The 57,671-nt window shown below is 39.1% G+C and carries 56 protein-coding genes, 1 other RNA gene and 5 pseudogenes (2 of these 62 cut by a window edge); 19 read left to right on the top strand and 43 right to left on the bottom strand.

Annotation, left to right across the window (positions count from 1 at the left end; translation table 11 throughout):
- The 4 genes from J7E52_RS14765 to cdaS form a co-directional block, all read right to left on the bottom strand.
- Positions 1 to 134 carry the start of a GTPase family protein gene (locus tag J7E52_RS14765; protein ID WP_214747816.1) on the bottom strand. The gene continues 1,114 nt to the left of window position 1, outside the view, so the window shows 134 of its 1,248 coding nt (coding positions 1-134); the start codon lies at positions 132 to 134; its stop codon lies beyond the left edge, outside the window.
- A gap of 113 nt (positions 135 to 247) precedes the next feature.
- A complete protein-coding gene (locus tag J7E52_RS27285; protein WP_052137416.1) occupies positions 248 to 1,000 on the bottom strand; it encodes a PadR family transcriptional regulator in 753 nt (250 codons plus the stop codon).
- A 242-nt stretch (positions 1,001 to 1,242) separates the two neighbouring features.
- Positions 1,243 to 1,989 carry a type I methionyl aminopeptidase gene (gene map / locus J7E52_RS14775; protein WP_214747819.1) on the bottom strand — a complete coding sequence of 249 codons (747 nt, stop codon included), beginning with the start codon at positions 1,987 to 1,989 and terminating at the stop codon, positions 1,243 to 1,245.
- A gap of 275 nt (positions 1,990 to 2,264) precedes the next feature.
- Positions 2,265 to 2,885, bottom strand: coding sequence for a sporulation-specific diadenylate cyclase CdaS (gene cdaS / locus J7E52_RS14780; protein WP_214747822.1), 621 nt, complete (start codon positions 2,883 to 2,885; stop codon positions 2,265 to 2,267).
- Positions 2,886 to 3,161: 276 nt separating this feature from the next.
- Here cdaS and J7E52_RS14785 point away from each other — a divergent pair, with 276 nt between their 5' ends.
- Positions 3,162 to 3,482 (top strand): 2Fe-2S iron-sulfur cluster-binding protein, encoded by a 321-nt coding sequence (locus J7E52_RS14785; protein ID WP_214747825.1) that lies wholly within the window; start codon positions 3,162 to 3,164, stop codon positions 3,480 to 3,482.
- Between the two features lie 101 nt (positions 3,483 to 3,583).
- On the opposite strand, the gene J7E52_RS14790 is transcribed toward J7E52_RS14785, so the two are convergent.
- On the bottom strand, positions 3,584 to 3,964 hold the full coding sequence (locus J7E52_RS14790; RefSeq protein WP_214747828.1) for a VOC family protein: 381 nt from the start codon (positions 3,962 to 3,964) through the stop codon (positions 3,584 to 3,586).
- A gap of 406 nt (positions 3,965 to 4,370) precedes the next feature.
- Here J7E52_RS14790 and J7E52_RS14795 point away from each other — a divergent pair, with 406 nt between their 5' ends.
- From J7E52_RS14795 to J7E52_RS14810, 4 genes and pseudogenes are all read left to right on the top strand, one after another.
- Positions 4,371 to 4,838 carry a DinB family protein gene (locus tag J7E52_RS14795; RefSeq protein ID WP_286197780.1) on the top strand — a complete coding sequence of 156 codons (468 nt, stop codon included), beginning with the start codon at positions 4,371 to 4,373 and terminating at the stop codon, positions 4,836 to 4,838.
- A 62-nt stretch (positions 4,839 to 4,900) separates the two neighbouring features.
- A complete protein-coding gene (locus J7E52_RS14800; protein WP_214747831.1) occupies positions 4,901 to 5,314 on the top strand; it encodes a VOC family protein in 414 nt (137 codons plus the stop codon).
- A 311-nt stretch (positions 5,315 to 5,625) separates the two neighbouring features.
- Positions 5,626 to 6,126: pseudogene (locus J7E52_RS14805) on the top strand (VOC family protein).
- 214 nt (positions 6,127 to 6,340) lie between these two features.
- Positions 6,341 to 6,892, top strand: a complete 552-nt coding sequence (locus J7E52_RS14810) for a ribonuclease FAU-1 family protein (RefSeq protein ID WP_214747835.1) — start codon at positions 6,341 to 6,343, stop codon at positions 6,890 to 6,892.
- Between the two features lie 89 nt (positions 6,893 to 6,981).
- Here J7E52_RS14810 and J7E52_RS14815 read toward each other — a convergent pair whose 3' ends face one another.
- Positions 6,982 to 7,629 carry a lysozyme family protein gene (locus J7E52_RS14815; protein WP_309476892.1) on the bottom strand — a complete coding sequence of 216 codons (648 nt, stop codon included), beginning with the start codon at positions 7,627 to 7,629 and terminating at the stop codon, positions 6,982 to 6,984.
- Positions 7,630 to 7,860: 231 nt separating this feature from the next.
- Here J7E52_RS14815 and J7E52_RS14820 point away from each other — a divergent pair, with 231 nt between their 5' ends.
- Positions 7,861 to 8,016 (top strand): DUF4021 domain-containing protein, encoded by a 156-nt coding sequence (locus tag J7E52_RS14820; RefSeq protein WP_214747838.1) that lies wholly within the window; start codon positions 7,861 to 7,863, stop codon positions 8,014 to 8,016.
- A 214-nt stretch (positions 8,017 to 8,230) separates the two neighbouring features.
- Here J7E52_RS14820 and J7E52_RS14825 read toward each other — a convergent pair whose 3' ends face one another.
- Complete coding sequence (locus tag J7E52_RS14825; RefSeq protein WP_214748110.1) at positions 8,231 to 8,584, bottom strand: SDR family oxidoreductase; 354 nt, start codon at positions 8,582 to 8,584, stop codon at positions 8,231 to 8,233.
- A pseudogene (locus tag J7E52_RS14830) lies at positions 8,580 to 9,378 on the bottom strand (DUF2935 domain-containing protein). Before J7E52_RS14830 ends, J7E52_RS14825 begins: the two are co-directional and overlap by 5 nt.
- A 284-nt stretch (positions 9,379 to 9,662) precedes the next feature.
- On the opposite strand from J7E52_RS14830, the pseudogene J7E52_RS14835 reads away from it, so the two are divergent.
- Positions 9,663 to 10,032, top strand: a pseudogene (locus J7E52_RS14835) (formylglycine-generating enzyme family protein); the annotation flags it as partial.
- A gap of 726 nt (positions 10,033 to 10,758) precedes the next feature.
- Here the strand turns inward: J7E52_RS14835 and J7E52_RS14840 are convergent.
- The 16 genes from J7E52_RS14840 to J7E52_RS14915 all read right to left on the bottom strand — a co-directional run bounded on the left by J7E52_RS14840 (position 10,759) and on the right by J7E52_RS14915 (position 27,593).
- The gene (locus J7E52_RS14840; RefSeq protein ID WP_214747841.1) at positions 10,759 to 10,995 is read right to left on the bottom strand and encodes a carboxymuconolactone decarboxylase family protein; all 237 of its coding nucleotides are present in this window, start codon (positions 10,993 to 10,995) and stop codon (positions 10,759 to 10,761) included.
- 10 nt (positions 10,996 to 11,005) lie between these two features.
- Entirely contained in the window at positions 11,006 to 11,755 is a 750-nt protein-coding gene (locus tag J7E52_RS14845; protein ID WP_214747844.1) for an ABC transporter permease, read from the bottom strand.
- Positions 11,756 to 12,517 (bottom strand): ABC transporter ATP-binding protein, encoded by a 762-nt coding sequence (locus tag J7E52_RS14850; RefSeq protein WP_214747847.1) that lies wholly within the window; start codon positions 12,515 to 12,517, stop codon positions 11,756 to 11,758.
- A gap of 199 nt (positions 12,518 to 12,716) precedes the next feature.
- Complete coding sequence (locus J7E52_RS14855; protein ID WP_214747850.1) at positions 12,717 to 13,070, bottom strand: DUF1048 domain-containing protein; 354 nt, start codon at positions 13,068 to 13,070, stop codon at positions 12,717 to 12,719.
- A 59-nt stretch (positions 13,071 to 13,129) separates the two neighbouring features.
- Positions 13,130 to 13,450 carry a PadR family transcriptional regulator gene (locus tag J7E52_RS14860; protein WP_016131412.1) on the bottom strand — a complete coding sequence of 107 codons (321 nt, stop codon included), beginning with the start codon at positions 13,448 to 13,450 and terminating at the stop codon, positions 13,130 to 13,132.
- Positions 13,451 to 14,515: 1,065 nt separating this feature from the next.
- The gene (locus tag J7E52_RS14865) at positions 14,516 to 16,315 is read right to left on the bottom strand and encodes a S9 family peptidase (protein ID WP_214748113.1); all 1,800 of its coding nucleotides are present in this window, start codon (positions 16,313 to 16,315) and stop codon (positions 14,516 to 14,518) included.
- Between the two features lie 274 nt (positions 16,316 to 16,589).
- On the bottom strand, positions 16,590 to 17,588 hold the full coding sequence (locus tag J7E52_RS14870; RefSeq protein ID WP_286197781.1) for a C40 family peptidase: 999 nt from the start codon (positions 17,586 to 17,588) through the stop codon (positions 16,590 to 16,592).
- Positions 17,589 to 17,613: 25 nt separating this feature from the next.
- Positions 17,614 to 18,696 carry a dipeptide epimerase gene (locus J7E52_RS14875; RefSeq protein ID WP_214747856.1) on the bottom strand — a complete coding sequence of 361 codons (1,083 nt, stop codon included), beginning with the start codon at positions 18,694 to 18,696 and terminating at the stop codon, positions 17,614 to 17,616.
- A 15-nt stretch (positions 18,697 to 18,711) separates the two neighbouring features.
- Positions 18,712 to 19,872, bottom strand: coding sequence for a DUF819 family protein (locus J7E52_RS14880; protein ID WP_214747859.1), 1,161 nt, complete (start codon positions 19,870 to 19,872; stop codon positions 18,712 to 18,714).
- A 173-nt stretch (positions 19,873 to 20,045) separates the two neighbouring features.
- Complete coding sequence (locus J7E52_RS14885) at positions 20,046 to 20,363, bottom strand: DUF3870 domain-containing protein (RefSeq protein WP_214747862.1); 318 nt, start codon at positions 20,361 to 20,363, stop codon at positions 20,046 to 20,048.
- Positions 20,364 to 20,660: 297 nt separating this feature from the next.
- Positions 20,661 to 21,545 (bottom strand): nitrilase-related carbon-nitrogen hydrolase, encoded by an 885-nt coding sequence (locus J7E52_RS14890; RefSeq protein WP_309476893.1) that lies wholly within the window; start codon positions 21,543 to 21,545, stop codon positions 20,661 to 20,663.
- A 69-nt stretch (positions 21,546 to 21,614) separates the two neighbouring features.
- On the bottom strand, positions 21,615 to 23,099 hold the full coding sequence (locus J7E52_RS14895) for a sodium:solute symporter family protein (RefSeq protein ID WP_214747868.1): 1,485 nt from the start codon (positions 23,097 to 23,099) through the stop codon (positions 21,615 to 21,617).
- A complete protein-coding gene (locus tag J7E52_RS14900) occupies positions 23,096 to 23,296 on the bottom strand; it encodes a DUF3311 domain-containing protein (protein WP_095393819.1) in 201 nt (66 codons plus the stop codon). Before J7E52_RS14900 ends, J7E52_RS14895 begins: the two co-directional genes overlap by 4 nt.
- A 133-nt stretch (positions 23,297 to 23,429) precedes the next feature.
- Positions 23,430 to 24,662 carry a Zn-dependent hydrolase gene (locus J7E52_RS14905; protein ID WP_214747872.1) on the bottom strand — a complete coding sequence of 411 codons (1,233 nt, stop codon included), beginning with the start codon at positions 24,660 to 24,662 and terminating at the stop codon, positions 23,430 to 23,432.
- A 104-nt stretch (positions 24,663 to 24,766) separates the two neighbouring features.
- Positions 24,767 to 26,386, bottom strand: coding sequence for an amidohydrolase (locus J7E52_RS14910; protein ID WP_214747876.1), 1,620 nt, complete (start codon positions 26,384 to 26,386; stop codon positions 24,767 to 24,769).
- 322 nt (positions 26,387 to 26,708) lie between these two features.
- The gene (locus J7E52_RS14915) at positions 26,709 to 27,593 is read right to left on the bottom strand and encodes a hypothetical protein (protein ID WP_214747878.1); all 885 of its coding nucleotides are present in this window, start codon (positions 27,591 to 27,593) and stop codon (positions 26,709 to 26,711) included.
- 165 nt (positions 27,594 to 27,758) lie between these two features.
- On the opposite strand from J7E52_RS14915, the gene J7E52_RS14920 reads away from it, so the two are divergent.
- The 3 genes from J7E52_RS14920 (at position 27,759) to J7E52_RS14930 (ending at position 31,794) form a co-directional block, all read left to right on the top strand.
- A complete protein-coding gene (locus J7E52_RS14920; protein ID WP_214747881.1) occupies positions 27,759 to 28,487 on the top strand; it encodes a hypothetical protein in 729 nt (242 codons plus the stop codon).
- 553 nt (positions 28,488 to 29,040) lie between these two features.
- Entirely contained in the window at positions 29,041 to 29,991 is a 951-nt protein-coding gene (rocF, locus tag J7E52_RS14925) for an arginase (RefSeq protein ID WP_214747884.1), read from the top strand.
- A 366-nt stretch (positions 29,992 to 30,357) separates the two neighbouring features.
- Entirely contained in the window at positions 30,358 to 31,794 is a 1,437-nt protein-coding gene (locus tag J7E52_RS14930) for an amino acid permease (protein WP_214747887.1), read from the top strand.
- 292 nt (positions 31,795 to 32,086) lie between these two features.
- Here J7E52_RS14930 and J7E52_RS14935 read toward each other — a convergent pair whose 3' ends face one another.
- Together J7E52_RS14935 and J7E52_RS27020 are read right to left on the bottom strand one after the other, a co-directional pair.
- A complete protein-coding gene (locus tag J7E52_RS14935) occupies positions 32,087 to 32,365 on the bottom strand; it encodes a hypothetical protein (RefSeq protein WP_214747890.1) in 279 nt (92 codons plus the stop codon).
- Between the two features lie 84 nt (positions 32,366 to 32,449).
- A complete protein-coding gene (locus J7E52_RS27020) occupies positions 32,450 to 32,584 on the bottom strand; it encodes a hypothetical protein (RefSeq protein ID WP_286197782.1) in 135 nt (44 codons plus the stop codon).
- A 169-nt stretch (positions 32,585 to 32,753) separates the two neighbouring features.
- Here J7E52_RS27020 and J7E52_RS14940 point away from each other — a divergent pair, with 169 nt between their 5' ends.
- The gene (locus J7E52_RS14940; protein WP_214747893.1) at positions 32,754 to 34,085 is read left to right on the top strand and encodes an oligosaccharide flippase family protein; all 1,332 of its coding nucleotides are present in this window, start codon (positions 32,754 to 32,756) and stop codon (positions 34,083 to 34,085) included.
- 179 nt (positions 34,086 to 34,264) lie between these two features.
- Positions 34,265 to 34,456: a DUF3934 family protein gene (locus tag J7E52_RS14945; RefSeq protein ID WP_214747896.1), complete on the top strand. Its 192-nt coding sequence runs from the start codon at positions 34,265 to 34,267 to the stop codon at positions 34,454 to 34,456.
- A 199-nt stretch (positions 34,457 to 34,655) separates the two neighbouring features.
- Here the strand turns inward: J7E52_RS14945 and J7E52_RS14950 are convergent, their stop codons facing one another.
- Both J7E52_RS14950 and J7E52_RS14955 read right to left on the bottom strand, forming a co-directional pair.
- Complete coding sequence (locus tag J7E52_RS14950) at positions 34,656 to 35,021, bottom strand: DUF948 domain-containing protein (protein ID WP_214747899.1); 366 nt, start codon at positions 35,019 to 35,021, stop codon at positions 34,656 to 34,658.
- A 95-nt stretch (positions 35,022 to 35,116) separates the two neighbouring features.
- Entirely contained in the window at positions 35,117 to 35,506 is a 390-nt protein-coding gene (locus J7E52_RS14955; RefSeq protein WP_214747902.1) for a DUF948 domain-containing protein, read from the bottom strand.
- A 171-nt stretch (positions 35,507 to 35,677) separates the two neighbouring features.
- Between J7E52_RS14955 and J7E52_RS14960 the strand changes: the two genes are divergently transcribed.
- Together J7E52_RS14960 and J7E52_RS14965 are read left to right on the top strand one after the other, a co-directional pair.
- The gene (locus tag J7E52_RS14960; RefSeq protein ID WP_214747905.1) at positions 35,678 to 36,007 is read left to right on the top strand and encodes a four-helix bundle copper-binding protein; all 330 of its coding nucleotides are present in this window, start codon (positions 35,678 to 35,680) and stop codon (positions 36,005 to 36,007) included.
- Between the two features lie 230 nt (positions 36,008 to 36,237).
- A complete protein-coding gene (locus J7E52_RS14965; RefSeq protein WP_214747908.1) occupies positions 36,238 to 36,549 on the top strand; it encodes a hypothetical protein in 312 nt (103 codons plus the stop codon).
- 120 nt (positions 36,550 to 36,669) lie between these two features.
- Here the strand turns inward: J7E52_RS14965 and J7E52_RS14970 are convergent, their stop codons facing one another.
- Entirely contained in the window at positions 36,670 to 37,338 is a 669-nt protein-coding gene (locus J7E52_RS14970; protein ID WP_214747911.1) for a hypothetical protein, read from the bottom strand.
- A 281-nt stretch (positions 37,339 to 37,619) separates the two neighbouring features.
- Here J7E52_RS14970 and J7E52_RS14975 point away from each other — a divergent pair, with 281 nt between their 5' ends.
- A complete protein-coding gene (locus tag J7E52_RS14975) occupies positions 37,620 to 37,829 on the top strand; it encodes a YqaE/Pmp3 family membrane protein (RefSeq protein WP_214748116.1) in 210 nt (69 codons plus the stop codon).
- 76 nt (positions 37,830 to 37,905) lie between these two features.
- On the opposite strand, the gene J7E52_RS14980 is transcribed toward J7E52_RS14975, so the two are convergent.
- A complete protein-coding gene (locus J7E52_RS14980; protein ID WP_214747913.1) occupies positions 37,906 to 40,476 on the bottom strand; it encodes a helicase-related protein in 2,571 nt (856 codons plus the stop codon).
- 564 nt (positions 40,477 to 41,040) lie between these two features.
- Between J7E52_RS14980 and J7E52_RS14985 the strand changes: the two genes are divergently transcribed.
- On the top strand, positions 41,041 to 42,000 hold the full coding sequence (locus J7E52_RS14985; RefSeq protein ID WP_214747916.1) for a sensor domain-containing diguanylate cyclase: 960 nt from the start codon (positions 41,041 to 41,043) through the stop codon (positions 41,998 to 42,000).
- Positions 42,001 to 42,277: 277 nt separating this feature from the next.
- Here the strand turns inward: J7E52_RS14985 and J7E52_RS14990 are convergent, their stop codons facing one another.
- Positions 42,278 to 42,457: a hypothetical protein gene (locus J7E52_RS14990; RefSeq protein WP_063593490.1), complete on the bottom strand. Its 180-nt coding sequence runs from the start codon at positions 42,455 to 42,457 to the stop codon at positions 42,278 to 42,280.
- Positions 42,454 to 43,266: a type II toxin-antitoxin system SpoIISA family toxin gene (locus J7E52_RS14995; protein WP_214747919.1), complete on the bottom strand. Its 813-nt coding sequence runs from the start codon at positions 43,264 to 43,266 to the stop codon at positions 42,454 to 42,456. The genes J7E52_RS14990 and J7E52_RS14995 overlap by 4 nt, the downstream gene beginning before the upstream one ends.
- Before the next feature lie 245 nt (positions 43,267 to 43,511).
- On the opposite strand from J7E52_RS14995, the gene J7E52_RS15000 reads away from it, so the two are divergent.
- The gene (locus tag J7E52_RS15000) at positions 43,512 to 44,597 is read left to right on the top strand and encodes an MBL fold metallo-hydrolase (RefSeq protein WP_309476894.1); all 1,086 of its coding nucleotides are present in this window, start codon (positions 43,512 to 43,514) and stop codon (positions 44,595 to 44,597) included.
- Positions 44,598 to 44,637: 40 nt separating this feature from the next.
- Here the strand turns inward: J7E52_RS15000 and J7E52_RS15005 are convergent, their stop codons facing one another.
- A complete protein-coding gene (locus J7E52_RS15005; RefSeq protein ID WP_214747922.1) occupies positions 44,638 to 45,585 on the bottom strand; it encodes a DMT family transporter in 948 nt (315 codons plus the stop codon).
- 284 nt (positions 45,586 to 45,869) lie between these two features.
- Between J7E52_RS15005 and J7E52_RS15010 the strand changes: the two genes are divergently transcribed.
- Positions 45,870 to 46,196 carry a YnfA family protein gene (locus tag J7E52_RS15010; protein ID WP_207441038.1) on the top strand — a complete coding sequence of 109 codons (327 nt, stop codon included), beginning with the start codon at positions 45,870 to 45,872 and terminating at the stop codon, positions 46,194 to 46,196.
- A gap of 108 nt (positions 46,197 to 46,304) precedes the next feature.
- Here J7E52_RS15010 and J7E52_RS15015 read toward each other — a convergent pair whose 3' ends face one another.
- The 7 genes from J7E52_RS15015 to ssrS form a co-directional block, all read right to left on the bottom strand.
- Complete coding sequence (locus J7E52_RS15015) at positions 46,305 to 47,648, bottom strand: MFS transporter (RefSeq protein ID WP_214747925.1); 1,344 nt, start codon at positions 47,646 to 47,648, stop codon at positions 46,305 to 46,307.
- 568 nt (positions 47,649 to 48,216) lie between these two features.
- Positions 48,217 to 49,176, bottom strand: a complete 960-nt coding sequence (gene abnA, locus J7E52_RS15020) for an arabinan endo-1,5-alpha-L-arabinosidase AbnA (RefSeq protein WP_214747928.1) — start codon at positions 49,174 to 49,176, stop codon at positions 48,217 to 48,219.
- 91 nt (positions 49,177 to 49,267) lie between these two features.
- Positions 49,268 to 50,518, bottom strand: coding sequence for an MFS transporter (locus tag J7E52_RS15025; protein ID WP_214747930.1), 1,251 nt, complete (start codon positions 50,516 to 50,518; stop codon positions 49,268 to 49,270).
- Positions 50,519 to 50,640: 122 nt separating this feature from the next.
- Entirely contained in the window at positions 50,641 to 51,624 is a 984-nt protein-coding gene (locus J7E52_RS15030) for a glycoside hydrolase family 43 protein (RefSeq protein WP_214747933.1), read from the bottom strand.
- 1,030 nt (positions 51,625 to 52,654) lie between these two features.
- The gene (locus J7E52_RS15035) at positions 52,655 to 52,843 is read right to left on the bottom strand and encodes a hypothetical protein (protein WP_214747935.1); all 189 of its coding nucleotides are present in this window, start codon (positions 52,841 to 52,843) and stop codon (positions 52,655 to 52,657) included.
- 316 nt (positions 52,844 to 53,159) lie between these two features.
- Positions 53,160 to 54,527: an MFS transporter gene (locus J7E52_RS15040; RefSeq protein WP_214747938.1), complete on the bottom strand. Its 1,368-nt coding sequence runs from the start codon at positions 54,525 to 54,527 to the stop codon at positions 53,160 to 53,162.
- A gap of 287 nt (positions 54,528 to 54,814) precedes the next feature.
- Positions 54,815 to 55,002: non-coding RNA, 6S RNA (gene ssrS / locus J7E52_RS15045), on the bottom strand.
- 362 nt (positions 55,003 to 55,364) lie between these two features.
- Between ssrS and tatA the strand changes: the two genes are divergently transcribed.
- Positions 55,365 to 55,571 carry a twin-arginine translocase TatA/TatE family subunit gene (tatA, locus tag J7E52_RS15050; RefSeq protein WP_214747941.1) on the top strand — a complete coding sequence of 69 codons (207 nt, stop codon included), beginning with the start codon at positions 55,365 to 55,367 and terminating at the stop codon, positions 55,569 to 55,571.
- Between the two features lie 329 nt (positions 55,572 to 55,900).
- On the opposite strand, the pseudogene J7E52_RS27425 reads toward tatA, so the two are convergent.
- From J7E52_RS27425 to bcaP, 3 genes and pseudogenes are all read right to left on the bottom strand, one after another.
- Positions 55,901 to 56,371: pseudogene (locus tag J7E52_RS27425) on the bottom strand (methyl-accepting chemotaxis protein); the annotation flags it as partial.
- A 288-nt stretch (positions 56,372 to 56,659) separates the two neighbouring features.
- A pseudogene (locus tag J7E52_RS27430) lies at positions 56,660 to 57,199 on the bottom strand (protoglobin domain-containing protein); the annotation flags it as partial.
- A 396-nt stretch (positions 57,200 to 57,595) separates the two neighbouring features.
- Positions 57,596 to 57,671, bottom strand: partial view of a branched-chain amino acid transporter BcaP gene (gene bcaP / locus J7E52_RS15060; RefSeq protein ID WP_214747947.1) — the 3' end only. The gene runs 1,337 nt beyond the window's last position; 76 of the gene's 1,413 nt are visible here — the last part of the coding sequence; the start codon falls outside the window, past its right edge; the stop codon is at positions 57,596 to 57,598.

A 57,671-nucleotide genomic window follows, 5' to 3' on the forward strand; every position in this document is an offset into this window, starting at 1 on the left:
TCAACTGTCATCGTTTTAAGCTTTAAAAGCTGGTCGAGCATTTTGTTCTTTTTCGCTTGTGAAATGGGCAGCTTATCTACCTGGCCTTTAATGAAACTGAATATGCTTCCCATTTCACCGTGTTTTTCCACCATCACTCATTCCCCCTTGTTAAGAAGTGTTTTAAGTAACATTTACCCTTGAACGATTCAATTTAAGCATGTAACTTCTTTCATTCTCCTTGCAAAATTAAGGGGCCCCATTTCTGTTAACTCTTTTCTTTTAAGAACATAACGACACTGGCCATGTATTTTTGGATTTCCTGGACTTGAAAGGCGGCAGAATCCGCAATCTGTTTGTAATGATGCTGTCCTTCATCGGTGATTCGTAAATACCGTTTAGTTCGTTTTTCACTTTCCCACCTGCCGACAAGAAGGCCGTTCTCTTCCATTTCATGAGATAAATCGTATAAATAACCGTTAGAAGCGATCCAACCGAACTGATTTTTAAGCAGATCGCCAATTTCCCCCATGTAAATCGGCTTCTTAGTGAAAGCGGCTTTTAAGGTTACATAACGGACAAGGTCCTTCACCGATATTATTTTCGAGAAATACGACCTGTATTCTTCTGGAAGCTCATTAACAACCGGCGGGTTTTCACCAGATCCCCTTAAGTCGAACATGAAGCGATCAATGACCTTTTTCACTTCGGAAAACCGTTCCAGGAAATTTTCTTGGTACCATATGTAAAGCTCTTTGCCTTTTTCCGTTATTTGATAATAATTTCTTCCCTTATTCGTATATAAGGATAAATGGTTGGATTCGACTAGCGTATTGGATATTTTACATAAGTAGTCATAGCTATGCACTTTACCTGTGAACGTATTTTTCAGGTCCTGATGAATTGCCCTTGGATAATTCGCTTTTATTCTCAAAGAGTGAAGTAAGAAAATCGTTAAAAATTCCCGCTGGCTCAACCCAACCGTTTCAACCGTTGCAGACAGTTTCTCCCCTTTCTTCACTGTCAAAACCCCCTTTATATATTGTTTATATAACACATCATTATGTATTCTTCCTTCCCCTTATTATCCTGTGCTGCCACATAATAGTAAAGTTTTTAATGCCTAAATGCCTAGTACTAATTTTTCGGGTTCGATCTATTGTGGGATGGATTGAATTCTGAATATTCTGTCGAGGTTTATTATAAAATAGTTTTAAATAAAAAGAAGAAACGGCCCATGATAAGGCCGTTTCTTCTTTTGGTTTACTGTTCCGTTAAAATGATCGGATCTCCTTTTGTAATGACAAGGGTATGTTCATATTGAGCGGAAAGCTTTCCATCTGCCGTTCTCGCCGTCCAACCGTCTTGGTCCATTTTCATATGCCATGTTCCTTCATTCAGCATTGGCTCGATCGTGATGACCATACCTTCTTTTAGACGGGCACCTTTACCTGGCTTGCCATAATGTAGGACAGTCGGGTCCTCGTGCATGGTTTTACCGATTCCGTGACCTGTAAAATCGCGGACAACAGAAAACTTTTCACCTTCTGCATATGACTGGATTGCATGCCCGATATCCCCGAGACGATTTCCTGCCCGTGCAACTTCGATGCCCCTATATAAAGCATTCTTGGTTACATCCATTAAACGCTGAGCTTCATCGGAAACTTCACCGACCGCATATGTCCAAGCGGAATCCGCCAAACCGCCGTTAAGGTTCACCACCATATCAATCGTAACGATGTCTCCCTCTTTAAGGGCTTTCTTCTGCGGAAAGCCGTGACAAATTACATCATTCACTGACGCACATGTTGCATATTTGTAGCCGTTATAGCCCTTTTGTTCAGGTGTAGCACCATGCTCTGCCAAGTACTTATCGACAAATTCTTCGATTTCCCAAGTCGTGACGCCCGGTTTTATCATCTTTGCAATTTCTCTATGCGTCGCAGCAAGAAGTTTGCCCGCTTCATGCATCAAATTTATTTCTCGTTCACTTTTAATGGTTATCATTTAAAATCCTCTTTCGTTTTATAACTTTTCTGATTGAGACTCCTTGTTTATCATATGCCTTTTTTTATATAAAAAGCAACCAAAAACCCGGTGAATTTCACCGGGTTAATTAATTCATGACCTTTTCTGTACCTGTGATTCCAAGAAAAAAAGCTTTCAATTACAAAGGTGCTAAAAATGGAAGTCAGCGTTTATTTTTTTACACAATTGAATATTCCAGGTGTGAATTACCTAGAACATTACAATCACCATGGGACTTAATTATCTCAAAAATTCTATATAGGCCCATGTGCATTAACGGGGTACAGATTCCCATTTAACGCAAATGAAACTCTTCCTGTTTCCTCTGATACTACCAATACAAGGGCATCACTTCGTTCAGATAAACCTAATGCAGAGCGATGGCGTGTTCCAAGTTTTTTTCCCCCTGTTGATCTGTCTGAAAGCGGAAGGACATTTGCTGCGGAAACAATCTGATTTTTATTAACCAAAACGGCACCATCATGCAGTGGATTTCCAGGAAAAAAAATTGATTCCAATAAAGAATGGGTTAACTCAGCTCCTATTGAAATACCGGGTTGAATCAATGAATCAAGAGGGTTTCCCCGTTGAATCACAATCAACCCGCCATGTCTCGAATTCGATAAATTTTGGACGCAAATTGATAATTCGGGATATTTGTCCGTAAACGGTGACAAATAACAGTTCAAATAAAAGGTTGCCGCTTTCATATCGATGTAGATAAATTTATCCTTTATTTTCTCGAAATTTCCAAGAAGACAATAATTTTCATCACCCATTGCTTCCAAGTTATCCTGTAATGCCGATATTACTTGGCGTAAATCCTCTTTTAACATTTGTTTCATTGGTGAAAAATCACAATTGCCATTATTCACAGGCATGCACCTCCCTTATATTATTTCACTCTCTTTTTTTCAATGAATCTTAATTGGCCTCTAAAAAACCATTCTTATTTTCCGTAGCTCTATTTATGCCTTGGAAAATTAATAATTATGAATACTACTTAAAGTTTGTCTTCACGATAATTAATTATTCATCTTTACTATCAATTAAGTAATGACTTCACATTTTTTTATGTCATATGGACAAGGTATAAGAATAGATATGTTAATGACCTATTGAAAGTTATCCTTTATAAGAGGTGGTATTAGATGCCTTATGTGACAGTATTTGACCAAGGAACATTTGAAGTTGAAATGGGAAAAAAATTAGTATTAGCACTGGAAGATAACGGTATAAATATTCTACACCGATGCGGCGGGAAGGCTAAATGTACATCTTGCAGAGTTGAAATATTGGCAGGTGATTTCTTGGAGGTCACACATAAAGAAAAAAAGATCTTCGAGGAAAAAGGAATGGAAGATCATTTGCGTTTATCTTGTCAAATTTACGTGAGTGGAGACATAACCGTTCGGCCGATCAAGACAGTGGAAAACTCAGGAATTCCTGCTGGGCCAAGGCCTGCTGACTGAATAGTTTCATAAGTGTCGTAGTTTAATCAAAAAACATCAAAACGACTAAAAATAGATTTTCTAGTCGTTTTGATGTTTTTTTAAATCTTTATCCAAAAGAGCTACTTCTTTTCCATGACCGCAAAGTAATTATCTTCATTATCAGCAAAATTAAAAACTCTTCCAGTCGGCATATTTACAAGTTCTCCCACTTTGATATTCTTCTCTGAAAAGTCTTTATATAATTCATCAAGATTATCCGAGTAAAACATTAACGATGGTGTATCAAGATTTAATTCAGGCTGCATTTTAGCAATGAATTCCTTATTATGCAGGACGATACTCGTTTGTGCTTCCTTTGTTGGGGCTATTTCAATCCATCTTAGCCCTTGGCCGTTATCTTCTTCAGAAATTACGCTAAAACCGAATTTTTCCGTCCAAAATTTCAATGACTCGTCTTGGTTATTTACATATAACATAATTTGACCGACCTTATTAATCATTTGCTTCTCTCCCTTTCTGCTGGTTCTGTTATTAAAGGTATCCTTTATGTATGAGCATATTGTTGGTTGGAAATATATAACTAATTGAATCGTATAATAAATGCAAGATTTAATCAATATTTACCAAAATGAATTTTTCCGCTTTGGGGAGGGTTTTTGAAACCTGTAAAATTGAAATCTGTATGTGTCGAATTCCCTTCCAGACATTGCGTTACCACAGTTAATCGTACTAGAACTCTATCTCTCTTTTTGGAGTACATTTCCCCTTTATTGATTATCTAAGTGTTAATTATAAGTCTGCCCCGGCAGTTAATAAAAGCTATGCAATCTTTATATACAGAAATTTGCAGGACATTTCGATTTTTCCCAGAACTTCTATACAGAGTATTTCTCAAAGGAGAGTGAAATGGTGGTTCTATCAAAAGAGGGTTTGTTAAATATATTGGAAGGCAACAGAAGATTGACGATGCGGGTGGTTGAAGCTTTCCCTGAAGAGGAATTATTTCACTATACACCGGCCGGGAAGCTTCGCCCTTTCGCAGAGATGGTTAAAGAAATCATGAACATTGAGACTGGATATATGCGTGGAATTGCACTTAGTGTTTGGGAGTATCCAAATTCGTTTGCTGGAATTTCTACCAAAGAGGAACTCGTATCAGCATGCGAAGCAGTAAGGAATGATACCAGGAAATTGTGGGAGGAAATGACCGAGGAAATGCTTGGAGTGGTTGAAAAGGATCCTTTTTTCGGTCCCTCACAAAGCCACTTTGATAGACTTCAATATGCCTTGGAAAATGAGATCCATCATAGGGGACAGGGTTATATCTATCTTAGAACGCTCGGAATTGAACCACCGGAATTTTTCGTTAGGTAATAATGCATTATGTATTAAACTTGGAGCAATGAATTAGAAATAAGAAAATAGGAGTGAGATAAATGTCGGTTGATGCATACCTTAATTTTAATGGGAATTGTCGGGAAGCAGTAGAGTTCTACGCAGAGGTTTTTGGAACGGAACAACCAAATATCATGACCTTTGGGGAAACACCGCCTAACCCGGAATTTCCCCTTCCAGAAGAAGCGAAAGATTTAGTCATGCATACAAGGCTAAATATTAATGGAAGCAATATCATGTTTTCAGATACTTTTCCTGGTATGCCTTTTGTAGAAGGAAACAATATCAGCCTGGCATATGTCGGTAATGATTTGGATGGAATTAAATCGATCTTTAACAAACTAAGTGAAAGCGGCACGGTTGGTGTAGAGCTACAAGAAACATTCTGGAGTAAAATTTACGGTCAGTTAACCGATAAATTCGGAATCCAATGGCAATTTAACTTCGAGAGCTGAGAAAACGAAATATGGATATAGGACTTTTCACTTGTGAGAAGTTTCTATATCCTTTTGTATTTCCATCAACGTGAGGCAAGGATACTGTAATCAGCATAGGATTAAGGGAATTAGTTTAATGTTAGTAAAAAATGAATATACAAAACGGCCCCCTAGCCCTGATAATATAATTTTCTTGGTTCATGATAAATGATGTATAGTAATAAGTCCCTTCAAGATATTTAATCTGATCGAATAAATCGTATTTCCATGATAATAGGTTTAGTTATCGAAAACTGGCTAAACATGAAAACAATAAAGGAGAAAAAATCATGAAAAATAAAATTCAAAAAATCACAACCAACTTGTGGTTTGATACACAAGCTGAAGAGGCGGCAAAGTTCTACACTTCCATCTTCGGAAATTCTAAGATCGGAAGAATCACTCGCTATGGAAATGAAGGACATCAAATCCACGGGATGCCAGAGGGATCAGTGATGACCGTGGAATTTGAATTGGAAGGACAAGCATTCGTAGCATTAAATGGCGGTCCGCAATTCAAATTCACCTAGGCAATATCATTTATCATCAATTGCGAGGATCAAGAAGACTTGGATTATTACTGGGATAAACTCTCCGAAGACGGAGACGAAAAGGCGCAAGTGTGCGGTTGGCTGAAAGATCGATTTGGTGTGTCATGGCAAATTGTCCCTGCGAATCTAACCGAGATGGTAAACGACTCCGCCCCTGAAAAATCGGAAAGAGTTATGAAAGCGCTGCTCCAAATGAAGAAAATTGATATTAAAACTTTAAAGCAGGCGTTTATAGGATAGGTTCTTAAGAAACAACTATCTAGTAAGTTGTGTTCATTCCAGAAAAGAATACGATTTTAAGTAACTAAAGCATAGTTTCTCGATTGCAGGTATGAAATTAGGTTTTGATATTTGCATTTCTTTTACTGGCGATACCCCCTATTAGAAAAGAAAAAGTTTCTTAAGTATATTTGCATAAATGATCTAGATAGTTTTTAGAGGAGAAATAGAAACAATGGACAATATATTTACACTAGCACTTCAACGTGGCGATGAAATAATAGAAAGAAAAATCCGCTACGACTCCATAGTTGTAGAACATAACTGTTTGCTGTTGGAAGCACAAAAACAACATGCCGTGCTTTTTCATGAAATCATGGATTCGTTCACGATGAAGGCGAGTTCTATAAAATTAACCATTCCTATAGGCAGTTATACGATTGCTTATTATTGGAAAGACCGTCCTTATAATTTATACATTTGGAGAGATAACGAAGGGAATTATTTAGGATCTTATTTTAATATTGTGAGAAATACATATATGGCGGATAAGTTGGTATCCTTTGAGGATTTGATCATTGATATCCTGGTGCTTCCGGATGGGTCACATTTTATTTTAGACGAGGAAGAGTTACCTGTGCCATTAGAGCAATTTGAGAGTGGTTCAGTTAAACAAGCCCTTAAATCTTTACTTGATTCCATTGATATTCTTCTTTTCCAAATCATTTCAGAATCCGAAAAATTCTATAAACATAAAGACCTCCTTCCATGGTTGAACAACAAATGACATAGGTTTTGATTCTTTGAACTCCACAATAGTGAAAGCATTACCATGAACAAAAAGCCTACTTAATGAAGTAGGCTTTTTGTTTTCCCTCACTCAACATCAGCTTGAGCCGATATACTGTCGGCAAGCTCCTCAATGTTCTTAGATACCTTCGCACTGTATGAATAGTCACCGTAGCAATATGGGTATCGAAAATTATCTTTGTCTCCGCCGCAATCATAGAGCGTGGGGTTTTTTTCGACCTGAAGCATGGAGAACTTCTTCGCAAGCTCTTCATTATGCTTGCCCCCTTCATTCGCAACGAAATCTATATAACCAATTCCCATGTTATATGCTTGAAGGATCGTGGCAAAATCCACGCCCTTTTCATTGCCATATTCATTGATCCTCTTAAAATGTTTCACCCCATACTTAATGCTTTCCGTTGGATCTGTGATTGTATTTGGATCAAGCCCCGCTGACTCGGATGCCTGCATTGGGTCACCGCCCCGTCCTCGGCTTTCCTGCTGCATCAAAGCAATCAATGTCGAAGTATGCTCCTCAAGTCCGTATTTAGCCAACTCGTCTCGTAGAAGTGAACTATACTTTTTCACGTTCGCAAAAGAATCAAGCGTATTTACTGATGTGGAAACATTTTCGGAATAGGGGGTTTGCATGATCTCCTTTATGAGTAAAAACACGAAAATCAGGATAAAAATAACAAAAACTTTTTTTGATTTCTTACGTTTCTTCTTCACATTCTCTCTCCGTTATCTGTAAGTTAATATATTTATATCTTAACAAATAGTAAGAGTAATAACTATTTAGAATACCCATTTATAGTTCAAAAAAAATGAGGTTACCAGTAATTGAAATTAGTATTTCTTCTTCAACTCTTAACTAAGCAGCAAAGATCATATAAGGATTAGAGTCAATCAGTGCATATTATTACGGCAAATGAGACACCCTACTGGTTGGAGGTGATATGTATGGACAAGAAGGAAGTAAAAGAAGAAATCCTTGATGATAAAAAGAAAAAATATAGAAATGAGTTTGGGGCAGATCCAGATGAACAAGAAATGAATGGTCTGTATGGTATGTTGGAAACTGAATATGAAGATAAGCTTCACGATAAAGAAAAGTAACGATTGGTTTCTTGAATATATGTTTATATGGCGTTTTTCTATGTGTTCATATTCTAAAGGTGCGTATATAGTTTCATATGAACTGATTTTTGAATATGCAAAAAAACGAAAACCGAGAAATTTTCGTGTTTTCCAATTTGAATTCGTTTGGTCATTAACTAAAAGGATACGATTAAAAAGGGAGTGACCTATTATTGTCACTCCCTTTGTTCAATTAGTATTGTGAGGATTGTCCGCCATCAATCGGAATGACCACCCCGTTGATGAATTCTGATTCACCTGATAATAGGAAGGCGACTAAACGGCCGACCTCTTCAGGTTTACCAAAGCGTTTCTTAGGATTCACACTGACGAAATCCGCCATTGCCTCTTCCCAATTTTCTCCGCCAATTTGCCTGAATGAACCTTCCACCATCGCTGTTAAGATTACTCCTGGCCCAATGGCATTTATGCTGATTCCGTATTGACCATATTCTATGGCAGCTGTTTTTGTTAAGCCTGCTACAGCATGTTTACTTGCAACGTATGCAGCTTGGTTATAGATAGGGCCCCATGTGTACTTTTTAATCCACTAGCCTAGGTTTCGCTGGATCGCAGTTTGGCTTTTCTGTGTCTGTCGATTCAGCGAGTTTCGTTAAATAATAACATTCTTCACGCCACATATGATCTGCCATTAATGGCGAAAGAGTTCCAAGAGCCTGAGCACTGAGGTCAAGCTCCTCCAATTCAAGCAGAAAGTGCTGAAAGAATTTAATTTCCAATGTGACGTCCGCATTCATTTTTTCCAATGCTGGGAATTCTGACAGATTGGTTCGTAAAAATCCAGCCATTTCAACAGCTTTTAAATAAAAATCATTAAAATGTTTTTTATATTGGTCACTTTTCTCTTTTAATCTTTTTTTCAACTTCATCCATATTGGATGATATTGCACCTGCATGCCCTGCTGCATCTAACAGCCAAAGCAAATGATGATGAAGTTCATGAAAAACCGACGGCATTTGATTTGAATTGAAGTATTTCAATAATCTTAAATATTCTTCTAATTCGTTCACCATATGATTGATGAATGAAGGTGAAAGATGTATTTTAATTTTACCTACCAGATGCTCTTTTATAAGGTATAGCTTAAACTCCCGAAATCTTAATGCCTCTTCTTCAGCCATGGCAGTAAGTTGCGAAATCTCTTCCGAAATGGCTTTACCAAGGAGAGTATCAAAAATTTGAATGAATTCTGAGGCAATTTCAATGTTTTCCACTTCAACCGGAGCTAAAGACTCATGGATGAACCTGGCATGGTCTCCTAAGATTTGCAGCCAAAATCGATGCTCGAATCTTGCTGTTTTCTCCAAAAACTCGTTCATTTGCTCTCCCCCATAATTTAAAGTATAAGAAACTCACTTATAATTTATATTCCTAAACCTACAAACTTATTAATATAAATTATATGGGGCGTTCTATACCCGCACGATTGTTCTTTCACCAAGAAATTAATGTGATTTTGGAGTCGATTATTCCTTAACCTGATTATTACGCTTCAATTATCTGAAAAACCCAAACTTATATTGATATTGATTTAAACGTTCTGAAAGTGGTAAAATTTTCAATTAAAGTCCGGTAGGAGGAAGGTAGATTGTCAAAGGAAAAAATGAGTTACCTTGACTATACAATGGAGAAAATTCAGGGGGGAGAACTAGAATTAAGGGATGATAGAATGAAAAGCAAATGGAAAGCTGAAATAAGACCGTTCCTTCTTGCCCGTTATCCTGTTACTACGGATCTCTACTATGCTATTACAAATAAATCACCTAATTCTTTTGATCGGAATCTAAAACCTGTTGTGAATATTTCTTGGAATGATGCAATTTCTTTTTGTAATCTACTTTCACAGAAAGCTGGACTGGCAGAGTGTTCTAAAAATGGTAAAAACATTGTTTGTGATTGGGAATCAAGCGGTTCCTTCAGAAGCAGAGTGGCAATATGCATGTAAAGCCCGGACTGCTGGTTATAGATACGGACTTACAGTTTTAGTGAAGGATAACAGGGTCCTTAAACTATAAGGAACTTTATCATCCATTGATATGATAGCAGAAACCAACCTTGATCCTGCCTCAAAAAAAGAAATCATGGACTTTTATAATTTAAGAGAATTATTGACGCAATCCGAATGGTTAAAGGCCTTCCAACAAAACGGATTTACAGATTTAAAAATCTTGAGATCGAGTACCGTCTTAGAGGAATTAATGAATTCTTCAGCATCAAATAGCCCCATTCAGCCTTTGAATGAATCCTTGGAGCGAGTCAAGGACAAACATTACCGCCTCATTTTACCTTACGGAAACAGCCTCGGTTATAGAGTATACAGAGCAAGTAAAAAGTAATGCTCTAGCTTCAAAAATTGAGGGAAGAGCCATCGGAACGGGAGCAGCTCTATAATCGATTGCTCAACAAGATTCTCAAGGAAATAGTTCCTATTCGAGAGGGAAGGAAATATGAACGGACAATGTGTTCGAAAAACAGGCATCACATATACAAAAGGAAAAGCTTTTAATGCATAAAATAAAATGAAACAACTTTAAATCCGATTGAAGGGAGAAAAATTCTCTCTTTTCGTGCTGCCTTAAAATTTTTTCCTTCAATCGAAAAAAAACTATGAATCACATTCCAACTGTAATGTAATCCATAGTTCCTTAAGTTAATGACATTGATTACTTCGGAATCTACTCTTTTACTGTCAATTATATCTATGGGCTATATTCTTTTAATTTCTCCTCCTGCGAAAGAGCACTACGCGCTGAAAATACTTCTAAAGCATGCATGGCAAACCTCACGTTAAGATAAGTGATCGAGCCGCCACCAATCACACCAATTTTGAGGGTTTCCATGATTTCATCGATGGTTGCCCCGGCATTTAAGCAGCCTTCCATATGATAGCAAATGCATTCATCACAGCGGCTGACTATTGATATGGCTAATTCCATAATGGTGTACTTACCCTAACTGGCGTTTAAATGCTTTATTGGCGAAGAAGTAAGCGATGACCATGATGCCGACGCACCAGGCAAGCGCGATCCAGATATCGTTGCCAACAGACCCTTCATACAAAAGGGCACGAATCGCATTCACGATTGAAGTCACAGGCTGGTTCTCAGCGAACGCACGGACAATTTTAGGCATGGTTTCGGTGGGCACAAAGGCCGAACTGATGAACGGCAGGAAAATCAGCGGGTACGAGTAGGCTGTCGCCCCTTCCATAGACCCCGCTGTCAATCCGGGAATGACCGCCAGCCATGTCAGCGCCAGCGTAAACAGCCCGAGTATCCCAGCTACTGCTAGCCAATCCAGGATATCAGCGCTGGAACGGAAGCCCATTAAGAGCGCGACGAGGATAACCACCACGACAGTAAGCGCATTGGAAACAAGCGAGGTCAACACGTGAGCCCACAATACCGACGAGCGCTTGATGGGCATGGTAATGAAACGCGCCATCAGCCCGCTCTTTACATCCGTAAACAGCCGCACGGAAGTGTAAGCGACGCCGGATGCGATAGCCATCAGCAAGATTCCCGGCAATAAATAATTGACGTAGTTGTCCGTGCCTGACTCTATGGCGCCGCCAAATACGTAGACAAACAGCAGCAGCATCATAATCGGCGTAATCGCCACCGTGATGATTGTATCCGGGCTGCGCATGATGTTGCACATTAAACGCCCTAGTAATACCCCTGTTCTGCTTTTCATTTACAGCTCCTCCTTTTTGCCGATAATCGCGAGGAAAATTTCCTCCAATGTCGGCTGCTTCTCGATGTATTCCACTTTCGCTGGCGGGAACATCTCCTTGAGTTCGGTAAGGGTCCCGGTCGAGATGATTTTTCCGCCATGCAGGATGGCGATACGGTCGGCCAGTTGTTCGGCTTCCTCCAGGTACTGGGTCGTCAGCAAGATGGTCGTTCCGCCGCCGGCAAGCTCCTTGACGGTATCCCAGACTTCAATCCGCGCTTCGGGGTCAAGCCCTGTCGTCGGTTCGTCGAGAAAAATGACTGCTGGCGTCCCGATCAGGCTCATGGCGATGTCAAGCCGGCGCTTCATCCCGCCGGAATATTTGTCCGCCCGGCGGTTGGCCGCATCGGTCAGGCTGAATCTTGCAAGCAGATTGTCGGCGACTTGAGCGGGATTGGAAACTCCCCGCAACTTGGCGATCATCATCAGATTTTCCCGCCCGGTGAGCATGTCGTCTAAAGCTGCGAACTGCCCTGTCAGGCTGATGCTATGGCGAACATGATCCGGTTGACGCTGGACGTCAAAGCCGCAAATACCTACTTCGCCGCCATCGGCCTTCATCAACGTCGAGAGGATATTGACCGTCGTCGTCTTGCCCGCTCCATTTGAGCCCAGCAGTGCGAAAATTTCGCCACGCCTCACCTCAAAATCCACCCCCTTTAAGACTTCCTTGTCTTTAAAGGATTTTTTTAATCCTTTTACAGAAATCGCTGCATTGCTCATACTTTTTTCCTCCTTATAATAAGCGCAGCAAGGCCGCTTGCGAGCTCCGTAATTATCCGTTCGAGCGCCCTGCGGAGCTAGATTGCCTATCCTCTTCTATTTAGTCTGACTGATAATCAGTATGACTTATTACCGAGTTAAAATATAACTGAATAGCTAAGGTGGCAATTCACATTTGTAACCAGCTATTCAGTAGGCATTATCTATTGAATTTATTTTTTCCCAATCGCTTCATGATACTCTGATTCAAATCTTCACGATATTTGGCGACATAGGTTTTAGCGTTTGCCACTAGTTCGTCGGCAAAGGACGCCACGTCATCCCCAGTGATTTCCAGCACTTGTCTGCCTTCCGCCGCACCGGCTTCGAACAAATCGATTAATTCATACTGCATGTGCAGCATATCCATCCCGCTGCCCGCTGAGAAATTCCACATGTAGTTTTGAATTTTCTTGAATACAAACTGGTACTCCTCTGGTAGGGCTTCAACCCGTGCCATCATCATCTTGTACTCCCTTTTATCACCAATCATTTTTTTGAACATTTCCATCATGTTATTTTTCCTCCTTTTTTATAAAGCTGAACAAGACACGTACGGAATATCTTATGAAGCTAGATAGACTTTAAGACGTTGATTTTTGATGATACAAAATCCCATTTTTTCCAAAACAATTCAAGTTCCTGGCGGCCAGCCTCATTAAGTGAGTAAAACTTGCGGGGCGGCCCCATATCTGACGGTTTCTTTTCAATGTTCACCAGTTTCTTCTTTTCTAATCGCACGAGGATGGTGTAGACCGTCCCTTCCACGACTTCAGTAAACCCAAGCTCGTTCAGGCGGCGGGTAATCTCGTAGCCATAGGTTTCATGGCGGCTGATGATTTCCAGCACGCAGCCTTCCAGCGAACCCTTCAGCATTTCAGTTAAATTTTCCATGTTCAGAACCTCCCCTATTTTGTCTGACTTATATTCAGTATAACTTAGTACTAAGGGAAATTTTTACTGAATAGCTTTTGGGAAATCACGCTATTAAGTATTGCTTATTACAAGTACATTGTAACACCGAGTAGCGGGATTGTCAACTATTCCCTTAAAAATATTTTTGCAGCCTCACTATTAAGTGGTGTCGGTATCCAGTGTGACCTACTACTGGTATATCGTAACACGCAGTAGTTAGACTGTCAACTGGATTTTCTAAATCTTTTTAAAACCAGCTATCCTCATTGGATACAGCCGATTTTCTTTATGGAGCTTTTACTTCCTCCTATGCTTCTTTCACAATGATTACACCGCGGATCATTCCCAACCAGCAGCTGTACATGTAGGTTCCCGGTTTCTCTGGTGTGAAAACGATGAGGTTTTCTCCTACTTCCAAAGACTATTCCCGAAATGAAAGAAGAACTTCGTGATCTATGTTCTTAATATTCTTAGCAGGAAAGGAAATGTTTATTATGAGTTCCTGCAAGATGTGGGGACGTTTTTCTTTTTGGGTTCGGGAGCTTTAGTAATATAACTGAGGATTATTAATGTAACTCCTTCGCGTTCTTCACATTTCCACTATCGGGCGAGATTATGAAATAACACTTAGATTTAAACGAATTTATTGTTATATTTTTAAGTGAGGTGAAGTAATTTACATCAAAAATTAAATAAATTTATTGTCATTCTACAAATAAAAAACCTTGATTTTTTCTACACTAAGCAGAATAATCAAGGTTTTTACTTCCAAAAAATATCTTAGCCTATAAAATTCGTGTTTCTTTATTTTTTTGTATTTCGCAGATATGGAAATAAAAGCAAGCCTACTGCCCTTTTTTACACGTATCTCGGCTGAACCCCTAAAAGCGGCATATCCGGAAGTCCTACTTTTTACTAATCCCCAAACCGCCGAACTAAAACAACATCCAGCTTTCCTACATGAAAAACCCCGCTTCATCACTTTAAACGTGAGTGGCAGGGTTTCTAATTTAAGTGTAAATAAAATGAATATTTTGAGGCGGATTATACCTTCTCTGTTACTGCTGTGAATCGCTTTAAGAATGAGAGTATTTTTTGATAGACGGCAATTTCATTTTCTTTCTTGGAAAATCCATGTCCTTCATCTTCCAGAAGCATATAATCGACATCTCTTCCTTTATCCTTCAACGCTTGAACGATTTGATCTGATTCCTCCTTGACGACACGGGGATCATTCGCTCCTTGAATGACAAGCATTGGCTTTATCATGGATTCCAAATAGGTGATAGGCGAATGCTCGATTAGTTTTTCTTTATCTTTTTCGGGATTTCCTACCCACTGATCCATGACTGGCTTCCAGTCTTCTGGAACCGAATTGATAAATGAGAAGAGGTTGGATGGGCCGAAAATATCGACAACCGCCTTAAAATAATCCGCATGTCGACCGTGCAGCAAAAGTGCCATATACCCGCCGAAGCTTCCGCCCATCAATAGGATGTTACCTTTTTGTGCTTGCCCTTGGTCTATCAGCCAATCAAGGCCGGCTACATTATCAAGTCGTGGTCCATTTCCCCAATCTCCCTCTACCATTTTCATGAATTCCAATCCATAACCGGTAGAACCGCGGAAGTTTGGCGCAAAAATACTGTAGCCGTGATTCAGGAAAAATTGAAATGAAGCTCTAAAGGACTTCCGTTCTGCCGCTTGAGGTCCTCCGTGAGGCCAAAAAATGACTTCGCCATTGTCATTTTCCTTTTTTGCCCTAAAAAATAACGACTCGATCTCCAGGCCATCAAAGGAAGGGTATGTAATGATGTCCGGTTCAACCAGATCATTAGAATCGACGCCAGGAACAGTATATTTAGTTAAGGATTCCCACTCATCACCTGTATTTTTATAGATATTATGAGGCTTGGTTGCGCTCATGCCAAATAAGTAAAGAGTGCCTGATGCGGCAACCTCAAGCTTATTAATGACGCTGCACGGCACGGGGATATTTCTCCAATCTTCATTTTGTAGATTGAATTCATATAATTGATCCTCTACTCCCTTTTGACTGGTTATATATAAAAGTTGATTCTCTTTACTATATTTAATCGCAGTAAAACTCTCATTCTTCAATTCTTTAACTTTACTGAATTTGTTTGTTTCAAGGTTGTATGAAGCCAAATAGGTAAAGTCCGAATCATAATCAGTCAATAAATAAATCATCGAATCCGAAACAAAAACACCATCATTCACTGTATGTTGTTTCTCGGTGGGAGGAGTGAGCAGGATATCTTCGTTCCCTTTTTTTGCATAGAGAAGGGTATATGTATTAGCAAAGTGTTTATAGTAAAGTAAGGTTTCTTCATCAGGGCTGAAGCCAAATAAATAGGTCGCTGCATCCTTCCCTTCCAGTACCAGCGTTTCCTGTCCTGATTCTAAATCTAAACAATAGGCATTTAGAAAGGAAGGATTTCCTCTTGATGTCGTGTAATAAAGCTTTTTACTGTCATTTGATAATTTTGGCATGAAATTACGTGTATTTTCATGATGGACGATTTCCTTCATTGTCCCGCCATTCAAAGGAACCCCGTAAAACTGGGTATTTTCATTACCGTCTTGATCAAAACCAGCAATTATAAACCGGCTCTTCTTATCATAAATCAGTGCTTGGCAGCTTTGATCAATGGATGTAAGCGGATAAGGAAAGGAGTTTGGCAAATCCATTCCCCATAAATTATACTTGCCGCTCAAATTGGTACTGAAAACCAGATGTTTTTCATCTGGACTTACGGCAAAATCAGCAATGGAAAAAGTTCGTAAAAATTGCTCCACATCAGGTTTTGGAAAAGTGATCATCATTGGCAACCCCTCACGTTTATAGTATAAAGAAAAAATCCGTAATTAATTATACCATATTTTTCCTGGTTTATATAAGTAAATAGTCAGCTATGAAAGTAGAACATTCAAGTTATTATTTTGGTATAAAACATGTAACTATTTTTAATATGCCTCTAATTAGGAATAAACGATTCCAAGGGGGCATCATTTTGTCATCCGATAGAATGATAGAAAGGGCTTGTTCAAATACGAAAAAAGCTTAAGAGCACTTGGCTCTTAAGCTTTTTATGAATCAATCGATATATCTTCTTGCTCCGGCATATTCCTCTCCGTATCCCGATGTTTTTATTTCATCTATCCTTACATGTGTTGAGCTGTTAGGCGAATGGATCATTTTGCCATCACCTATATACATACCGACATGATGGACCCTTCCCTTCCCTTTATCATAGGCAAAAAATAGTAAATCACCTGGTTGAAGATTTTCTTGTTCCACCTTTTTGCCATGTTCCGCCTGAACGGAAGAGTCCCTTGGAATCGTTATTCCATTAGCATGGTACATTGTATAGGTAAATCCAGAACAGTCAAATCCAAAACCGGACATTCCAGCCCATAGGTAAGGAAGCCCTAAAAATTCTTTTCCTGATTCAACGATGTCCTTACCGGTTGGAGCAGGTATTTGATTTTCATTTTGATAAACTGACACGTCCTGCTTTTCTATCCATTTTGCGCCATTACTCGGTGTCATCACCTTCACTTTATCTTTTTTCACCTGTAATAACGGGAGGCGGGTATCGAAGCTGACCTCCATGAATTTGAACCGAAGTTTCGAATCCGAATAAAGCCAAGTCTTTGGGGCATTTACAAGGGCAAATCCTCGTTTAAATTGCTTCTCAAAAGAATTTCCGTCTTTTAATTGTGCCTTTGGCATCCATCCTGGATAACCAATATCATTACGGGGCGTCGGTTGATTGGCAACGGCTACTTTCACCCATTCACCCTGTTCTTCTAGAATCGTCACTTTTGAACCATATAACGCTTGTGTTTCCAGGTTACCTACAAGCCACAGTTTGTCTTCATAATTCATCGAGCCGATCCAGGCATTCATATCAACAGGGTTCGATGCTGAAGGAGCATCGATTTCCCTTAATATTCCAGGCTCAGTCCAAAGAGTGGCCACGTTAACATCTACATAGGCAATTCTCTCCTTTTCTTTTGCATTGGCTTCAATGGGACTGAAAAAACTACCGAGAGCAAATAAAGATAGCACAAAAACGGTTAACCTTTTCAAAATAATCACCCTTCCGAAATAGTTTTTATTGAGTAAATGAGGATTTCCTCTTGACTCCTAGTCCAGGTTTCTCGGAAATGAGAAGTTGATCTTTCATAAATTGAATGCCTTCAAATGGTTCATTCTTAATCCATAATGGAGCATCTAAATCAATCTTCGTTATATTTGGATGGGCGGTTGCCAGATGAGCCGCGGCCGCTACACTCACGGATGATTCCATCATGCTCCCAATCATGCATTCCACCCCGGCTGCTTCTGCCATATCGGCTATTTGGAGTGCACGTCTTATTCCGCCTGTTTTCATTAATTTAATATTTAGGAAATCAACAGCATGTTCATTCAGGAGTTTCATGGCGTCACGGGGGGAAAACAAACTTTCATCGGCCATGATCGGCACTTGGACAGACCTCTTTATTTCTTTCAATCCTTCGATATCATGGGCTTGCACGGGCTGTTCCACCAAATCAACGTTCAGCTTTTTTTCCTCGAGTTCATGAATGATGGAAATGGCTTGTTTTGTTGTCCACCCTTGATTTGCGTCAATCCTGATCATAACCTGGTCGCCAACAGCAGCACGAATGCAGGCAACCCGTTCCACGTCACTCTTCCAGTCTTTCCCCAGTTTTATCTTCATCGTAGAGAATCCGCCATCGATGAGGGATAATGCCGCCTTTGCCATTTCTTCGGGTTCATCAACGCTGATTGTCATATCATTTTTCAGGACATTCGATTTACCGCCAAGATATTGATATAAAGGGAGCTGCCATCGTTTGCTGACTGCGTCGTACAAAGCGATTTCAACAGCAGCTTTCGCACTTGTGTTTCCTACACATGATCGTTGGATCAGCTGAGACAATGCATTGATATTCTCGATGTCGCGGCCAATTAGATGTGGCGAGATCACTTCTTCGATGACCGTCAAGATTCCTTTTGTAGAATCTCCCGTGATGGCAACCGTAGGGGCTGCGGCCCCCAAACCTTCCGTTCCATCCTCCAACTTTACGGAAACCATGATATTTTCAATTTCCATGGCTGTGCGTAATGCCGTCTTGAATGGCTTGACAAGCGGCAAGGTTTCCACTGATACTTGTAAACTTTCAATCTTCATATTAACAACCCTTCCTTAAAAGCTTGAGAGTATATATGATGTAAGAATGCCAAAATAGGTGCCCAGAAGACTGCCAAGTACAGCCATCAATATCCCGACCGGTATTAGCGCCCTGTTGAATGAACCTGCCAATATAGGCGCTGATGCCACACCCCCTATATTGGCCAATGAGGCAACTCCCATTGTAAATAGATCCAACTTAAAGATCTTGGCCAAAATGATCATGATCAATCCATGAAAGAATAGAATCATAAATCCGGATAAAATATACACAGGTGCTTGAAAAAGCTGTGAAAAATCGGCATGGGAAGCAATTAAACCAATGACTATATAAAGCATGACTTTGGAAATTTCCATGGAACCGGCAATACGGCCAACCTTCGTGACAGCCAGGATTAAACCTACGGTCGAAGCGATGATGATCGTCCAAGTGGTACCATTCACTGCGGCACCCAGCACTGGCAGTCTTTCCCCGATTTTGGTTGCCCCTGCTGATACAATTAAAGCCAGCGCCAAGAAACCGATCAATTCCACGAAACCAAATTCCGTCTTGGCGGTTTCCTCCGCTTCAAGCTCGGAAGTCATTTGATCAACGAAAGATGTATCCGCTTTAGTCCAAATATTGAATTTTCCAGCAAGAGGCACCAGCCAAAACAAGAACATGACCCAAATGGAATAATTGACTGTATCCATGATCAACGCATAGCCAAAAATATTTTCCGGCACATCGAGTATGCCTTGCAAGATCACCATATTGGCAGATCCCCCTGTCCAGCTTGCGCTCAAAGCCGAAAATGCCTTCCAAGTTCCTTCAGCATAAAAACCTTTCATTAAGACGTAAGTAAGAGTGAACCCTGCGATGATGCTGAATGAAGCGGCAAAAAAAGTTAACAGCATCTTTGGTCCAAGTCTGATTATTTTTCGCATATCGCATTGCAAAAGCATGAGCATCAACATGGCGGGTAGCAGGAGTCCTCGTATGGTGCTATATGCGCTTTCGACTGACTCACTATCTGAAAAGACCCCAAATGTTTTCATTAGAGCCGCTCCAATATAAATAAGGACAATACCAGGAACATACTTGAAGAACTTTCCTCCGATCTTTTTTTCCGCTACGGCAATCACGGCAGTAAATGCCAATAAAAAACAGACAAACATCACACCATCTTTAATCATATTCCATACCTCCTTATATTTAGGGGATTTCATAATAATAAAATGTAATTTCCATTTCATTAAAACCGGCCAATGAAGTCTTGCGTGGCCCCTACATAAAAAATCCAGCTGCCAAAGAGCGCGTACACACTCTTTAACAGCTGGATTTCAATTGCGACTGACAAAAGAAGCAGCTATAACTTATAAAGTTGATGATATTTAATGCTGGCATTTCTAAGTGCGACAGTCAGTGCTTTCTGGGATGAACCAAAGTAACGTTTCTCAATTTCTTTCTCCAATTCATCGGGCCGAAGAATGGATTTACCCACTAACATGGATTGAATGAAGCGTGATGTAATCGATATCGTAGTCGAGCATTCCGCATCCACTATTTCATGCGTATCACTATCAATGACGAAACCGATAAAAAAGCAATTGAATTGCTGTGTAATCGGATTATTTGACGCAGCCTTCGATTCGCCAACTATATATATTGTGTTCTGCTGAAACATACTTATTATGCCTCCTGCCATTACAGACATCATAACAGGTATAAATAGGGTGACTATCTATATTATTACAATATGAAATGGTTACATATATTCTAATATATATAGCCATCATTTGACAATATATTTTGTATATTATGTCAATTTCCGATTCCTGCGCAAGAGAATAGATAAGTTCTATAACTAATACGCCCATCAACGGAGTATAACTAGGTATTGTTTTAAAAACATGGTTCATGGGTGGTTTTTCGACCTATCCCGCACTTTATTCGACCTTCACATCATTATTCGGAATCCAAATCATGGTTCGGGATCCAAAAGACATTTCAGCCCTTCATATGGCTCATATTTCGCATACAACTCTTTTCGGCGATTGCGATCCTTGAAAGTGGTCGCCGCACCACTTTTTCGATTCTCATAAAGTTCGTCCATATCGACCGTACCTGTAATGATTGTATGTTCATTCAATGCTGCCTCGGCTACTATTCCATTTGCGGGCCAAGCACTGTCACAGGGGCTAAGTATACTGGCACGGCCGTATCCGTTCGGCAGGGGTGACCCTGGTTCACCAACAGTGGGGCAATGAACAAAATATACCTGATTCTCGATTGCACGTGCATGTGCGCAATGGCGAACCCGCCAAAACCCAGCTTCTGTAAATGTGTATGATGGGCAAAAAATGATATCGGCCCCGTTCATTGATAATATCCTTGAAATTTCAGGTATCTCCGCTTCATAACATACCGCTATCCCTATCTTAACCGGACCTACGGAGTAAACTTGCAGATCATCACCTTCGGAAGTATGCCAATTCGCTTCAGCGGGAAAGATATCAGTTTTTTTATGCTCAACGACTGATCCGTCTTTATCAAAAATGTATGCAATGTTGAAGTATTCATTTTCGCGGCGTTCCAAATGCGTGCCCGCAATGATGACCTGCTTTCTTTTTCTTGAAAGTGACCTGAAAAGATCTTTGTATGAATTGGTATATTCATCAATGATGACGGACGAAGCATCTTGTTCTCCAAAGGCCGCTGATAACCCGATGGTTAACAGTTCAGGAAAAATGATATAATCCGAGTCTTCGGGAACTTGGGTGATCAAGTCTTCAACTTTTTTCTGAAATTCATTGAAGGTTGACACTTTTTCTACACGAAATTGACAAGCCGTTATTTTAATTTTCACAAAAGGCCTCCCAAATCTTGTTTTATCAGTTCTACCAGTCAGTAATTCCATTAGCCTTAATAAAAGAAATCAGGATATCTTGTCCAGATCATTCATTTCGTTCCCTTGCATAGTGATATGTTTAGTCAGTGCACTGACGATGAATGTTACTAGTATATTAACTAACAAAGCTATGACACCAGTACTGATATCATTAATTACATGTGGAATACCTGGTAAGAATGTAGCAACCTTCACATCTGCAATTGTCGCATATAAAACAATCAGGACGCCTGCCAATATTCCTGCCATTGCACCATACTTATTGATTATATTGGTTTTTGGTAAACTGCAAAACAAGGAAGGTGCCAGTTGGGTAATTAAACTGTATGACATGATATTCAAAATGGCCAAAGCCTCGCCGCCCGTTACGGTTACAATCAAAGCAATGATTGAGATACCAATAATAATGATCCTAGAGACAATCAATTGATGTGTTTCAGTCGCAGCAGGGACGAGAACTTTGTAAAAGCTATTTGTGAGACCTACCGATGCTGCCATTAGCATGACTGAAGCCGGTACAAGCGCCGTCAACAAACCTGCAGCTCCGATTACCCCTATCACCCATGGATCGAATGTTTGAATCGCCAGCCTTAATAGTGATAGATCTCCATCAGCTCCTTGCAAACCCGGGATTTCCATGATGGCTGTAAATCCAATGAAAAAAACGAAAAGCAGCAGCAATGTGTATAACGGTAAAGCAATCGCATTTTTGCGAAGGGTCCTTTCCCCATTGGACGATAAAACGACCATGAATGTTTGTGGCAGCAAATAAAATCCTAGTGCATTCAGCAAAACGGTGGACACAAACCAGGACTGACTCAATCCCTGATCTGCCAAAACCAACATTTCCGGTTTAGCAGCTTGGACGGTCTCGAACATTGGCTGTATGCCTCCGAAGTATTGAAAAGGAATGTAGATCCCTAAAAAGATAACGACCACCAAAATCATGAAGTCTTTCAGTATGGCTGTCCATGCTGACCCATGAATGCCTGAAATCATTACATAGGTAGTTACGACCACAGCACCGATCACACTTGCAGCAACTGGTGAAATTGCTCCGTAAGATGCTTCGGAAACAATGATGCCTAATCCTTTGAGCTGTATGACTATGTACGGCACGAGGGCTAAGCTTCCCAATACAGCAACGATCATCCCCATTGATCTGCTTTTATATTTTGATGCAAAATACTCTGGCTGAGAGATAATGGAATGACGTTTTGAATATCTCCATATTTTGGGAACGAGCCAATATGACAGGACGTAGGCTAAGAATATATAGGCGGGAACATAATAAGCAGCCGCACCTTTTGAGTAAGCCCACCCACTTCCGCCCAGGAATGTAAATGTTGTATAAATTTCACCTGCTATCAGCAGAAATATGAAGAATGTACCGAAGCCCCTGCCCCCTACGGCAAATTGCTCCATGTCCATATCCTTACCATTTCTTGCTTTTATCCCTAAATAAAGTGCTAGAACCAAGAAGATGGAAATGATGAGTAATGAGATATTCATTCGGAATCACTCCCTTTATTATCAGGATCGAACTTATAGACAATCATCAAGATAATCGATGCCATCACCATCCAAAATGCAACCCAAAATAACAAAAAAGGCATCCCCAATATGTACGGTTCTATTTTATTTGCATAGGGCAATAAACCTAAAAACCCTATAAATGGAACAAAAAGCAATAGCTTAATAGCATCCAAATTATCCCCTCCCCCATTTAGGTTCCTTACATGGATGCATCACCATCAGTCAAGCCGGCTTTCAACCTGAACTGATGGTTTGATAGCACCCTTTGACTGTCTTTACCTGCTTTTAACCAACGGAATATTCATTTTAAGAAGACTGGATGGCAAGGACCGTTTCCAATATTACATTGACGCCTTTTTCACAATCTTCCCAAGTAGTAAGTTCCTCTTCACAATGACTTTTACCGTTGATGCTTGGGACGAAAACCATGGCAGTCGGTATATAACTAGCTATAAACTGTGCATCATGCCCTGCACCGCTTACCATTCTTTTATAGGGAAGGCCTAATGAATTGCTAGATTGCTCAAGCAAATTGCAAATGGACTTGTCGAACCAAACGGTATCTCTGTCCCACAATTTTTTCACTTGGATGTCGCAGCCCCCTTCCGAACCTGCAGTTGTAAGGCTTTCAGTGACTTCCTCCACCTTTTTGATGACTTTGGAATCCTTATGTCTCGCTTCTAAGGAAAAAACCACCTTATTAGGGATAACCGTATGGATATTAGGAAACACATTTACCCTTCCCATCGTAAAAACCAAATCGTCATCAAGCATGCCTAGCTTCTGACGAGCCTCCATAATCAAGCTATTCGCAGTGAAGAAAGCATCTTTTCTCATATTCATCGGGGTGGTTCCTGCATGATCGGATTCGCCTGTAACTTCTATTTCATAGCACACCATACCAAGCACACATTCAACGACACCGATCGTTAGTGATTCACATTCAAGAATGGGCCCTTGTTCAATATGCAACTCCAGAAATGCAGTCGCTTCTTTTAGACGAGACTCTTTATCTCCTGCATATCCTATGGCATTCAAAGCACTTTCGAAAGTCGTTCCTTCGCTATCCGTCTTTTGCAGCATGATGGATTTTTCGAATTTACCTGAAAGAACCCCCGAAGACATCATGGAAGGCTCGAATCTGGCTCCCTCTTCGTTTGTAAAATTCACGATCATTACCGGAATTTTAGGTTTGATATTATTTTCCACCAAAGTCCGCACGACTTCCAAGCCTGCAGCTACACCCAAGATACCATCAAACCGTCCGCCCTTTTTTACGGTATCCATATGTGATCCCATTACAATAGGTGGTTTGTTTTCTAGTCCCGCCAAAGTAGCGTAAATATTCCCCATATCATCAACCTTAATGGTCATACCTAATTCTTTACAGCAATCGCAAAAGTAATCACGGACCAATCGATCTTCTTCGGACAGAGATAGCCGTGTGACTCCGTTGTTTTCTGTACGTCCAAAATCAGCAAATTTCTCTAGCGAACGACTCAGCCTCTCACCATTAATTAATAATTTTTGCTTTTTCATAGCGAATATCCCCCTTTTTTAATAACCTGCTAAATCCCACTTACGTTCGCTTAAGCCAAAAAATGAAAGTGAAGGTCTTGTTGTAATCGAGTAGTTACGCTAGATTATATTTCTACCAATGTTTCCCTATGATAAAGAATCTCCCCATTCAGAATCGTTGATTCAACTTTCAAATCCTTGATATTTTGGGAATCCACTTTCAATATACTATCGTTCAATACTACTAAATCAGCCAGCTTCCCTGCCTCCAGGCTGCCTTTGACATCTTCATCGAAACTCGCAAACGCGCCATTCCATGTGTATAGTTTAATGGCTTCCAATACGCTAATCGATTGAACCGCACCTATTTTCGTTCCAGACCTGCTTGTTCTATTAACAGCAACGTGTATGCCTAATAAAGGGTCGTGATCAGTAACGGGAGCATCGGAACCGCCTGCGGCCAAGATGCCATTATCAATAAAATTACGGGCGGCGTACATGTGGTTGACCCTATTGCCGTAATGTTCAATATATATATCACCGAATTCAAAAGGAAATGGGGGGTTGGGGATTGGGATGATTCCAAGTTCTTTCATCCTCATTTGTAAGTCTGGAGAAGATATTCCGGCATGCTCGATCCTATGTCTATGATCTTTTCTTGGCGATTCATTCAAAGCCTTTTCGACGCAATTTAAATACATCTCTATCGCTTTGTCCCCTTGGGCATGGACTGTGATCTGATAGCCTTTTTTATGTGCTTGACCTAATACTTGATAGATTTCCTCTTCTTTATAATAAAGAATACCGGAATAACCAGGATCACTCGAATAGTGCTCACGGGTAGCAATTGTCGGACCGGTACTGCTGCCATCCGTAAACAATTTGGCTGGTCCGATTTTGAATCTTTCGTCCCCAGTTCCGGTTATGACTCCCGAATCTACCATTTTATTTACAAATTCATGAGAATTATTCAATGAAGCGACCATCGCATAGATACGGACACGAATATCCTTATTTTTTATGGCCTGCTGCATTAAACGGAAGCTTTCAGGACCATATGCACCTGCTTCATGAATGCTTGTTATGCCTGCTGCGATGAAATGATCAGACGCTATTTTCACTGCTTTCAACAGTTCACTTTCAGAATAACTTGCTCTGTCGGCCATTATCATATTTGCCGCTTCAATGAGTTTGCCTGTAATTCTTCCCTCCCTATCTTTTTCAATGATCCCTCCAGTTGGATTCTCTGAGTTCCCATCTACTCCGGCAATCTCTAACGCCCTGTTATTCACCACACTAATATGGCTGCATGTACGGGCTATCATGATGGGATGATCTGTTGAAATAGCATCCAATTCCGCTATTGTAGGATAACGTTTTTCTTTCACAGCAGTCTCATTGAAGCCCCAGGCACGGATCCATTCACCTTTAGGAATCGTCGAGGCTTTCTTCTTCAGATCGATTAACAAATCTTCTACAGATTTGATATGTTCAGCTTTACAACTTACTGCCAATTGGTTGACACCGTACAATATAAGATGAATATGAGAATCTATAAACCCAGGAAGTAATGACTTTCCCTGCAAATCAATCACATTTGTTTCATCTCCGATAAATACCTTGATTTCCTGATTCGTTCCGACTGCCGAGATACGATTACCTTTAATAGCCAGGGCTTCTGCGACTTCATTTTTTGGGTTTACGGTTATGACCTCGCCGTTTATGAACACAATATCAGCTATCAAACAACACACCCCTTCCTTATTGGTCACACTCATTACCAATTCCTAATCCTTTGCTGTCTTCCACTAACAGTTATCGGAATATTCTGTTTTCAACAGATTCATTATATCCATACCAGATTGTGAAATCATTAGACAAATAGTCAAAAATTTCATCGTTTTTTTATACCGTTTATATAATTATGTCTTATTTCCCATGTTTTGCTGCCCAGCCCCTTTTTTATCACGCCTATAGGATTAATCATATTCATAAGGGGACTATAACCAATCAAAAAAAGGATAGATTCAGCTGCTGATATGCTTATCTATCCCGTCATTTTTCAATTTACAACCCATTCAATCTCCCGATAATGCCAATGGTCAAATACTGTTTGTTTGCATTAAAATCCCATGGCCAGTATCGAAGGGTTAATTCGCTTTTATCCACTTTTTCAATAACCGTTTTTACCCCGATCAATGCTGCCCCATAACCTACGTTCGAGGCCAATGTAAAGATGGCATTCAGCCCTTCATTAATGGTATCCATATACTCTGGTTCGATTTTTAAGATATCAGTCCATGTAATACAGAATCCATTTTGCTTGGCACATTTAGATATAGAGTGATTCACTGTACGTACGATCTCATCCCTTAGGTCTAAAATTCCATTCTTCAGCTCTTCTGCGTCTTTATTCTGAAATTGGTTTGCATGATCAGATAGCAGTTCCGTTGCCCAATTATAAAATAGTTGGGTATAAATGGCGGAAGTTGCCACGATATCAAAATCATTATAATAATTAGCAAATACATCTTCAGAAAGCTGGCCTAACCGCTTTCCGCTTTCCTTTAAATATTGAAGAATTTCCTTTGCCGTTTCACCACGATTCAGCATGGAAGATAGATGGTGATCAAAATCCACTTTACCGAGGCCTGTTACATCGATTGCAACAAGTTGAATTTTCTTCCGGGTCCGTTCAGGCAAATTCGCCGTGCCCTTTTCCATACTTTCCATATCGATATCAAATAAATATATGGAGTTGCATTTAGTTGCCAGATACTCTAAATCCAAATCATCGCAATTGCCTGCACCAAAGATAGCCACTTTATCAACGAACGCTTTTTTCGAAAAAACGGCATCGAATAACCCTGTAACTTGGATACGATGCTGTTTCCATCGCAACTTTCTGTATTCATCCCGATTATGATTCATTTTTCTTTGATAGGTTTCCAAGTCAATCTCTCCCTTTAGGGTACTAACTCTTTATATATTGTAACAAAGTATCCCTATAATTTGGAGGGCAGCTAATTTAGATTTCACATAGTAAAAAGAAACATGAAAATGTTAGAATAATATGGGAATTATTATGAAGTAGCAGAGATAACAGGAGGGTGTTTCTTGAGCAAAACAAAAAAGATTTTACTGACTTTACTAGGTGTTTTTTTAATCATCCTGGTCGGTGTGATGATCCTTATGTTGTCATTCACACAGAGTATGAAAGCAGATCCTGATGATGAAAAGAAAGTCCGGGATCAAGCTGAACGATATTTAGAGAATACTTTTGATGAAGGTACCGAAATATATGTCCTATACGACAATATGGGAAACCGGGGCTATTTTGAATACGCAGCTAAAGTGAAACATGAAAAATATGGTACTCAATTTCTAGTTTTCTTTAATGATGAAACAGGGGAAATGGAGGATACATTCCTATCTGATAAATGGCAAGATGATGCAGAAAAAGAAATCAGGCCTTATGTTGAAAAAGAACTGGGTGACGTATTGATTTCCAATGAAATCGGAAATATTGCAGAAAGTGAAGATTGGGAGAAGATTCAAGAAGAAATAGGCGATTATAATCAATTACTCTTGGTCTTTGATGAGGGGATCGGGAAAGAATTGAAAATTGATCCGAATAAACCAGCCAGCTATAAAGATTATGAAGTTTCCCCAACCATTCGGATTACCATTACACGTAAGAAACAGGACGCAGATGAAGACCGCTTTACCGAAATTATCAATGCCCTAAAAAAAGATAGTGTTCTTAAACATGGAAATATGATTGTAGAATATATTAGTTCCAATGGTGTGCCACTTGAAGATGAAGAATGGAGTGAAAAATTTTAAATTCTAACAGTAAGGTAAAGAGCAGCAATCTAGCCTGCCGCTCTTTACCTTTTTTTTTACGGAAAACAAACCCTTCCATATATCTCTTATCTATAGCAAACTATCCTATTTATTGGAATGATTCGTTTCTCACGGTTAACAGATTGGCGAAAAGTTCTTCATTCTCTCATCAAAAAAAAATTTTTTAATATAAAAATGAAAAATCCTTCCATGCATTATAGGAGTAACTGCCCCATTTCCTGAATAAATGTATCTAGTAAAATATATTCAAAACCTTTTGAATCACCCTTAGCGAAAATTTCTGATTGGTAGCGCTATCACTTCCATTCCTGGGATAAAAATCTCAACAATCGCAGGTTTTAAAAGGATTCATCCAACTTCCTTCATACCCCGCACGGTAATACACCATGTTCATAAATAATCAATAATAGGAATTTTAACCCAAGACTTTTACCCTTTTCTTAATCGTATAAATATTCAAAAAAATGTCGAGTTGAGTCATCTATCCTTTTACCCTTATACTAGGGAAGAAAAATCGAAGGAGGAATTACACATGAAGAAGGAAATTTCAATTATTGGTGTGCCAATGGATCTTGGTCAAACTAGAAGAGGAGTGGATATGGGGCCAAGTGCCATCAGATATGCAGGGTTGAGTGAAAGACTTGAAAACATTGGCTATAATGTCCGTGATGAAGGTGATATTAAAGTAGAAATACAGGAAAGAGCACAAAGTGATAGCGACACAAATTTAAAGAATCTGCAGGACGTAGCAGAAGGTAATGAAAAATTGAGTCAAAAAGTGGATGAAGTCATCCAAGCAAATCGTTTTCCTTTAGTATTAGGGGGAGATCACAGTATAGCTATCGGAACATTAGCCGGTTTAGCGAAGCATTCTGAAAACTTAGGCGTAATATGGTATGATGCACATGGGGATTTAAACACTGCCGAAACTTCCCCATCAGGAAACATACATGGAATGTCCCTAGCAGTGAGTTTAGGTCTTGGCCACCCTGCACTGACTAACATTGGCGGATATTCTCCAAAAGTCAAACCAGAGAATATTGTCATCATTGGTGCCCGTTCTTTAGACCAAGGTGAGAAAGAGTTAATCAGGGAAAAAGGAATTAAAGTCTATACGATGCATGAGATTGATAGAATGGGTATGACAAAAGTTATGGAAGAATCGATTGCCTACCTTAAAGAACGTACGGATCTTGTACATTTATCACTTGATCTTGATGGTCTTGATCCAGATGATGCACCAGGGGTCGGAACGCCTGTAATGGGAGGTATTAGTTACCGTGAAAGCCATCTTGCCATGGAAATGCTAGCTGAAGCCAATATCATTACATCAGCAGAGTTTGTTGAGATAAACCCTATATTGGACGAGCATAATAAAACGGCTGAAGTTGCTGTCGCATTAATGGGCTCATTGCTTGGGGAAAAATTACTATATGGAGCGGAAGATCTTATCACTCCAGATTTATTGGCTCATGTTAAATAACAGGACTCTATGTTTTTGGTAGATAGAGAGTTCGTTAAAGTGATGCTCCATAGGAAAAAGCCCATACTTCATTTATGTGCTTCTTCCCTTTGGCGGATGGTCGACATGAATCAATTTACATCCCTAGTTTCCTGACGCTTGGCTTCCTTTTCATTATTAAGCGGCGCTTTCGAAATTAATTCTGCATAGGTACCTATGTTCATTGACTCATGCTTCTTTAATGCAGAAGTAATCTCTTTTCGGAGGGAATTCGACATCATCTAAGAATCAGGATCAAAGCTATTAGACTTGTGAAAACACAAATTCCCTAATAACGTCCCAACATAAATGAAACCGTTTGCACCCATCAGGTAAAGGAGTTTTTCAATGAAAACAGCAGAAAATCAACCAAATGAATTAAAACGGAGCATGAAAGCACGACATTTATTTATGATTTCAATAGGGGGATGTATTGGTACGGGCTTTTTCATCGGTTCAGGCTATACCATTCATGAAGCAGGAGCCTTCGGTGCTATCCTCTCTTACATAGTCGGCGGCTTCATCATGTATTTAACGATGCTTTGTCTAGGTGAACTATCCGTTGCCATGCCTGTTTCCGGTTCGTTTCAGACATATGCGACTAAGTTCATCGGTCCTGGAACCGGGTTTGCCATCGGATGGCTTTACTGGTTAGGCTGGGCCGTTACAGTTGCCTTAGAGTTCTTGGCAGCAGGACAGCTAATGCAAAGATGGTTTCCTGAATCACCCGTTTGGATGTGGTGTGCAATCTTTGCTTTTCTCATCTTTTCACTAAACGCCTTATCAGCAAAGGCATTTGGCGAATCGGAGTTTGTTTTTTCCAGCATAAAAGTATTGGCCATCATACTGTTCATCATCGTTGGCGGTGCTGCTATGTTTGGTATGATTGATATGAAAGGTGGACAAGAAGCTCCATTTTTCTCCAACTTTTTCGCTGAGGGTCTTTTCCCCAATGGGATATCGGCCCTGCTAATCACAATGATTACAGTGAACTTTTCCTTCCAGGGCACTGAATTAATCGGAATAGCCGCTGGAGAAAGTGAAAACCCGGAAAAGGTCATACCAAAATCCATCAAACAAACCGTTTGGAGAACCCTTTTCTTCTTTGTTCTTTCTGTCACTGTACTTTCGGCGATGATCCCAAGGGAAAAAGCCGGGATCTCAGAAAGTCCATTCGTTGTTGTACTTGATAGTATCGGAGTTCCGTATGCAGCTGACATCATGAACTTCATCATTCTTACAGCACTATTGTCAGTGGCGAACTCAGGTCTTTATGCTGCGACACGTATGCTCTACTCGCTTTCAAGGGAAGGTATGGCCAGTCCGAAGCTCGGTTTCGTGAATAAGAGAGGGATTCCGCTCAATGCCCTGCTCATCACCCTCGCGATTGCCGGTTTGTCTTTACTTTCAAGTGTAGTAGCTGCAGACACAATATTTGTCTTTCTTCTCTCCCTTGCAGGGTTAGGTGCACAAATTGGCTGGATTGCCATATCGGCAAGTCTTCTTGCTTTTAGAAGATCCTATACCCGCCAAGGCGGAAAGATAGAAGATTTGAAATTTAAAGTTCCGCTATACCCATTCATCCCCATACTTGCATTAATAACAAACTGCATCGTCATGATCAGTTTAGCATTTGTTCCTGAGCAGCGAATGGCCCTTTATTGCGGGGGAGCATTCTTCCTTGGATGTTATGCGGTTTATCACTTTAGAGTGAAGAAAAACAAGAAAATAGAAACTCCCAAGCAGGAAGTTGAATTAAATGCCGGTAAAAAAATGGTCATTTGATCCAAAATTCCGCGGAGTAGAGTAAGTGGTGAAAAGCAATCTTTACAATCCATTAAGATTGCTTTTCAAAGAAGAAATACCCTGGATGTTATCACACCCAGGGTATTTCTTTTATTTAATCACCATTCCTGCATAGCTCCCCAATGGTAAACCACTGTAAGAATTCTTCCTTTTCCCTACCAGCTTTTTTAGTTCCTCAAACTATACGTTGTAATATTACGCATATAATAGGAAGTTAAATTTTCAGCTTTATTCAGGCAATAAAAACAAATATCAAAACAAAAAAATCATCTTAATCGATGATTTTATATTGTGCAAATTCCTTTAATCTAGGTAAGATAGGCTCTAAAATTTCCTGGGCTATGTAATCAGTATCCAATCCAATGAAACGTTCACTTTCCATGTCGACCGATCTCGCATTTTCCGGGTCATTACAAAAAATAAACGATATGGTTCCGTTATCTTCCGTCATATCTACATATTTAAATGTAATGTCATGTTTTGTAAGACAACTTTCAAACGCAATGCACAATTCATCTATATTTGATTGACTAATAGATGTAAATTTCATATTGATCATCCCCTCTGCTAAAGGATAGCAAAATAAAGCATGAATTTCAAAGCGAAATTCATGTCCCATTCTTATGTTCATGATTCACCTGGCACCTTCGAAAGGGTAAATGACAAAAAAACTTGCCCTTGTTTGGAACATCACCAAATGAAGCCTTTTGATGATGATGGCATTGTTAAGGATTTCCCGAAAGAAAAGAATGTACCCAATCGATTTCATTCATTTACCCACCCTTACCCTGATTTAATTTTTTATATTTCAACATCGATTAATAAGGATTTCCCTAGGCATGACCGCATTTTGTATTGCCGTGATATGCAGCTCCTCATGAATATTCCATGGCATGTCTCATATCTATATACAAACACCTTGTTAGGAGTGGGCCAACATGAAGTCTTTTTATAAAGGAACGCTCATTTTGATTGTCGCAGCGTTTTTTGGGGAATGTATCGAATTTTTAGTGAACATGCTCCTAGCCAGGGAATTACACGAGGAGGGCATGGGGCTTTATATGTCCATATTGCCAATTTTCTTTTTGATATATGTGATTGCCAGCCTTGAATTACATATTTCCATTTCAAAATTCGTTGCGGAAAATAAACAGGCACTGCATTATAATCTTATCATTCATGCTCTTAAAATGGCTGCAGTCGTGGTATTGGTTATGTGTGTAGTCATGCCTTTCATACTTTCCTTCTCATCCATAATGGACAAATACCATCCCTATATTAAATGGCTGCTGATCACATTGATCCCGATAGTTGCCTTTTCATCGATTGCAAGAGGGTATTTCATGGGTGTCCAGCAAATGGGGAAGATTGCCTTTTCCAACTTTTTAAAGGATATCATACAATTCGGCTTGCTTTTCCTTATCTTTAACTTATTTCATTTTAACCAGGAAAAGTCATTGTTGATGGCCTTTTTTGTTTTGATTGGCAGTGAGTTCCTCGTTTTTCTATACTTGATCAACCTTTTGATTCTTCAAATGCGAATCATGAGGCGCGGTACTAATTCGCGGACAACCGGTAAACATGCACGGCAAAAGTTACTGGCGGTTTCACTGCCCACCATGGGGTTAAGGATCTTTCATGCGATAACAAATGCCATCCAACCTTTTTTGATCCATACTGCCCTTCTCTCGGCAGGATTCGGTGCGGTAGTGGCTACAGAGCATTTTGGGATGCTCACTGGAGTTGCGATGACGATCGGCTTCTTCCCAGCCTTTATCGCACATTCCTTGATGATCATGCTCATTCCGAATGTTTCGAATGCTTACAAGAGGCAGGATAAGGAAAAATTGAGGGTTTTATTGCAAAAATCGATGTCTTTCACCGTATTGTATGGAGTTCCGGCTGTGATCTTCATTTATTTCTTTGCGGAACCTTTAACCTCCCTCTTTTTTTCTTCAACATCTGCCGCATACTATTTAAAATTATTATGTCCTTATTTCCTTTTTCATTTTTTTGTCATTCCCATGCAAGCCTATCTCATCGGCCTTGGGTTAGTGAAGGATGCTTTCATCCATACCGTGTGGTCCCATATTGTTGCCTTTTTAATGATGTATATCCTAGGGTCTCAGGCTTCTCTTAATATGGGAGGAATCATTTTAGGAATGAATACTGGTGCTGTATTATTAACTTTCATGCACTACTTGACCATTTGCAAAAAAATCGGCATAAGCATCTTACTGACGAAATCAAGATCGATATCGATAAAGTGAGGCAAAAAAAGTGCCACCCAGCAAAAACCCTTGCTGTTATTGGTTTATAAAGATTTAGATTAAAAATATTGAGCCTTTCCCTGTACATATTACCTTCGTTACTGTATATTTCAACATACTTGGGTAATAATCAAGTAAAATGGTTTAAACTAACCATACAATTGTAATGGAGTGATTTCATGAGTAAAGCTAAGGCTAAGAGCGGAACGGGTAAAGGTACGGGCACAGGTACGGGCAAGAAGGGCTGGAATCGTTGGAAAACAAGTGCCAACAAGAAAAAAAACGCCAAACCATATGTAAGTAAAGGCGTCAAACATTCCAAAGACTCAAAAACATCCGGTCATGTTGCAGGTGACAAGACAGAAAAATAAGTGCTAGTCCTAAAAACCATACAAAATTTTATGTTTGTTCCATATTCTCATACAGGGTGTTAAAAGATCTGTATGAGAGAAATGGGTCTTATAGATATACGGGCGATTTCCATATGAATCATAAGAGTACGGCTATTATACATACCATCAAAAAAGACACTCCAAATCCCGGTAGTGTCTTTGTTTTTATATTTTCTTTTTATCTAAATTGGCTTTTGGGTTTGATAGCATTGATTTTTTTCGGGGAAAACTCTGTACGGAAACCGTTAGTGGCTTTTTTAACAGAGTCTGTAACTGAATGTATCGCTTCACCCACATCCTGGGCAGAATCCAATAATGGTTCAACCGTTTTCATTTTAGTTTTTACATCGTCGGTGATTTCATTTGCAGTTTGCAATAGTTGTTTCGATTCGCCGGACAGATCGTGGATGGCATTTCTCACTTCAACCAATGTTTGATTGGCTTCACCTATCGTGACCATTCCCTTTTGAAGGGTACTGATTAAAAATACGACCAACCATATGAAGGCTAAAGCGATTGCAGCCACACTATATTGAATAATCAAGATAAAGCTCCCCCCTCTAAATTAAATAGTAGAAACTATTACTTCAAATATGTTAGTGGATCCCGGGGTGCCTGTTTTTTTAATGATAAATGGTACTATTTGATTTTGATTTGAACCCCCTCAGCTTCAGTTCGAGTCGAAGGAGCTGTCGGAGTGGATAAATCCTTAGGGCGGCCTTCCAAACTGGCTTCTTTCATGGAATTGGTTACATTATGAATCATTTCCCCAACATCTTGGGCGGATTCTAGCAATGGATCGACATTTTCCATCTTCCCTTTTACATCCGCTGTAATTTGATTGGCAGAGTGGATCAATTGTTTGGACTCTTGCGTCAATCCATGTACTGCATTCCTTACCTCTTCCAGTGTCTTATTTGTTTCTTCGAGCGTTCCCATTCCTTTACGCAGCGTCTGGTTGACATTATATATCAAATACACTACCGCACCGGAGACACTGGCCACACTTAATTTAATGAACATTTTCATATATCCACTCCCTTCATTTTAATTTATGCACTGTCCTTTCCATTCATTCCCTAAAGTCCATCACTTGTCCGGTCAGTTTTAAAGAACCATTACCTTCTCCTAAAAGAAGTTTAAAGGGTGATTTAAAGGATAATAGTAAGGGAGAGACCATATTTAGGAGGAGATTTGTTCATGACACATGAGAATTATTCATCTGTTATCCAAACTTTAAATGATTGTATGACCGCGTGTAATCATTGTTACGACGCATGCTTAAAAGAAGATCATGTAAACATGATGGTCGAATGCATTCGCTTGGATCGGGAATGTGCGGAAATTTGCTCTTATTTAGAACAGGCGATAGGGAGAGGAACATCGTTTATTTCAGAGTTGGGTGAAGTTTGTGCCAAGATTTGTGAAAGCTGCGGAAACGAATGTAAAAAACACGATCATGAACATTGTCAAAAATGTGCTGAGGCATGCTTGAAATGCGCGGAAGAATGCAGAAAATTAGTCGCTTGATGTAAGGAATAGCACTAAGCTATTCCTTTTATTATGTTTCCCCCTTACCTACCCATTACTTTATTAAATCTATTAATGGATGATGATATAATAGATATATTCTAGCGAGGTATATGTTGAAATTCTTTAATGACAATATATATTTTAAAGAAGAAATATTTAAAATACCAAAAACATATATTGAAAACCGCCCTTTTTAGGCACACTAGTATTAAAAACAGGAGGATATTATGACACCTCGGAATGTTACGCATAAAGATGATTTAGAAGTGAAAGATACCCCCGCTTCACCTGATAAGGAAAGTGAAACAGCCAAACTCAATCGATTATTAGGTGCGGTCATGCGATATTTATCAGATGATGAGCAAGAAGAAATTGATATAGAGTATCTTCTCGAGAACACCGAAGGGCTGCGGGATTGGTGGAGCGAATATAGGGAGCTTGATCGGAAACGGGTCGAAGAAGAAATAAAAAATTCCCTGACAGATCTATCCCTTGAAGAACTTGAAAACATCCGTGAACAAATCCGCACAAAGGAATAATAAAAAAATCCCTGCATGGGGATTTAACCGGGTCATGCAGTTTTTTTACTTTCCTATTATATACAAACACATTTTTTTGAATTATAAATCATTCCGTCATCGGCACCAGAAATCCTTTATTCAACACTCAATGAAACTTAGTTCCAGTTGATTTATCATGTAATCCACTAACGCATGCAATGGATTTAATACTGTCTTTCCTGTCTCAAGTTCATATCTTTTAGCTGCTTCGACCATTGAAAGTTGAGCCACCGACAGCAGTCTTTTTTCGTTATTAAACTGGTATAGGAAGTTCATGATTTCCTGGTTATATTTCTCTCCCAATCCCTGCATAATCAATTCAAAGGCATTGTCGATAATGATAACTTCAATATCCAAAGCCCCATATTTTTCAGCATGGGCATTTAAACGTTTGACTGTTCCTTCAACAGTTGCTGGGTTCGTGAATAAAAGCATTTGCGGTTGCCGCAATTGGCATATTTGTTCAAAGTATGGTTCATCGATTTTAATGATAGGCATGGATAAACGTAGTTGTTCTTCGTTTATAAAGGCGATGTAGTTTGTACAGGTTATCAAAATGGCATCCACTTTACATTCGGCAATCCATTCGACTTGTTCTTTTACCCTTTTTTGAGCATCCGAATCGTTAAAATTTTCATCCGATGACACCCGATGCATCAATCCCGGATCTACAAAATGAAGCCATTCAATATCGAATTTCGAGAATGCGGTTTCGATGTATTCTATATTTGTATAGTGTGCATGCAAACAGCCTACCTTTTTTTTCATAAATCTCCCGCTTTCATCGTTTAGTATTCTGATTATTCTAACACAAAAAGCGGCGTTACATTGACTGCTACCGGGAAAAAAGATTATAGCCATAGCCCTCCTGCCATTATCGGGGGATAAAGTCTGCTTCTTTGAGCCAGAATGCTCAGCTGGTATGAATCCGGCTCTCGAGCATATATTTATCAAGGCGATATCAAAAGGAATCATCAGGAAAACAAGCTTGTTTTAGAATAAAAAAATTATCAAAAAGATAAAAATCATTATATTGGAGAGTGTTCACCATTCTTTATTTAATTGCGATTGCTTTCCCTCCATTAGCCGTATTATTAGCCGGTAAACCCATTCAGGCATTGCTTAATTTGGTCCTCACACTATTTTTTTATGTCCCTGGTTTAATTCATGCAATCTTAGTGGTGCATGATAAGAAAGCTGATAAACGAATGAAGCAGCAAGCAGCACTTATTACTAAATCGAAACAAACAACTAAGTGATTCATACAACCACTAATAACCCGAATGACGACACCAAGGTGCACTTTATTCGGGTTATTACTATCAAAGAATTCGTTTAATTGAATCTGTGCGTCTTCCTGCGCCCTCTATGATAACAAGCATCACAAATTTGAAAACGTGAGTCATCCGGCAGCCTTTTTCCACAGCGTTTGCATTTTTTTTGATAATTCAACATTTCGTCTTTTAACTGATCATGAACGCCATCACTGATTTCTTCACGAATACGCTCCCAATAAACAGCTTCCGTCCGCTTACCCATTCGATATAAAAATAATAGATGAAGACCTATCGCTTTATACGATAGCTCCAATTCCTCCAAATTTCTAGTCTTGATGATCGGTTCAGGAAGGTCACTGCTCTCGGCAATCGCTTCGACCGTTTCCAGCCACTGTCTGATCAGACTTGGTTCTTTTGCCGAAAAAGGAATATGCAGGAAACCATATAAATCCATTAAGGAAAACCGCGCTTCGATTTCAGTATCTCGTATCAGTTCGTAAAGCTCCTTTTCTTCCGATAGCGATGCTTTTTTCGTGCCTTTAGGAGGCTCAAACCTCTCCCACATTTCGAAAAATGTTCCTAGATCCCTGTAATATTTTTGAAACCGTTCAAATACAGCTGAGGTTGGGGCGATAGTGAAGGTTTGAACTGGCTCATCCACCTGTTCCAGCAACTTATTCATGATTTTGATGTCTGCTGTAAATGCCACCTTGCCCGTGTCGTAAATCCCTTTTCTTCCCGCTCGGCCAGCGATTTGTTTGACTTCTTGAGAAGTCAGCCTTCTTCTCCGTGTCCCGTCGAATTTTTCATTTTCAAGAAAGACGATACGGCGTATTGGCAAATTCAACCCCATTCCAATCGCATCGGTGGCAACGACGACTGATGTTTCACCGCGATTGAATAGCTCTATTTGACGTTTTCTATTTTCAGGAGGCATACTGCCGTATATCATGCTGACATTATGTCCACTCTCTTTTAGGCGGGACGCGGTTTCAAGTACCTGCCTTCTCGAAAAACAAATGAGCGCATCCCCTTTTTTTGTATACTTCAGTCCAAACTCCCTTTGTTCTACCTCAAGCGGTATTTCCCGTCTGTATTCGTGGAGTTCTAAATCAGCTTCATTCAGAAGGTTCAGAAGCATCATTTTGATATTATTGCTCCCGATAATGTGTACCTCTTTCGCATTTGCTTGCGTGATTGCCCTAAACCATGAAAAGCCTCGATCTTTATCGGCAATCATTTGGGCTTCATCTATGACGATTACTTCGTGGTAGTCTTTTTCATGAAACATTTCAACGGTGCTGGAAACATGATTTGCACCCTCTACTGCCTTTTCTTCTTCACCTGTTTTTAATGAGCAAGGTACACCGTCCGCATTTAATTTATCAAACACTTCAAGGGCTAGCAGTCTAAGGGGAGCTAGGTACAAACCGCTTTCCGCTTCTTTCATTTTTTCCAGGGCCTTATGCGTCTTCCCGGTATTGGTCTCTCCTATATGCAAAACATATCTAACTTTTTTCCCTAATGATGGAGTATAGGCCTTACCGATGATGTCATCAATCATCCTCTGTTCTTCTGCCCGCTTCCTGGCTTGCTCTGCCAATACTTCAGCTTTTCTTCTCTCTCTGTTCTCCACGTCTTTTTCGTATATTTCTTCGTGCAATTTTTCATTAAAAGGGATTCCTTCAAGCTTCAGTAAATCAGAAAGGTATTCTTCCTGAAGTTCATTAAAACAGGACTGAGACAAATCGGCCAATTCATCGCTTAGTATACCTTGAAGGGCATCAACCGTCAGCCTTTCCCCATATGACTCCAAAAAATCATGATGCAGTGCAGCAGATAGATGGTTCAAGTATTTGTCAGGGGCTAATTTGATTATGAAATCCGAAACTAATCTTTCATACCTGTAGAAGTAATTTTCATATTCATAACGGTTCCTTCCCCAACCGATCAACGAGTGAATATCGCCTGTCAGCTCTTCAAAAAAATCAGTGACCATCAGGTATTCGGAAGCTTGAAAAGCTCCTTCTTCAACCAATTGCTCTTCAAGCAAGTATGGATCGACATATTGGAATTTAGGCTTATTTTTAAAATCTTTTGTCAAGATTCCAGCAATATAATACCTGACGTGTAAATATATAAGAAGTGAGTTATTTTCGAAAAAGCTATTTGCCTCTTCTTGCAGCCTTGCGCGTATCTTCCAACGCTGCTTGGCAAGCCGCTGTTCTTCTTGTCGCCTAAAGAATTTTTCCCTTGCATTTTTATATCTCTTTTCCCACTCTTCTTGATTATCAGCAAAAGTTTTTTTAATCCATGTTAAGCCATCAAACGGGCGATACTTCTTTAATTCGTTCCGGAACATGCTATTGATCAGCTTATGATCTGAACCTTCCGTTACAAAGCCCCTTTCGCTTAAAAACGCCTTTTTTTCCTTTCTGGGAACATCATTTGATGCTTTATTTATCCAAACATTTATCCAAATTTGCTCAATAAAAGTCGTCCTGTCTGATATATATACTGAATAAGAAGGCATTGTCTCTTGATTCTCTAAATAAAAATCGATATCCTGGATTATTTTTTCCTTTGTATTCTCTATAGCAATAGGATATATACTTTCTAATTTTCCCATAATGATCCCCTTTTGAATTATCCAATATGTACTTTATTACTTCCTTTTATCCTCCCCAAATTTTTGTTTAAAATGAGCGCGGTACATTCGTTTTATCTATTTTAAATTCTGGTGCTCCGTTATCATGAGAAGGTGAAGAAATGCCAGGATGCTTTACTCTCCAAAGTAAATATGAAAAAGCTACCAAATATGTACATTGGAGTTACTCTTACCATATCATTTACAGTATAATCCAAGATGAATGGACTGATCATTGAGGTAGACTTTATGAAGTGAAGCCCATTCCGGAAATCCAAAAACGGATACACAGATTAGCTATTTTGTAATCAGGCAAATAAAAATTTAATGATATTAAGTAAAAGCCGAAAATAATGTAAAGGTCAATTTTTTAACTTTCTCGATTACATTATTCAGCCATAAAACGAATCCAACCCTTAATTGAGTTTAGTGGAAATCCGGACAACTGTCACGATATTGAGATTCCGTTTTAGTGTCTTTGGCGTTCAATATGTGAAATAACATCCGGAAATCTAAAAAGAATATAGATAAAAGAGGAGCCTGAGAATGATTCAGCAAGATATCAACTATTATAAAAATTTCGATTCCATCGCTAAGGAAGTATTAGCACTATTAGCTCAAACCATTGAGGTCAATACATTTTTCCTTTCTATATTGAATCCCATACAGAGTTTCATGATCAAATCCTTCAATAGAAATGCAAAGTTAATTTGTGAAGGTGACATCCTTCCTTATAATATGGTTTATTGCAAATTAGTTGTTGAGAACGGCATGGAACCACTCGTTATCCCGAATTTGGGTGAACATGAATTGACTAGTGGCCACCCCGCAACGAAGTTTATAGGGAATGGGTGTTTTATGGGAGCCCCCCTAATAAATGAGGGTGAAATCATTGGGACATTATGTGCATTCGATATTAAACCTCATGTTTTCAAAGAATATGACCTGATCCTCATTAAGTCTTTGGCAGCTTTGATCAGTCATACCATCAATCTTGAAAAAGGGATTATCAGGGATCCTTTGTCAGGTCTTTATAATCGGAACTTCATTTATAATTATTTTGATTATCATAAAGATAAAACAAACGATGAAATGGCCCTTCTTTACATCGATCTTGATCATTTTAAATTTTTCAATGATACCTTTGGCCATGATACCGGTGACGACGTTATTAAAAAGGCAGCGGAATGTTTTTTGCAAACCGTCCCCGAAGGCAGTCATGTGGCTCGAATCGGCGGTGATGAATTCATTGTATTATTACATCCATCGCATTGTGATGATTTAATGAAAAGCACTCAGCAAAACGCTGAATTATTATTGAACCGTTTATCCACCATGCCCATTACCATAAATGGAAATGATCATTTTGTATCAGCTAGCATAGGGATAAGCTTTTATCCTCATCATGGTACGGAAATGGACTCACTTTTGAAAAAAGCGGACCGTTCCATGTATATGGCTAAGAAATCCGGCCGTAAGAATATTCAATACTTCCACCCGCAGTGATGATCTGAAAAATAAAAAAACCAGTTCTCCTTAGAGACTGGCTTTCTTTTACCTTAAAAAAATCCACCGTTTAGCTTTCAGCCTTTGCAACAGCTTGAGCAGATCAGCATTTCCCTTATGTATCCGTTTCTCGGATGGTGAAGCGGAGGGGACCGGGATGTTAACTCTTTCGGGTTTTTTGTTCATATTCTGAAAGACCCTTCCTATTCTTTGATTTTGAATAGTATATGCGGGTTTTCCATTAAATATCATAGGAAAGGAAAAACCCCTTCCCTTCTTATAAAACATTTTTTAACCGGCTGAAGCGTGCAGCTTTTTCTTTTTGTTTCAGGATAATGCGTTCGTTCTCTTTCATCACTTTTTTAGTGTGGGGACTTAAACCTACATCGGGTATTTTTACCTGTGGTTTGATTACGGCAACTGACACGTCATTGCCGGCTTTATCATAAATGCTCATTTATCCTCACCACCTGGTTTTTGTTTTATGACCATATCGAACATCATGATTAATAATGCTATTAATAAACAATCGACTTCTGAAACGAAGCTTTCCGATTTAACGTCAAGGATATAGGGTTCCATCAAAATACTTACAGGCTGTAACGCCATTTTTTCTTCATCATTATAATACGTATCTTCTCTTTCCAATGTAGCACGAATGGTACTGCCATTCAAGTTCGGATGCCCATTTATCACCAATTGCTTGTCCTGTTCCGTTTTGAAAGGAAGGATTTTCACGTTCATCCCTTCCTTTGCTGCATACGCTTGAAGGAGAATGCTCAAATATGCCAAGTATTCCTTATTCGTTTGATAATACTCAGGTATTCCTTCCTTCTTTAGGAGATGAAACATATTTTTGACCTTTTCCCTATTATCCGTTAAAAGTTTGTCACTTTCCGCAACGGCCTTTGTTGCATAGGACAGCTCGTTATCGCCAATCTTCGATATATACATGCTCAAGAACACGAACATATCAATCAGGATGAATACGATAGCCATAATCAAGAAATTTTCCCACTCATTAAAAATGCTCATCGGATAGAAATTCCAATAAATCAAAGCTCCCAGTATAAAAATGATATACCAGGTTTTTCGAATCGCTTCAATCCTTTTACTAACCTTGTCTTTATATTTCCAAGAAAGAATGACATAGGCTAATAAAGCAATAAACACTACCCATACAAAGACTCTGAAAAACATTAACAATCGATTTATCCCCCTACCCTTCGCTGCTACATTGCTTATCCCGCTCTCTATATTATTCATTATATATACCTCTATTCCCTGCCTAAGACGGGTGAAACTTAAACAGTTTTCACTAGTCGAAAAAACACTCCTCCCAATATGGGTTTACAGTTACTGAATCATATGTTTCAGAATCCATTACCCTTTTTTTCAGAAGGGTATATCTTTATCATTTTTCTTGTGGGACATCATAGTAAATAACCTTATATATTCTGTGATATGATATGTTTTAATAAAAGGACTGATTAATATGGGAGGAAGCTATCATGATGAAAATTATTAAGTTCTTCATTTCTTCTTTTATAATATTGTTACTTTTCCTAAATCTCTATCCTCCACTTGGAAGACGGACAAACAAAGAAAAATTGAGAAGTTTCACTACAAAAGAGAATTTTTCCAAGGGAAAATTCCAAAATCAGATTCCAGCCAGTCAGGCGATGAGTCTTAAACATACGGGTTCCATTTTACGTGATTTCATAAAACCTAATCCAAAAAGAAGACCCGACCAGCCAATCGTAATTGGAACTATAGAATCTGGATCTATGAATTCCAATAAAATCACCTGGTTTGGTCATTCTGCATTCATGTTGGAGTTAGATGGGAAAACCATTTTAGTGGATCCCATGTTTGGCAAAGCACCCACTCCCTTTCCTTGGTTTGGGAACAAACGCTTTAGCGGGGAGCTGCCTATTGATTTGGATATGCTGCCTCCTATCGACGTCGTCCTGCTCTCACATGATCACTACGATCATTTGGATTATTTCTCAATAAAGAAATTAAAGGATAAGGTCAGTCAGTTCATTGTCCCACTCGGTGTCGGCGGACATCTTGAAAGATGGGGCGTTAAACAAGAACTGATTCAGGAGCATAATTGGTGGGATGAAGTTTCATTCAAGGAATTGCAATTTGTTTGTACGCCTGCAAGGCATTTTTCTGGAAGAAGTTTACGTGATGGCAATACGACACTTTGGTGTTCTTGGGTGATTAAAGGAAAACAAGAAAAGGTATTTTTCAGCGGCGATAGTGGATATGGCAGCCATTTTAAAGAAATCGGCGAAAAGTACGGACCTTTTGATATAACTTTAATGGAATGCGGCCAATATGATGAACGCTGGTCAACCATCCATATGATTCCAGAAGAATCCGTTCAAGCACATATCGACGTACAAGGAAAACGGATGATCCCCATTCATTGGGCTGGTTTCACATTGTCTTTTCATGACTGGACAGATCCAATAGAACGGGTAACAAAAGCGGCCATTGATCATGGCGTCCAGGTCTGCACACCACAAATAGGCGAACCAGTAGTGATAGGCTCAACGGATTTCCCTCAAACAAGATGGTGGAAATGAAAATGGTCCATCCCATTAGGAATGGACCATTTTCATTCATTCACATTTTCCCCTCATTATATTCAAGATTCACTTTTATTGAATGCTCTTTCTTCACTCCAAAATAATTCGTGCCTATTACACCTAAAATGATTAGTATCGACCCCAGTATATCGTAGATTGTAATCTTTTCATTTAGAATGAGGGCTCCTGCTGCAATCGTGACAACAGTGGAAAGATTTGCAAACACACTCATTTGGGACGCTTTGATTTTTGATAAAATCGTATTGGATAATAACGAAGTGACCAATGAAGCCAATATTCCCAAATACAAAATGGAACTGATGAATTCCATGCTCGACCATGGTGTAAAGAATTCCGCCATCGTTCCTTGTTTTAAGTGGGTGAAGAGAGCGGCCACGTTAAAAATGACAAAGCCTGTTCCCATCATGAAAAAGGACATTTCACCTGGTGTATAGTCCTTGGCAAGTGAACGGGTCATCGTTGTATAACATGCAGTTGCAATACAGGATAGCAGGATCAACACCATCCCAAGCATGTCGGAAAAATTGATTGTGCTCCCTTTCATCACAAAAATAAAAATGACCCCAACTACCGACAAGACAATCGAAAGTTTTTGATATAAAGATGTTTTCTCCTTAAGGAAATAACCAGCTATCATCAATGTTAGAATTGGGGTGACGGCAGACAGAATTCCAGCATCGGTGGATTGCGAATACTTAAGTCCGAAAGTTTGAAAGGCAAAGAAAAGAGTTGGGAATAACAAAGATAACGGAACAAGATTTTTAACCGACTCCCAGGAATAGTTCACCTTAATGACTTTAACGGCGACCAGGAATAAAATGATGACGAAAGAAACCGTGAACCTGAACGCCAAAGTATCCAGCGGATTCGATTCTGCAATCGCAATTTTCGTGAATAAGAAAGATAGTCCGACAATACTTGAATGAAATAGCGCTAACATGTATGCGAATGTTCGGGTTTTCATGGCTGCAACTCCTCAACTAGATTACTATATTCCTATTTAGGTATAGTACCCTTTGCATCTGTATTGCAATCCAAGTTAGAGTTAAAAATAAATTTGGCATTTTTTTAAGCTAAACTGTTCAACTATCAGCACAAACAAGCTCATAAAATATCTTTTTATAGATCATTTTCATACCTTAATGGTGATCCCTCCAGTTAACTTTCAATTACTAAGAACTCTGTAAAGTTTGATCATTTATGTTTCATATATGATAAAATTTCATCGAGAAAGAGAGGTATACATATATGTTAGTTACTACCGTAATATTCCTTATGGCTGGTCTAGCGGAAATTGGCGGCGGTTACCTTATTTGGCTTTGGTTAAGAGAAGGTAAATCCATTTATCTAGGTTTAGCCGGAGGTTTCGGGTTGGTGTTATATGGCATCATTGCAACTTTCCAAACGTTCCCTACTTTTGGACGTGTTTATGCTGCATATGGCGGGGTTTTCATTGTTTTATCGGTTTTATGGGGATGGGGCATTGATAAGAAAACTCCTGATTTATATGATTGGATTGGAGCTGTAATCTGTTTGGTCGGGGTTTCAGTCATTATCTGGGGCCCTAGACAGTAAAAAATTAAAGGGCCTTATGCCCTTTAATTTTTTTTACCAAAATCCCCACTTGTTGTTCGACCGATCTTCATTTAAACATATTTATACAGTGATTCAGCTTGGGTGACATTATATCAATTTCTTTTCCTGCCTATTTGCGGTCATGTTGCTGAAATTATCCTGAATGAACCAAATCGCCACTGCTGCAATGATGCATGGTATGGCAAAAGCTAAAAAATTGACTTGCAATGATAACTTCATATCAAGCAGGACCCCACAGAAAGTAGGAGCGAGTATTCCGCCAATTCTGCCGATACCCAACGCCCAACCGACACCTGTAGAACGTATTTCATTCGGATAATACTGGGATACATATGCATTCGTTACGATTTGTGTACCTGTTGTCGTACCTCCTGCAATGGCAATCAGTATATAAAGCATGATCATGCTAGGCTTGAAGCTCAGCATCGTAAGGGTAATGAATCCAATAACCAAGAAAGTAACCAGAATCCGCTTGGAACCATATTTGTCCGCAAGCTTCCCTCCAACGATCGCTCCAAAAACTGCTCCAAGGTTCAATACGACTAAGAATGTCAGGCTTGAACCTAATTCATATCCTGCCCCTCCCATGATCTTTGGAAGCCATGTACTCAAGCCATACATTACGAACAAACACATAAAAAATGCAATCCAGAACATGAGGGTGCTTAAAGTTCTCCCATTTTTGAATAACTGTTTAACTGGAAACCCTTTCATTTCACTTTTGTGTTGCTCCTGAAGGACATAATGATCATTCATGGTGTATTGCCCGTCTACATTCACTTGATTCAGAACGTCCACCAATTTGCTTTTTTTGTTATTTGTCATGAAATAATTTATTGACTCGGGCAACAATTTATACAATATGGGCATGAAGATTAATGGGAGTGCACCGAGCCAAACCACTGCCCGCCAACCAAAATTCGGAATCAGATACATCGCTCCCATTGATGCGACAACTCCCCCTAGAGCGTGCCCGCTGAACATGATCGCGACCAGGGTACTTCTAAGTTTTTTAGGGGCATATTCAGTAATGATTGCAATTAGGTTAGGCATGACTCCTCCCAAGCCTAGTCCTGCGATAAAACGTTGTATTCCAAAAGATGTTGGGACATCTGCGAAACCTGAAGTAAATGTAAATACGGAAAAAATGACCGTACAAATCAAAATGACTTTCTTTCTGCCGAATTTATCGGCCAGCGGTCCAAAGACCAACGCTCCTATCATCATTCCAAACAAAGCATAGCTGCTGAATAACCCTGCCTCTACAGCAGTTATCCTCCACTCCGCCATCAAAGATGGCAGGATCGTCCCAAGCATGAACATATCATACCCGTCACAGATGATAATAAAGATACAACATAATATAACCTGCAAATGAAAACGGTTAAATTTTTGTTCATCCACCATTTCAGACACTTGGATCGTGCGCATTTCCTTCCCCTCTTTCTGCTTTTCCTTTTGACGTAGTCTTAAGGATGTCTCTATTTTTTTGGTTCGAGCTTACATTTAATTACAAATGATAATGTGTCACAAAGATTAATTATACGTATAAAGAACTAAGTTCACTATATATTAACTTAATCTTTAGAATATTGTCAATAATCAAAGACAATTAGCCATTTTAATCAACAAAAAACCCTCTTATTAAAGAGGGCTCAGACTGTAGTCAAACTCGAAGAAAAGCCAGCTTATCTACAATTTTTTTCTTTATAACGTTTCAGTTGATTTCAGAAATCCGCTCCCTTTCCGCCAACTGTCTGCCAAGCCTCATCAAAGCAAGCGTCTTGGTGTCTCGAACTAGCCAGTTTTTCTTACAGGAGTGTCACAAATATTATCAATCTTGTGCCGTATAAAACAGTAAAAAATCAGGGGAGTATAACCAAGTCTTGTTTTAAAATCATGAAAGGGGATGAGACCATTCCGAACCTATTTTTTGAATATTCAGACTACCGCCTGTAAACCTTCCTGTTTCTGGAGATATTAACCTTGACCTTACATACTAGTATGTTGGCCACCCTTGGGAATCCCAGTTTAAATCGTTTATTAACAGATTGGGTGAACCATTTGCTAAAGCATCATATGCATGTCTGACTATAATATTATTATTTAAAATGTCCGAATGTCCAGGGCCCTTCCATCTGTCGTTCCCTGCATCAAAAATGGTCCCTCCGCCATTCATCCTATTCATACCATTTTTATCATAGTACGGACCAGCTATGCTTGTCGATCTGCCAACAGCCATTTTATATGTGCTGTTGACTCCCTGGCAACAATTATCAAAGGATACAAATAAATAGTAATAACCGTTTCGAAATATGATATTAGGCGCTTCTACAGCTCCGTTATTATTTGGTCTAGAAGCTATAGAATATATCGAGCCTGTAGGTTTCATTGTATTTTCATCGAGACGAGTTAATTTAATGCCACTCCAAAAAGATCCAAATGAGAGCCACGGATTTCCATCCTTATCTATAACTAGGTCTCCATCTATTGCATTATAGTTATTGGCTGTTGTGGATCGAATCACTAAACCATCATCTCTCCACTGACCAGAAGTTATGCTAGTCGTTGAAAGCAGACCTATTAAAGAAGTATTGGAACCAAACGATGAAACCGAGTAATACATCCAGTAACGACCATTATAATAACTGATATCAGGCGCCCATTGATTACTTTCATGATATGGAATGTAATCTTTCCACCAGGATGGAGAAGTTGGAAAAACATTAGGCGCTTTGTTCCACTCATTGCCATTCTCAGAACGTAGCACCCTGATTCCATTCTCACCTACTAACCCCGTCCCAAATGTATACCAGGTATTCCCTTCTTTAATGATCGATGGATCATGAATAAGCGTATCACCGGTTAATGACCAATTACTGGCTAATGCAGGGTTACCTGCTGAGAAAGTTATGAATAAAGTAAATATCAATACTGAAAATGTTTTGGACTTTCCCATAATTCCCTCTTCCAAACACTTGAAAACGCATACATAATTTATGATAATCTTTTCATCAACTGGTTCCCAATTGGAATACAACTCATGTTTATTAGTTAGTTGCGCTATAAAGGGGCGGTTTAATTTCCATTTGCATTTTTTTGTCATTTGATAGAGTAAAGTAAGAAATAAGGGTAACAAGTAAAACAACTGCGCTTAAGCAATAATATGTGTTTTGGAAACCCATGAATGAATACATACTACCCGCTACGGAAGAAAAAATAGTAATGGCACTCTGTTTCGCAAAATTAAATGCCAGTAAATAAATGGTTGCGCTTAGTCTAGTATCAAATACTCCTGTAATGTATTTAAAAATGGAAACTAAGAGTAAGGGCATTTCAAAAGCTGCAATCAACCTGAATATCGATAAGAGAACAGGGCCCGTAGCTATTGCACTTCCAAAAATACGAACGAAAGTTAATACACCGAAAAGAATGAGCCCATTTTTAGCACCCATTTTATTTACGATCACAGGGGCAAAAATCATTAATATGGCTTCAAGTCCAACTTGAATGGAGACTAGCTTACTAAATATATCCGTTCCATATTCTTTAGAAGAAAAGAATTGTACATAATAGTTAGGAAACTGTTGATCGAACACATCATATATGGCGGCCGTGCCGATTATTAAGAATGAAAGGTACCAGAAGTTCTTTATTTTAAATATCGAAAGAACAGCTTTTTTACTAATTTCATTTCCTTTATCCTTCGAGCCTCCTGACTTGATATGGTCTTGACCTTCTATTTTAGCCATAAATAATAAGACAGCTAAAAAAACTGCAGCACCTGATGCAAACCAAAAAATTGAATTAGGGTTTTTTACAAACATTACTCCCCCAATCAATGAGGCCGTAGCCCCTGCTATAGATCCGAATAACCTTACCCTGCCATATTCAAAACCATTATTACGACTCACTCTTTCTATATAGGATTCAACAACCCCCACCCCGCCGTTGAATACTGCACTAAGGTATACGCTTCCTATAATTGCTCCTATAACTATATTCGCTTTAAGTAATGGGGCATAAAGGAAGCTGAAGAAAGGCCCCATGAACATTAAAAGGATTACGACGACCCAAAATAAGTTTTTTTTGAATCCCAATTTATCTGAAATGATTCCTAAAAAAGGTTGATAACATAGTGCAATTAATGACATCGATGAAAAAACAATGCCTGTTTCACTTGGGTTAAGTCCGGCAACATCTTCTAACCATAATGGGAGGAAACCAAGAACGATTGCCCAAATAATAAAGTAAAAATAAAATAGTCCTCCAAAATTCCAAAAACCTTTAGAAACATTCATATAAAGTCCCCTTTACGTATTATATAAGACATGCATTTGAATGAATTTAACCTGCTAAAATGCAAGCGAATCTTTCCACGGCATTGTAGAAAGATTCCAAGCTGAATTTTAATATTTCATCACTAGCTTTTACTTTTACTTTTATTTACCTCATCCGGTAATGGGATCCCAAAGTTTGGAGAGCCATCCTGGTTCCATTTAAATGCTTGTGCCCGTGTATGGCGATTGGGATCATACAAGGGATCCCCTTCAATTTCGGCATAATTACGAGCATGGTAAATTAAAATATCTTCGCTCCCATCCTCTGAAACTGTAAAGCTATTATGACCTGGTCCATATTGTCCATTTTCCGGTGCACTTTGAAAAACGGGAGTTGGAGATTTAGTCCAAGAATCAGGGTTTAACAAATCACTATCTTCCTCAGCCGTAAGTAAACCCATGCAATAATTATGATCTGTTGCACTGCATGAATAAATAATGAAAACCTTTCCATTTCTTTTAAGCATTGCTGGACCCTCATTTACATGGAAACCAATGGTCTCCCAAGGTAATTCAGGCCTTGAAAGCATTACCTGCGGACCCTTAATTGTCCAAGGGTTTTCCATTTCCGCAATATATATATTGGAATTACCTTTAATGTTAAAATCCCTTTGAGCCCATACATAATATAAAATACCTTTATGTTCAAAAGTGGTAGCATCTAATGAAAAAGATTCCCATTCTGTCTTAACTTGTCCCTTATGTATCCATTCTCCCTTTAATGGATCAGGACTTTCATTCTCAAGTACAAACATTCGGTGGTCGAACGTTCCGTTTACTGGTTGGTCGGTTCTCGCCGCAGCGAAGTAGATGTACCATTTTCCCTTTATAAAATGAAGTTCTGGAGCCCAAATCAGTGAGCTTTGCGGTCCAGTCTCATTTTTTCTCCAGACAGTAATAGCCTCCGCTTTACCTATTCCTTGAATAGTTTTAGATCGCCTGATTTCAAGTCGGTCATATTCTGGTACGGATGCAACAAAATAATAATAGTTATCCGAATGCTTATATACCCAAGGATCTGCTCTTTGTTCAACAATTGGGTTCTTATAAGTTTGCATTGTATTCATATTTTAGTCTCCTTTTTGTTTACCTCTACTCTTTGAATCTAGTTGCATTTATCTATTTCGATAACGATTTCTGAAATTTTTTCATGACGGCTAAGATCACCCCCCCCTATTGGATATATATAATATTTTTTGCTCCGCCCGATAAATCTTAGATAAATAAATCTATAATTCATACGGACTAATTTTATAAAAGTAAAAATATTCTTAATATTTATCCGTACAACTAAATAATAATTTGTCTTTTTAAAGATGTCAACGCTTTCTTTTGTTATTATTTTGAAAATCCAGATGAATATATCGCATAATTTATACGTACATCTTATAAAATTCATTTGAACCTTGATTCGTTAAATTGAAAGGTGAATGGTGACACTGAGAAAAACCATTTCTAAATCGAAACCTTTATGCTAACTATCTTGTCTATAATCCAAGCAATTATAAAACCACTTGTGAACAGAAATCACTTTCCCATTAATGATAAGTTTGCTGTGACTCGAGACATACAATTTTCCCACTCCGAATACCGATGGGCAAATTATTAAACTAAGGATTGCACCATTCTTGATGCGCATAAAAAAGCCCTCTTATCAAAAGAGGGCTCAGTTTGTAGACAAAAGGGGGTCAGAACTTGAGGTGATGAGGATGCTTTTTAAACATGATAACTTGATACGCCCGTGTTTCTTTTCAAACAGGTCTGTATCTTTAAAGCGTCGCTCAAAAAAGACTGTAGGTACGAAACAACTGATTCAAAGCAACACCTTCAACTCCTCAGGTAGGGTTCCTATCTAAATTTATAAAAGTTGATTGGAGAGGAAGGTGCGAGACACCTGCGGGAAAGCGCGTCTAGGGATACCCCCGCAGGCACAAACCGAGGAGGCTCCCGGAGCGGCCGCCGAAAGCGAGTGTTTTACGTACCAATCAACGTTCAAATTGTATAAGCCATAAAAAAACTGTAGTCCAACCCGATTTTCATCGAGTTAGACTACAGTCTGAGCCCTCTTATCAAAAGAGGGCATATACCTAATATAGGTCAAACTTCCAAGGCTTCTTTACGCTTCCTTTTCCTTGATTCTGTTATAAGATCATAACCAAGATAAAGGATGATGGCTCCGCCTAACAATTTAACATATAACGGAATGTCCGCTACAAAGAAATAAATCATAGAGAATAATGTCCCTATAATGCTTAACCAAAAAATTACATGTTTTAAAATTTTCAAAGTAATGACCCCTCACAAAAGATGAGATTAATTTATAGTTCGCTCCACTTTAAGGAGGAATTAATTATCCATACCATTATTCTAACATTTATTCTTTATATTAAGAGTGACTTGCATTGCGAAATTATGAACATTTAAGCAACTTTTTTCAAGGATAGGTCAAGCCATAGAGAATTCCCGGAAAATCTTTACACTTAATTCTTGTCAATTTGCAGTTTTCATAAAGACCCATTACTACGGCATAAAAGGGCAATAAAGCAAAAATGCATGAAATGACAGCGAGTTTATTCCTGCACTGCATTTCATGCAATTAATTTTACAAGACGTTCCTTTTATTGGATTCTACAACCATTTCTTCAGTTGGTTCGGAATGATTATGCTTATAATAAGCCATTTTTGCAGGAACGAATGATAAAGCAACGGCGGCAATGAGACCCGGAATAGCGAAGGCAAGGAAATTCATTTGGATGGGTAGCGCGATGGATAATAAGAATCCGCCGAGTATAGGCCCAAGCATACCTCCGATCCTTCCGATTCCAGATGCCACCCCTAATGCCGTCGATCTAATATTTGGCGGATAGTACTGGGAAACATAGGCTTGTACAAGGTTTTGGGCACCAATGGTACAGGCTCCTGCAATCGCTACCAAAGTGTAAATGACGAAGGAGCTTCCGCCCATTCCCAATAGCGTCAAACTGACTGCCCCAAGCGCATACAACGGCACAAGCATTTTCTTGGATCCATAGCGATCACAAAGTTTAGCGATGATAAGCGTACCTACGATAGCGCCCCCTTGAAGAACGATCAAGAAACCTAAGCTTGAATTCAGCGCATACCCTGCCTCGATCATTAACTTTGGTAGCCATGTATTCAATCCATATACCATCAATAGGCACATGAAAAAGGCGATCCAGAACATCAGTGTGCTTAGGGCGCGGGAATCCTTAAACAATCCAACAATCGGCATATTCGTATCTGTTTTCTTCACTTCCACAAGTTCATCCTTGATGTCGAAATTACTCTCCGGACTGACCTTGGATAATATCCTGATCAATTCTTCTTTTCTGCCAATTCTGATCAAATGCGTCGAAGCCTCTGGTAAACGCTTCATCATGAAGGGCAAAAATAACAGTGGTATTCCTGCAAACCAGAATATTGATTCCCAGCCTAGTGAAGGCATAAGCAATATTCCCAGTATCGGGGCAAGCATCCCTCCGAATGAGTAACCGCACAAAACGATTGAAACGACCATGCTCCGCATCGTTTTCGGTGCATAATCCGTCAATAAGGCAATGACGTTCGGCATGATTCCCCCTAGCCCCAATCCCGCTAGAAATCGGAAAGTCGAAAACATGGTGGGCGTGTTCGCAAATCCACATAATAGCGTAAATAAACTAAATAAAATTAGTGAAATCGCTATTACATTTTTTCTGCCGATCCGATCTGCTAATGTACCAAAGAAGATCGCACCGAACATCATTCCAAATAGTCCATAGCTGCCCATAGCCCCCGCTTCCACGGAAGTAAGGTTCCACTCCTCCGTCAATACCGGGACGACCGTCCCGTAAACGACGAGGTCATAGCCATCAAAAAGGATAATGATAAAACACCATGCCAGCAATCCAAAATGAAAACGATTGAACTTACTGTTGCTAATTACCTCGGTCGTATTAATTTTAGCCATAAAATTTTCTCCTCTCTAGGTGACTGCAATACTTCCATCCAATTGATAGCGCTTTCGTAATCCTTTTAAAAAACATCGGCTCACCATTATTTTATACAAATAGTGAACCGAGTTATCTAATTATTATTATAAATGCTAATTATCTGATATTTCAACAAAAACTTTCATCTATTTTTCATAAATATCTTAATGTTTTCTGTTGCTATCGTTAAATACAAAATTATTGAACATGCGTAAAAACAACAAAAAACCAGTTCCGATAAGGAACTGGTTTCTAATTAATAAAGTAGTAAGCCGCCATTGCCGTATTCAAGTAAGAAAGTTTTAAACCACCACTCCTCAAAGTGGGTGTTTGCAGAAACAATCCTGTTGTCCAAGTCAGTGACGAGGCATAACATTCCTGTTTCAATATAAAACTCCCTATTACAGCTTAAAGGTTAAAACTTAATTATCATTACGAACAACGCAGCTTGTATAGTTATAATACCGAAATATCTTTAATTTTGCAAGTTTAATCATTCCCAAGCAACAAAAAAATTTCTTGTTACACTTAAGCAAGTGTAGCCAAATTAGTCACATGCCCAAAAGGCAAAACTAATGGCGGCACTCTGATTTCACTTACCATCCCCCACTTTCATTGATATCTTATTAAGGAATAGCATACTTGGGTAAGTAATATTTTTAGATAGAATGCGCAAGATAAAATTGGACGGAAATGAAAGTGTTTGTCTTGTGAAGATCATCGGTTGCTGAACTTAATATATCCTAAATAACATTTGCAAATACATGGAAGGAGTCTATAATATTAACTAACAGATTTGATTGGAGTGACTAGATATGCTTTCAAACATTGGTTTTCCCGGTTTAATTTTAATCCTTCTTTTAGCTTTAATTGTTTTTGGACCGAACAAGCTACCTCAAATCGGACGGGCAGTCGGCACCTCGCTTAGGGAGTTTAAGAATGCAACCAAGGGAATAACAGAAGAAATACAAGAGGAATTCAAGGATGACGTACAAGCTGCAAGAAAAGAATCGATAAAATGAAAAAGACGCCTGCACGCAGCAGGCGTCTTTGATGCGTTTGTGGCGCAGAACCGTCAGGCCACATCCCGACGTTTAGCTAAAAGCATGTTCTTCGACTTACACAAATTAGCTCATCGCTTTATTAATATAACATTAAACTTACTTTATTTCAAGTAAATTATTGCACAGCCTGTTAACGTGACTCCTTGGTATTGATTTTGATCCTTATTTTCAAGGTTTGTTTTTATCCTATAAACCGTTTTGGGCTTTTAAGAAATATTCTATCGAGTTGTTTATTAAAATACAACGATCCCCATTAAGCCGGTATCAAACAGAATCGTTGAACTTCATTACAAGTTCATTGTCAGTTGAGTCAATTGATCCGAGGAAACGGCCACTTGATTGAACGCTTTATTAATTTCATCGAATATATCATTCAGTTCTGTCATTTCCTTGGTGATCTTAATATTCTGCTCTTTAACAGAAAGCATGGACTTGGATATATCTGTAAAAAATACACCGGTTTCTTTTCCTTGTTTCGTACCTTTGGTAATTTCCCCGTTAACCATGGAAATTGATGTGTTCATAACATTGGTAAAATGAGCAATTCCATTAACCAGTTTCACTACTTCCGAAACTGATTCCTTGGTATTTTCTGAAAGCTTCCTTACCTCACCAGCCACAACTGCAAATCCTTTACCATTTTCGCCAGCTCTTGCCGCTTCAATCGCTGCGTTCAATGCCAACAGATTCGTTTGCTCTGCAATTGAAGTGATGATCGTGACTATTCGTTCAATTTCCTTTGAAGTATTGGAAAGCTGTTCCATATCTTTTGAGATGATCGTCATTTGCTCCTGCGTTTTTACCAATCTTTTCTCTAATCCTTGTAACAGTTCGACTCCTTCTTTTGATTTTCCCTCTGCATGTATCGCAATCTCTGACCCCTTTTGTGTGTAATCATGAATTTCGACTACCTTATTTGCCATTAATTGAGTTGCTGAACTAGTCTCTTGACTGATTGCTGCCAACTCCTCTGCATTATGATTGACATTCAGTTTAATCGTTTCTTTTTCCGCTTGGGTTTTTTGACGAATCTTCTCATTTTCAAGTTCATAAGCCTCTAAAACGATTTGCTGCTCTAAATTAAAAATTTTAGTGACGGCTAGAATGTTTGCTTGATATTGCTCAATATTCTTTATATCGGAAAACACATGAATGATTAATGATTGCAATAAATCCTGAAAGGCACTCATATACCATTTTGGCTGCAATCCAATTCGCACATGTACTTGTGCGATAATATAACGTTGTTTAATATACGCATCATCAATGGTACCGCTAAACATTTCGAACAAATGCCGATGCAGTGTCTTTTTCAACCTATCAACAGAACTATTGTCCGAAATGATTTTCATTAATGAGGGTTCAGTTTCTAGATTTTTATAGAAATTCCCTACAATTTGGGTCAAATGTTCTTTTACTCCGTCTTGTAAAGAACGTATTATGCATAAATCCCCGATCGTCAAATGAATCATGTCCACTTGATTCAATACGCTAGGATATTCCCTGATATCTATACTTACATGTTCCTTATATTGCATATAGTCTATTGAATCTATCTTTTGTTTACTTCTCCATATACTTTTCATGATTGAATCGCCCCCAATTTTTCTACCTATATATACTATTTCGTCATAAAGTCTGAAAATCTTAAATCACTTGGATAAATCCCCCTTCACACAAGACTTATGAACTAAATATTCCAAATAAAAAAACACTCCAGGGAGTGTTTAAGAAGAATTTTCAGTTGATTTAAATCCGCTCCCTATCCGTCGACTGTCTACCAAGCCTCATCAAAGCAAGCGGCTGTGGGGTCTCGGCTAGTCAGTTATTCGGCAGGAGTGTTGCAAATCTCTTCAATCCAATAAGAGTTACAGGAAAAAACCATTAAGGATAATCAAGTCTTGTTTAAAATCATGGTTCGGGATGAGTGCATACCGAAACCCTTTTGTCTTCAAGCTGAAACACTTCAGAAATTGTCTTTTTCAATGATCATTTTCCTGTTGGTTAAGATTGGAATGCTTACGGGAATAAGTGAAGTAAATGACGACTCCGATAGCC

Origin of the sequence: Bacillus sp. ISL-34 (genome assembly GCF_018613325.1) — a bacterium.
Classification (GTDB): Bacteria; Bacillota; Bacilli; order Bacillales; family DSM-1321; genus Peribacillus.

Bases quoted from the DNA above. Each gene is read 5' to 3' on its own strand.
- J7E52_RS14790 (WP_214747828.1), bottom strand. From the start codon at position 3,964: ATGATTAATAAGGTCGGTCAAATTATGTTATATGTAAATAACCAAGAC.
- J7E52_RS14955 (WP_214747902.1), bottom strand. From the start codon at position 35,506: ATGAAAATGTTCATTAAATTAAGTGTGGCCAGTGTCTCCGGTGCGGTA.
- J7E52_RS14970 (WP_214747911.1), bottom strand. From the start codon at position 37,338: ATGAAAAAAAAGGTAGGCTGTTTGCATGCACACTATACAAATATAGAA.
- J7E52_RS14965 (WP_214747908.1), top strand. From the start codon at position 36,238: ATGACACCTCGGAATGTTACGCATAAAGATGATTTAGAAGTGAAAGAT.
- J7E52_RS14860 (WP_016131412.1), bottom strand. From the start codon at position 13,450: ATGGAAAATTTAACTGAAATGCTGAAGGGTTCGCTGGAAGGCTGCGTG.
- tatA (WP_214747941.1), top strand. From the start codon at position 55,365: ATGCTTTCAAACATTGGTTTTCCCGGTTTAATTTTAATCCTTCTTTTA.
- J7E52_RS14960 (WP_214747905.1), top strand. From the start codon at position 35,678: ATGACACATGAGAATTATTCATCTGTTATCCAAACTTTAAATGATTGT.
- J7E52_RS14865 (WP_214748113.1), bottom strand. From the start codon at position 16,315: ATGATCACTTTTCCAAAACCTGATGTGGAGCAATTTTTACGAACTTTT.
- map (WP_214747819.1), bottom strand. From the start codon at position 1,989: ATGATAACCATTAAAAGTGAACGAGAAATAAATTTGATGCATGAAGCG.
- J7E52_RS15025 (WP_214747930.1), bottom strand. From the start codon at position 50,518: ATGAATGTTTCTAAAGGTTTTTGGAATTTTGGAGGACTATTTTATTTT.
- J7E52_RS14995 (WP_214747919.1), bottom strand. From the start codon at position 43,266: ATGAATAATATAGAGAGCGGGATAAGCAATGTAGCAGCGAAGGGTAGG.
- J7E52_RS14980 (WP_214747913.1), bottom strand. From the start codon at position 40,476: ATGGGAAAATTAGAAAGTATATATCCTATTGCTATAGAGAATACAAAG.
- J7E52_RS14990 (WP_063593490.1), bottom strand. From the start codon at position 42,457: ATGAGCATTTATGATAAAGCCGGCAATGACGTGTCAGTTGCCGTAATC.
- J7E52_RS14895 (WP_214747868.1), bottom strand. From the start codon at position 23,099: ATGAATATCTCATTACTCATCATTTCCATCTTCTTGGTTCTAGCACTT.
- J7E52_RS14810 (WP_214747835.1), top strand. From the start codon at position 6,341: ATGGACAATATATTTACACTAGCACTTCAACGTGGCGATGAAATAATA.
- J7E52_RS14885 (WP_214747862.1), bottom strand. From the start codon at position 20,363: ATGTTTCAGCAGAACACAATATATATAGTTGGCGAATCGAAGGCTGCG.
- J7E52_RS14875 (WP_214747856.1), bottom strand. From the start codon at position 18,696: ATGAAGATTGAAAGTTTACAAGTATCAGTGGAAACCTTGCCGCTTGTC.
- J7E52_RS14850 (WP_214747847.1), bottom strand. From the start codon at position 12,517: ATGAGCAATGCAGCGATTTCTGTAAAAGGATTAAAAAAATCCTTTAAA.
- J7E52_RS14945 (WP_214747896.1), top strand. From the start codon at position 34,265: ATGAGTAAAGCTAAGGCTAAGAGCGGAACGGGTAAAGGTACGGGCACA.
- J7E52_RS14800 (WP_214747831.1), top strand. From the start codon at position 4,901: ATGTCGGTTGATGCATACCTTAATTTTAATGGGAATTGTCGGGAAGCA.
- J7E52_RS14845 (WP_214747844.1), bottom strand. From the start codon at position 11,755: ATGAAAAGCAGAACAGGGGTATTACTAGGGCGTTTAATGTGCAACATC.
- rocF (WP_214747884.1), top strand. From the start codon at position 29,041: ATGAAGAAGGAAATTTCAATTATTGGTGTGCCAATGGATCTTGGTCAA.
- J7E52_RS15015 (WP_214747925.1), bottom strand. From the start codon at position 47,648: ATGCGCACGATCCAAGTGTCTGAAATGGTGGATGAACAAAAATTTAAC.
- J7E52_RS15000 (WP_309476894.1), top strand. From the start codon at position 43,512: ATGATGAAAATTATTAAGTTCTTCATTTCTTCTTTTATAATATTGTTA.
- J7E52_RS14840 (WP_214747841.1), bottom strand. From the start codon at position 10,995: ATGGAATTAGCCATATCAATAGTCAGCCGCTGTGATGAATGCATTTGC.
- J7E52_RS14820 (WP_214747838.1), top strand. From the start codon at position 7,861: ATGGACAAGAAGGAAGTAAAAGAAGAAATCCTTGATGATAAAAAGAAA.
- J7E52_RS14940 (WP_214747893.1), top strand. From the start codon at position 32,754: ATGAAGTCTTTTTATAAAGGAACGCTCATTTTGATTGTCGCAGCGTTT.
- J7E52_RS14795 (WP_286197780.1), top strand. From the start codon at position 4,371: ATGGTGGTTCTATCAAAAGAGGGTTTGTTAAATATATTGGAAGGCAAC.
- abnA (WP_214747928.1), bottom strand. From the start codon at position 49,176: ATGGGAAAGTCCAAAACATTTTCAGTATTGATATTTACTTTATTCATA.
- J7E52_RS14930 (WP_214747887.1), top strand. From the start codon at position 30,358: ATGAAAACAGCAGAAAATCAACCAAATGAATTAAAACGGAGCATGAAA.
- J7E52_RS15005 (WP_214747922.1), bottom strand. From the start codon at position 45,585: ATGAAAACCCGAACATTCGCATACATGTTAGCGCTATTTCATTCAAGT.
- J7E52_RS15010 (WP_207441038.1), top strand. From the start codon at position 45,870: ATGTTAGTTACTACCGTAATATTCCTTATGGCTGGTCTAGCGGAAATT.
- J7E52_RS14880 (WP_214747859.1), bottom strand. From the start codon at position 19,872: ATGATTAAAGATGGTGTGATGTTTGTCTGTTTTTTATTGGCATTTACT.
- J7E52_RS27020 (WP_286197782.1), bottom strand. From the start codon at position 32,584: ATGAAATCGATTGGGTACATTCTTTTCTTTCGGGAAATCCTTAACAAT.
- J7E52_RS15030 (WP_214747933.1), bottom strand. From the start codon at position 51,624: ATGAATACAATGCAAACTTATAAGAACCCAATTGTTGAACAAAGAGCA.
- J7E52_RS14785 (WP_214747825.1), top strand. From the start codon at position 3,162: ATGCCTTATGTGACAGTATTTGACCAAGGAACATTTGAAGTTGAAATG.
- J7E52_RS15040 (WP_214747938.1), bottom strand. From the start codon at position 54,527: ATGGCTAAAATTAATACGACCGAGGTAATTAGCAACAGTAAGTTCAAT.
- J7E52_RS14855 (WP_214747850.1), bottom strand. From the start codon at position 13,070: ATGATGGAAATGTTCAAAAAAATGATTGGTGATAAAAGGGAGTACAAG.
- J7E52_RS14905 (WP_214747872.1), bottom strand. From the start codon at position 24,662: ATGAAAAAGCAAAAATTATTAATTAATGGTGAGAGGCTGAGTCGTTCG.
- J7E52_RS14935 (WP_214747890.1), bottom strand. From the start codon at position 32,365: ATGAAATTTACATCTATTAGTCAATCAAATATAGATGAATTGTGCATT.
- J7E52_RS14985 (WP_214747916.1), top strand. From the start codon at position 41,041: ATGATTCAGCAAGATATCAACTATTATAAAAATTTCGATTCCATCGCT.